The organism is Bradyrhizobium sp. F1.4.3 (genome assembly GCF_040548375.1).
Taxonomy (GTDB): Bacteria; Pseudomonadota; Alphaproteobacteria; order Rhizobiales; family Xanthobacteraceae; genus Bradyrhizobium.
Map to the genome: position 1 here is coordinate 622484 of NZ_JBEPRN010000002.1, position 52748 is coordinate 675231.

64 protein-coding genes and 1 riboswitch (2 of these 65 running past the window's edge) are annotated in these 52748 nt (G+C 64.0%); of the genes, 28 read left to right on the forward strand and 36 right to left on the reverse strand.

Features of this window, described 5'->3' with window-relative positions:
* The 4 genes in view from ABIB73_RS10345 to ABIB73_RS10360 are tightly spaced (at most 52 nt apart) and all read left to right on the forward strand, a layout consistent with a single transcriptional unit that may run on beyond the window.
* Positions 1–541, forward strand: partial view of an ABC transporter permease gene (locus ABIB73_RS10345; protein WP_354223627.1) — the 3' portion only. Its footprint begins 335 nt before the window's first position; the window shows 541 of its 876 coding nt (coding positions 336–876); its start codon lies beyond the left edge, outside the window; it ends in the stop codon at positions 539–541.
* A 52-nt stretch (positions 542–593) separates the two neighbouring features.
* Positions 594–1922, forward strand: a complete 1329-nt coding sequence (locus ABIB73_RS10350) for an NAD(P)/FAD-dependent oxidoreductase (protein ID WP_354223629.1) — start codon at positions 594–596, stop codon at positions 1920–1922.
* A 13-nt stretch (positions 1923–1935) separates the two neighbouring features.
* Entirely contained in the window at positions 1936–2862 is a 927-nt protein-coding gene (locus tag ABIB73_RS10355; protein ID WP_354223631.1) for a 2-hydroxyacid dehydrogenase, read from the forward strand.
* A 9-nt stretch (positions 2863–2871) separates the two neighbouring features.
* Positions 2872–4740, forward strand: a complete 1869-nt coding sequence (locus ABIB73_RS10360) for an ABC transporter ATP-binding protein (protein WP_354223632.1) — start codon at positions 2872–2874, stop codon at positions 4738–4740.
* A gap of 18 nt (positions 4741–4758) precedes the next feature.
* Here ABIB73_RS10360 and ABIB73_RS10365 read toward each other — a convergent pair whose 3' ends face one another.
* Positions 4759–5982, reverse strand: a complete 1224-nt coding sequence (locus ABIB73_RS10365; protein ID WP_354223634.1) for a polyhydroxyalkanoate depolymerase — start codon at positions 5980–5982, stop codon at positions 4759–4761.
* 171 nt (positions 5983–6153) lie between these two features.
* Here ABIB73_RS10365 and ABIB73_RS10370 point away from each other — a divergent pair, with 171 nt between their 5' ends.
* A complete protein-coding gene (locus ABIB73_RS10370; protein ID WP_354223636.1) occupies positions 6154–6810 on the forward strand; it encodes a glutathione S-transferase family protein in 657 nt (218 codons plus the stop codon).
* Between the two features lie 275 nt (positions 6811–7085).
* Here the strand turns inward: ABIB73_RS10370 and ABIB73_RS10375 are convergent, their stop codons facing one another.
* On the reverse strand, positions 7086–7310 hold the full coding sequence (locus ABIB73_RS10375; protein ID WP_354223638.1) for a hypothetical protein: 225 nt from the start codon (positions 7308–7310) through the stop codon (positions 7086–7088).
* 196 nt (positions 7311–7506) lie between these two features.
* Here ABIB73_RS10375 and ABIB73_RS10380 point away from each other — a divergent pair, with 196 nt between their 5' ends.
* The 7 genes from ABIB73_RS10380 to ABIB73_RS10410 all read left to right on the forward strand — a co-directional run bounded on the left by ABIB73_RS10380 (position 7507) and on the right by ABIB73_RS10410 (position 13359).
* Positions 7507–7863, forward strand: a complete 357-nt coding sequence (locus tag ABIB73_RS10380) for a hypothetical protein (RefSeq protein WP_354223640.1) — start codon at positions 7507–7509, stop codon at positions 7861–7863.
* 217 nt (positions 7864–8080) lie between these two features.
* A complete protein-coding gene (locus ABIB73_RS10385) occupies positions 8081–8914 on the forward strand; it encodes a GyrI-like domain-containing protein (protein WP_354223642.1) in 834 nt (277 codons plus the stop codon).
* A gap of 234 nt (positions 8915–9148) precedes the next feature.
* Complete coding sequence (locus ABIB73_RS10390; protein ID WP_354224269.1) at positions 9149–10075, forward strand: SMP-30/gluconolactonase/LRE family protein; 927 nt, start codon at positions 9149–9151, stop codon at positions 10073–10075.
* A gap of 187 nt (positions 10076–10262) precedes the next feature.
* Positions 10263–10856, forward strand: a complete 594-nt coding sequence (locus ABIB73_RS10395) for a GNAT family N-acetyltransferase (RefSeq protein WP_354223644.1) — start codon at positions 10263–10265, stop codon at positions 10854–10856.
* Between the two features lie 16 nt (positions 10857–10872).
* Complete coding sequence (locus ABIB73_RS10400; protein ID WP_354223646.1) at positions 10873–12519, forward strand: GMC family oxidoreductase; 1647 nt, start codon at positions 10873–10875, stop codon at positions 12517–12519.
* Positions 12520–12731: 212 nt separating this feature from the next.
* Complete coding sequence (locus ABIB73_RS10405; protein WP_354223648.1) at positions 12732–13028, forward strand: BrnA antitoxin family protein; 297 nt, start codon at positions 12732–12734, stop codon at positions 13026–13028.
* 58 nt (positions 13029–13086) lie between these two features.
* Positions 13087–13359 carry a YrhB domain-containing protein gene (locus ABIB73_RS10410; protein ID WP_354223650.1) on the forward strand — a complete coding sequence of 91 codons (273 nt, stop codon included), beginning with the start codon at positions 13087–13089 and terminating at the stop codon, positions 13357–13359.
* Positions 13360–14351: 992 nt separating this feature from the next.
* Here ABIB73_RS10410 and ABIB73_RS10415 read toward each other — a convergent pair.
* Complete coding sequence (locus ABIB73_RS10415; RefSeq protein WP_085405171.1) at positions 14352–15194, reverse strand: AAA family ATPase; 843 nt, start codon at positions 15192–15194, stop codon at positions 14352–14354.
* 92 nt (positions 15195–15286) lie between these two features.
* Positions 15287–15532, reverse strand: coding sequence for a GlsB/YeaQ/YmgE family stress response membrane protein (locus tag ABIB73_RS10420; RefSeq protein WP_045002165.1), 246 nt, complete (start codon positions 15530–15532; stop codon positions 15287–15289).
* A gap of 123 nt (positions 15533–15655) precedes the next feature.
* Here ABIB73_RS10420 and ABIB73_RS10425 point away from each other — a divergent pair, with 123 nt between their 5' ends.
* The 3 genes from ABIB73_RS10425 to sseA all read left to right on the forward strand — a co-directional run bounded on the left by ABIB73_RS10425 (position 15656) and on the right by sseA (position 18406).
* A complete protein-coding gene (locus ABIB73_RS10425) occupies positions 15656–16831 on the forward strand; it encodes a vWA domain-containing protein (protein WP_354223652.1) in 1176 nt (391 codons plus the stop codon).
* A gap of 149 nt (positions 16832–16980) precedes the next feature.
* On the forward strand, positions 16981–17394 hold the full coding sequence (locus ABIB73_RS10430) for a rhodanese-like domain-containing protein (RefSeq protein ID WP_354223654.1): 414 nt from the start codon (positions 16981–16983) through the stop codon (positions 17392–17394).
* A gap of 160 nt (positions 17395–17554) precedes the next feature.
* The gene (sseA, locus tag ABIB73_RS10435) at positions 17555–18406 is read left to right on the forward strand and encodes a 3-mercaptopyruvate sulfurtransferase (protein ID WP_354223656.1); all 852 of its coding nucleotides are present in this window, start codon (positions 17555–17557) and stop codon (positions 18404–18406) included.
* A 2-nt stretch (positions 18407–18408) separates the two neighbouring features.
* Here sseA and ABIB73_RS10440 read toward each other — a convergent pair whose 3' ends face one another.
* Positions 18409–19164: a hypothetical protein gene (locus ABIB73_RS10440; protein WP_354223658.1), complete on the reverse strand. Its 756-nt coding sequence runs from the start codon at positions 19162–19164 to the stop codon at positions 18409–18411.
* A gap of 369 nt (positions 19165–19533) precedes the next feature.
* On the opposite strand from ABIB73_RS10440, the gene ABIB73_RS10445 reads away from it, so the two are divergent.
* Complete coding sequence (locus tag ABIB73_RS10445; RefSeq protein WP_354223660.1) at positions 19534–20739, forward strand: L,D-transpeptidase; 1206 nt, start codon at positions 19534–19536, stop codon at positions 20737–20739.
* 57 nt (positions 20740–20796) lie between these two features.
* Here ABIB73_RS10445 and ABIB73_RS10450 read toward each other — a convergent pair whose 3' ends face one another.
* Together ABIB73_RS10450 and ABIB73_RS10455 are read right to left on the reverse strand one after the other, a co-directional pair.
* Positions 20797–21759 (reverse strand): D-2-hydroxyacid dehydrogenase family protein, encoded by a 963-nt coding sequence (locus tag ABIB73_RS10450; RefSeq protein ID WP_354223662.1) that lies wholly within the window; start codon positions 21757–21759, stop codon positions 20797–20799.
* A 130-nt stretch (positions 21760–21889) separates the two neighbouring features.
* Positions 21890–22105 (reverse strand): hypothetical protein, encoded by a 216-nt coding sequence (locus tag ABIB73_RS10455; RefSeq protein WP_354223664.1) that lies wholly within the window; start codon positions 22103–22105, stop codon positions 21890–21892.
* Positions 22106–22340: 235 nt separating this feature from the next.
* Here ABIB73_RS10455 and ettA point away from each other — a divergent pair, with 235 nt between their 5' ends.
* Positions 22341–23990, forward strand: coding sequence for an energy-dependent translational throttle protein EttA (ettA, locus tag ABIB73_RS10460; protein ID WP_354223666.1), 1650 nt, complete (start codon positions 22341–22343; stop codon positions 23988–23990).
* On the opposite strand, the gene ABIB73_RS10465 is transcribed toward ettA, so the two are convergent.
* The 3 genes from ABIB73_RS10465 to ABIB73_RS10475 all read right to left on the reverse strand — a co-directional run bounded on the left by ABIB73_RS10465 (position 23950) and on the right by ABIB73_RS10475 (position 25056).
* Complete coding sequence (locus tag ABIB73_RS10465) at positions 23950–24438, reverse strand: hypothetical protein (RefSeq protein WP_354223668.1); 489 nt, start codon at positions 24436–24438, stop codon at positions 23950–23952. The genes ettA and ABIB73_RS10465 overlap by 41 nt on opposite strands.
* 74 nt (positions 24439–24512) lie before the next feature.
* On the reverse strand, positions 24513–24770 hold the full coding sequence (gene brnA, locus ABIB73_RS10470) for a type II toxin-antitoxin system BrnA family antitoxin (RefSeq protein ID WP_354223670.1): 258 nt from the start codon (positions 24768–24770) through the stop codon (positions 24513–24515).
* The gene (locus ABIB73_RS10475) at positions 24757–25056 is read right to left on the reverse strand and encodes a BrnT family toxin (RefSeq protein ID WP_354223672.1); all 300 of its coding nucleotides are present in this window, start codon (positions 25054–25056) and stop codon (positions 24757–24759) included. The genes brnA and ABIB73_RS10475 overlap by 14 nt, the downstream gene beginning before the upstream one ends.
* 105 nt (positions 25057–25161) lie before the next feature.
* On the opposite strand from ABIB73_RS10475, the gene ABIB73_RS10480 reads away from it, so the two are divergent.
* Entirely contained in the window at positions 25162–26346 is a 1185-nt protein-coding gene (locus tag ABIB73_RS10480; RefSeq protein ID WP_354223674.1) for a lytic murein transglycosylase, read from the forward strand.
* A gap of 82 nt (positions 26347–26428) precedes the next feature.
* Here the strand turns inward: ABIB73_RS10480 and ABIB73_RS10485 are convergent, their stop codons facing one another.
* Both ABIB73_RS10485 and ABIB73_RS10490 read right to left on the reverse strand, forming a co-directional pair.
* Entirely contained in the window at positions 26429–26713 is a 285-nt protein-coding gene (locus tag ABIB73_RS10485; protein WP_354223676.1) for a hypothetical protein, read from the reverse strand.
* A 211-nt stretch (positions 26714–26924) separates the two neighbouring features.
* Positions 26925–27263 (reverse strand): hypothetical protein, encoded by a 339-nt coding sequence (locus tag ABIB73_RS10490; protein WP_354223678.1) that lies wholly within the window; start codon positions 27261–27263, stop codon positions 26925–26927.
* Between the two features lie 133 nt (positions 27264–27396).
* Between ABIB73_RS10490 and ABIB73_RS10495 the strand changes: the two genes are divergently transcribed.
* From ABIB73_RS10495 to bfr, 3 genes are all read left to right on the forward strand, one after another.
* The gene (locus tag ABIB73_RS10495) at positions 27397–27681 is read left to right on the forward strand and encodes a hypothetical protein (protein WP_354223680.1); all 285 of its coding nucleotides are present in this window, start codon (positions 27397–27399) and stop codon (positions 27679–27681) included.
* A gap of 161 nt (positions 27682–27842) precedes the next feature.
* Complete coding sequence (locus tag ABIB73_RS10500) at positions 27843–28115, forward strand: (2Fe-2S)-binding protein (RefSeq protein WP_354223682.1); 273 nt, start codon at positions 27843–27845, stop codon at positions 28113–28115.
* Between the two features lie 134 nt (positions 28116–28249).
* Positions 28250–28738 carry a bacterioferritin gene (gene bfr / locus ABIB73_RS10505; RefSeq protein ID WP_354223684.1) on the forward strand — a complete coding sequence of 163 codons (489 nt, stop codon included), beginning with the start codon at positions 28250–28252 and terminating at the stop codon, positions 28736–28738.
* Between the two features lie 190 nt (positions 28739–28928).
* Here the strand turns inward: bfr and ABIB73_RS10510 are convergent, their stop codons facing one another.
* From ABIB73_RS10510 to ABIB73_RS10520, 3 genes are all read right to left on the reverse strand, one after another.
* The gene (locus ABIB73_RS10510; protein WP_354223686.1) at positions 28929–29531 is read right to left on the reverse strand and encodes an MSMEG_1061 family FMN-dependent PPOX-type flavoprotein; all 603 of its coding nucleotides are present in this window, start codon (positions 29529–29531) and stop codon (positions 28929–28931) included.
* An 80-nt stretch (positions 29532–29611) separates the two neighbouring features.
* The gene (locus tag ABIB73_RS10515; RefSeq protein ID WP_354223688.1) at positions 29612–29965 is read right to left on the reverse strand and encodes a hypothetical protein; all 354 of its coding nucleotides are present in this window, start codon (positions 29963–29965) and stop codon (positions 29612–29614) included.
* Between the two features lie 161 nt (positions 29966–30126).
* Positions 30127–31203, reverse strand: a complete 1077-nt coding sequence (locus ABIB73_RS10520; RefSeq protein ID WP_354223690.1) for an alpha/beta fold hydrolase — start codon at positions 31201–31203, stop codon at positions 30127–30129.
* A 124-nt stretch (positions 31204–31327) separates the two neighbouring features.
* On the opposite strand from ABIB73_RS10520, the gene ABIB73_RS10525 reads away from it, so the two are divergent.
* Together ABIB73_RS10525 and ABIB73_RS10530 are read left to right on the forward strand one after the other, a co-directional pair.
* Entirely contained in the window at positions 31328–31594 is a 267-nt protein-coding gene (locus tag ABIB73_RS10525) for a DUF2277 domain-containing protein (RefSeq protein WP_354223692.1), read from the forward strand.
* A gap of 97 nt (positions 31595–31691) precedes the next feature.
* Positions 31692–31907, forward strand: coding sequence for a hypothetical protein (locus tag ABIB73_RS10530; protein WP_200512383.1), 216 nt, complete (start codon positions 31692–31694; stop codon positions 31905–31907).
* Positions 31908–31910: 3 nt separating this feature from the next.
* Here ABIB73_RS10530 and ABIB73_RS10535 read toward each other — a convergent pair whose 3' ends face one another.
* The 3 genes from ABIB73_RS10535 to ABIB73_RS10545 form a co-directional block, all read right to left on the reverse strand.
* A complete protein-coding gene (locus tag ABIB73_RS10535) occupies positions 31911–32411 on the reverse strand; it encodes a collagen-like domain-containing protein (protein WP_354223694.1) in 501 nt (166 codons plus the stop codon).
* A 121-nt stretch (positions 32412–32532) separates the two neighbouring features.
* A complete protein-coding gene (locus tag ABIB73_RS10540; protein ID WP_354223696.1) occupies positions 32533–32781 on the reverse strand; it encodes a helix-turn-helix domain-containing protein in 249 nt (82 codons plus the stop codon).
* Between the two features lie 225 nt (positions 32782–33006).
* Entirely contained in the window at positions 33007–33774 is a 768-nt protein-coding gene (locus ABIB73_RS10545; RefSeq protein ID WP_354223698.1) for an SDR family NAD(P)-dependent oxidoreductase, read from the reverse strand.
* A 111-nt stretch (positions 33775–33885) separates the two neighbouring features.
* Here ABIB73_RS10545 and ABIB73_RS10550 point away from each other — a divergent pair, with 111 nt between their 5' ends.
* Positions 33886–34383 (forward strand): J domain-containing protein, encoded by a 498-nt coding sequence (locus tag ABIB73_RS10550; protein ID WP_354223700.1) that lies wholly within the window; start codon positions 33886–33888, stop codon positions 34381–34383.
* Positions 34384–34565: 182 nt separating this feature from the next.
* Here ABIB73_RS10550 and ABIB73_RS10555 read toward each other — a convergent pair whose 3' ends face one another.
* Complete coding sequence (locus ABIB73_RS10555; protein WP_354223702.1) at positions 34566–34826, reverse strand: hypothetical protein; 261 nt, start codon at positions 34824–34826, stop codon at positions 34566–34568.
* Between the two features lie 144 nt (positions 34827–34970).
* Positions 34971–35354, reverse strand: a complete 384-nt coding sequence (locus ABIB73_RS10560) for a RidA family protein (RefSeq protein WP_354223704.1) — start codon at positions 35352–35354, stop codon at positions 34971–34973.
* 399 nt (positions 35355–35753) lie between these two features.
* On the opposite strand from ABIB73_RS10560, the gene ABIB73_RS10565 reads away from it, so the two are divergent.
* On the forward strand, positions 35754–36188 hold the full coding sequence (locus ABIB73_RS10565) for a hypothetical protein (RefSeq protein WP_354223706.1): 435 nt from the start codon (positions 35754–35756) through the stop codon (positions 36186–36188).
* 34 nt (positions 36189–36222) lie between these two features.
* Here ABIB73_RS10565 and ABIB73_RS10570 read toward each other — a convergent pair whose 3' ends face one another.
* From ABIB73_RS10570 to ABIB73_RS10620, 11 genes are all read right to left on the reverse strand, one after another.
* A complete protein-coding gene (locus ABIB73_RS10570) occupies positions 36223–36918 on the reverse strand; it encodes a glutathione S-transferase family protein (RefSeq protein WP_354223708.1) in 696 nt (231 codons plus the stop codon).
* A 106-nt stretch (positions 36919–37024) separates the two neighbouring features.
* Entirely contained in the window at positions 37025–37417 is a 393-nt protein-coding gene (locus tag ABIB73_RS10575; protein WP_354223710.1) for a hypothetical protein, read from the reverse strand.
* 155 nt (positions 37418–37572) lie between these two features.
* Positions 37573–38226, reverse strand: a complete 654-nt coding sequence (locus ABIB73_RS10580; RefSeq protein WP_354223712.1) for a glutathione S-transferase family protein — start codon at positions 38224–38226, stop codon at positions 37573–37575.
* Between the two features lie 454 nt (positions 38227–38680).
* On the reverse strand, positions 38681–39202 hold the full coding sequence (locus ABIB73_RS10585; protein ID WP_354223714.1) for a mismatch-specific DNA-glycosylase: 522 nt from the start codon (positions 39200–39202) through the stop codon (positions 38681–38683).
* A 4-nt stretch (positions 39203–39206) separates the two neighbouring features.
* Positions 39207–39881 (reverse strand): uracil-DNA glycosylase family protein, encoded by a 675-nt coding sequence (locus ABIB73_RS10590; protein ID WP_354223716.1) that lies wholly within the window; start codon positions 39879–39881, stop codon positions 39207–39209.
* Between the two features lie 16 nt (positions 39882–39897).
* Positions 39898–41796: a phosphomethylpyrimidine synthase ThiC gene (gene thiC / locus ABIB73_RS10595; RefSeq protein ID WP_354223717.1), complete on the reverse strand. Its 1899-nt coding sequence runs from the start codon at positions 41794–41796 to the stop codon at positions 39898–39900.
* Between the two features lie 166 nt (positions 41797–41962).
* On the reverse strand, positions 41963–42571 hold the full coding sequence (locus tag ABIB73_RS10600) for a thiamine phosphate synthase (RefSeq protein WP_354223718.1): 609 nt from the start codon (positions 42569–42571) through the stop codon (positions 41963–41965).
* On the reverse strand, positions 42558–43340 hold the full coding sequence (locus ABIB73_RS10605; RefSeq protein WP_354223719.1) for a thiazole synthase: 783 nt from the start codon (positions 43338–43340) through the stop codon (positions 42558–42560). Before ABIB73_RS10605 ends, ABIB73_RS10600 begins: the two co-directional genes overlap by 14 nt.
* Before the next feature lie 169 nt (positions 43341–43509).
* On the reverse strand, positions 43510–43707 hold the full coding sequence (gene thiS, locus ABIB73_RS10610; RefSeq protein WP_354223721.1) for a sulfur carrier protein ThiS: 198 nt from the start codon (positions 43705–43707) through the stop codon (positions 43510–43512).
* Entirely contained in the window at positions 43698–44708 is a 1011-nt protein-coding gene (locus tag ABIB73_RS10615) for an FAD-dependent oxidoreductase (RefSeq protein ID WP_354223723.1), read from the reverse strand. The genes thiS and ABIB73_RS10615 overlap by 10 nt, the downstream gene beginning before the upstream one ends.
* Positions 44696–44824: riboswitch (TPP riboswitch) on the reverse strand. (Overlaps the previous gene by 13 nt.)
* A gap of 218 nt (positions 44825–45042) precedes the next feature.
* Positions 45043–45573: a transglycosylase SLT domain-containing protein gene (locus ABIB73_RS10620; protein ID WP_354223725.1), complete on the reverse strand. Its 531-nt coding sequence runs from the start codon at positions 45571–45573 to the stop codon at positions 45043–45045.
* Between the two features lie 236 nt (positions 45574–45809).
* Here ABIB73_RS10620 and ABIB73_RS10625 point away from each other — a divergent pair, with 236 nt between their 5' ends.
* Positions 45810–46019 (forward strand): hypothetical protein, encoded by a 210-nt coding sequence (locus tag ABIB73_RS10625; protein ID WP_354223727.1) that lies wholly within the window; start codon positions 45810–45812, stop codon positions 46017–46019.
* Positions 46020–46092: 73 nt separating this feature from the next.
* On the opposite strand, the gene ABIB73_RS10630 is transcribed toward ABIB73_RS10625, so the two are convergent.
* Together ABIB73_RS10630 and ABIB73_RS10635 are read right to left on the reverse strand one after the other, a co-directional pair.
* A complete protein-coding gene (locus tag ABIB73_RS10630) occupies positions 46093–47421 on the reverse strand; it encodes an ATP-binding protein (protein ID WP_354223729.1) in 1329 nt (442 codons plus the stop codon).
* A 13-nt stretch (positions 47422–47434) separates the two neighbouring features.
* Complete coding sequence (locus ABIB73_RS10635; RefSeq protein ID WP_354223731.1) at positions 47435–48175, reverse strand: response regulator; 741 nt, start codon at positions 48173–48175, stop codon at positions 47435–47437.
* A 179-nt stretch (positions 48176–48354) separates the two neighbouring features.
* On the opposite strand from ABIB73_RS10635, the gene ABIB73_RS10640 reads away from it, so the two are divergent.
* Both ABIB73_RS10640 and ABIB73_RS10645 read left to right on the forward strand, forming a co-directional pair.
* Complete coding sequence (locus tag ABIB73_RS10640) at positions 48355–48945, forward strand: hypothetical protein (RefSeq protein WP_354223733.1); 591 nt, start codon at positions 48355–48357, stop codon at positions 48943–48945.
* Between the two features lie 235 nt (positions 48946–49180).
* Positions 49181–49723: a PRC-barrel domain-containing protein gene (locus ABIB73_RS10645; RefSeq protein WP_354223734.1), complete on the forward strand. Its 543-nt coding sequence runs from the start codon at positions 49181–49183 to the stop codon at positions 49721–49723.
* A gap of 231 nt (positions 49724–49954) precedes the next feature.
* Here the strand turns inward: ABIB73_RS10645 and ABIB73_RS10650 are convergent, their stop codons facing one another.
* The 3 genes from ABIB73_RS10650 to ABIB73_RS10660 all read right to left on the reverse strand — a co-directional run.
* Complete coding sequence (locus ABIB73_RS10650) at positions 49955–51166, reverse strand: ABC transporter substrate-binding protein (RefSeq protein WP_354223736.1); 1212 nt, start codon at positions 51164–51166, stop codon at positions 49955–49957.
* Between the two features lie 165 nt (positions 51167–51331).
* Positions 51332–52159: an ABC transporter permease gene (locus tag ABIB73_RS10655; RefSeq protein ID WP_354223738.1), complete on the reverse strand. Its 828-nt coding sequence runs from the start codon at positions 52157–52159 to the stop codon at positions 51332–51334.
* On the reverse strand, positions 52156–52748 hold the 3' end of the coding sequence (locus tag ABIB73_RS10660; protein WP_354223740.1) for an ABC transporter permease. Its footprint extends 670 nt past the window's final position; only the last 593 of its 1263 coding nucleotides appear in the window; the start codon falls outside the window, past its right edge; the stop codon is at positions 52156–52158. Before ABIB73_RS10660 ends, ABIB73_RS10655 begins: the two co-directional genes overlap by 4 nt.

Genomic DNA, 52748 nt, shown 5'->3' on the forward strand with positions numbered 1-52748 from the left:
CGCCGGTTTCTATGGCGGCGTGGTCGGCGCGGTGCTGATGCGGCTCGTCGATGCCGTGCTGTGCTTTCCGACCATCTTTCTCCTGCTCGCGCTCGCAGCACTCACCGAGCCCGGTCTCGTTACCACCACCGTGCTGATTGCGGCGACCGCATGGATGTGGGTCGCGCGCGTCGTCGAAGCCCAGGTTCGTTCGCTGCGCGAGCGCGAATTTGCGGTTGCTGCGCTTGCCTTCGGCTCGTCGAATCTGCGGATCATGTTCCGCGAGCTCGTGCCCAATGCGATCGCGCCGATCGTGGTGGCGGCGACGCTGAACGTCGCCAAGGCGATCCTGCTCGAATCCTATGTCAGCTATCTCGGCTATGGCATTCAGCCGCCGGCCGCGAGCTGGGGCAACATGCTCAACAACGCGCAGATCTATCTCACCAGCGCGCCCTGGCTTGCGATTGTGCCGGGGCTTGCCATCACGCTTGCGGTGACGAGCTTCAATTTTCTCGGCGATGGCCTGCGCGATGCGCTCGATCCGCGAATGAACATCCCATGACGAGCCAGACTCTGAGCCGAGCCTCGATCGAACTGAATGCCAGGAGTGTCCCATGTCCCCGCCGCTCAACCGTATAAATAGCGACGAACGCCTGCCGGCGCAGGCGGACGTCGTCGTCATCGGTGGCGGCGTCATCGGCGTTTCCGCGGCCTATCATCTGGCGAAGAAGGGGTTGTCCGTTGCGGTGGTCGAGAAAGGGCATGTCGGCGGCGAGCAGTCGAGCCGCAACTGGGGCTGGTGCCGCCAGCAAGGCCGCGCGCGTGAGGAAATTCCGCTGGCCCGCGAGGCGCTGCGGCTGTGGGACGACATGCAGAACGACGCCGGCGTCGATGCCGGCTTCCGCCGCACCGGCGTTTTGTTTCTGACCAAGAGCAAGGACGAGCTCGCGAGCTGGGAGCGCTGGGCGGCGATGGCGCGCGAACAGCAGGTGCATTCGACCATCCTGACGCCGGCCGAGATCGCCGAGCGGATGCCCGGCAATGCCGAGAAATGGGTCGGGGGGCTGCACACACCGAGCGACGGGCGCGCCGAGCCGTCGATGGCCGTGCCGGCGCTTGCCACTGCCGCGCGCAAGCACGGCGTCACCATCCATCAGGGCTGCGCCGCGCGCGGGCTGGAGACGCTGGGCGGACGGGTCAGCGCCGTCGTCACCGAGAAGGGCACCATTCGCACACAATCCGTGCTGTTGTCGGGCGGCGCGTGGTCGTCGCTGTTCTGCCGGCGCCACGGCATCGAGCTGCCGATCGGTCTCGTCAACGCCACGGCATGCCGGACCACGCCGGCACCTGAGATCACCTCGGGTGCACTCGGCACCGATTTCTACTGCATCCGGCGCCGCCTCGATGGCGGCTTTACGCTCGCGCTGCGCAATCGTGGCACGGTCGAGCTATCGCCCGATCTGTTCCGTTATGCCCGCACCTTCTGGCCCACCTATCTGCACCGCCGCAATGGATTGAAGCTGTCGTTCGGGAAGTCGTTCTTCGACCAGATCGTGCGCGGCACCAGCTGGGGGTTCGACAAACCGTCGCCGTTCGAGACCGAGCGCGTGCGCGATCCAGAGCCGGACATGTCGCTGGTCGATGCGGCGCTCGCCTCGCTGATCAAGTCGAATCCTGAATTGAAGGACATCGAGATCGCGGAGGCCTGGGGCGGCACGATCGACTGCACGCCCGATACCATCCCGGTGATCTCGCCGGTCGATGCGCTTCCGGGCTTCTTCCTCGCGACCGGTTTCTCCGGCCACGGCTTTGGCATTGGCCCTGCGGCCGGCAAGCTCGCCGCCGACATAGTGACGGGTTCGACGCCGTTGGTCGATCCCGCGGCCTACAGCCACACGCGCATGATCGATGGCCGGCGGCTCGCGCCGGTCAGTCCGTTCTGAAGGCTCTTGCGGCATGACGGTTCTCTACAAGGCCAACATGGTTCGCGGCGCGGAGTGGGCGCGCTTCTTCGCGGAGCGTGCGCCCGAACTGCCGTTCCGGCTGTGGCCCGATATCGGCGATCCTGCCGAGGTGCGCTATCTCGTGACGTGGGTGCCGCCGGATGACATCGCGGGGACCTTCCCGAATCTCGAGCTGGTCTTCTCGGTCGGCGCCGGCGTCGACCAGTTCGACGCCGCAAAACTTCCACCGCACATTCCGCTCCTGCGCATGCTGGAGCCCGGCATTGCCGAGACCATGGTCGAATACGTCACCATGGCCGTGCTCGCCTTGCATCGCGATCTCCTGCATTTCATCGCCCAGCAGAAAGAACAGGTCTGGCGCGAGATCCGGATCACGCCGGCGAAGCGGCGGCGGGTCAGCGTGATGGGGCTCGGCCAGCTCGGCCAGGCCGTGCTCGAACGGCTCAAGGCGTTCGGCTTTCCGCTCTCGGGGTGGAATCGCTCGCCGCGCAGCATCGAAGGCGTGACCTGCTATGCGGGTATGGACAAATTGCCGGACTTCCTCGCGCAGACCGACATTCTCGTCTGCCTGCTGCCTTTGACCGACGACACCCGCGGCATCCTGAACGCCGACCTGCTCGCGCGCCTGCCGCGCGGCGCGCGGCTCGTCAATGTCGGGCGTGGCCCGCATCTGGTCGAAGCCGATTTCCTTGCGGCGCTCGACAGCGGCGTGCTGTCGGGGGCGGTGCTCGACGTCACCGAACCCGAGCCGCTGCCCGCAGGCCATCCGTTCTGGAGCCACCCGCGTATTCTGCTGACGCCGCACAATGCCAGCATGACGACGCCTGATACAGCCGTCGACTATGTGCTCGACGTCATCGCGCGACATCGCCGCGGCGAGGCCTTGCCGGGGCGTGTCGACCGTAGTCGGGGTTATTAGGACACTCGCATGAGCATGGGCGCAAGCGGAGCTGATCAAGTCGTTGCCGAGGCGAAGGCGCCTGTGCTCTCGGTCGTCGGCCTGACCACGTCCTTCGTGCGCGAACAGCAATGGATTCCCGTCGTCCGCAACGTGTCATTCGACGTCGCTGCCCGCGAAACCGTGGCGATCGTCGGCGAGTCGGGTTCGGGCAAGAGTGTGACCGCGCTCTCCATCATGCGGCTGATTCCGAAGGAGAGCGGCCGCATCGAGGGCCGCGTCCGGCTGACCGGCCGCGATCTGCTGACGCTGCCTGAAGCAAGCATGAAGGATATCCGTGGCAACGACGTTGCCATGATCTTCCAGGAGCCGATGACGAGCCTCAATCCGGTGCTCACGATCGGCTTCCAGATCGCGGAGGCGCTGATCCAGCATCGCGGACTGTCGCGCGCGGCGGCGGAGGCTGAGACCATTCGCCTGCTCGACCGCGTTCGTATTCCGGCGGCGAAATCGCGTTTCCACGAGCATCCGCACCGCTTCTCCGGCGGCATGCGCCAGCGCGTGATGATCGCGATGGCGCTCGCCTGCAAGCCGAAGCTTTTGATCGCCGACGAGCCGACCACCGCGCTCGATGTCACCATCCAGGCCCAGATCCTTGAGCTTTTGAAGGAGCTCCAGCATGAGGAGGGGATGTCGATCCTCTTCATCACCCACGACATGGGTGTGGTCGCCGAGATCGCAGACCGCACCGTGGTGATGTATAGCGGGCAGGCGGTGGAGACCGATGCGACCGCGCGCATCTTCGCGTCGCCTTCGCATCCCTACACAAGCGCGCTGCTCGCAGCCGTGCCGCGCCTCGGCTCCATGGACGGACGGACGCGGCCGATGCGTTTTCCGATCGTCGACAAGGTGACGGGCACCTCGGACGATCCGACGGAGACGCCGGACACGGTCTCGACCGTCGAGCGGCCGCTGCTCGAAGTCTCCAACCTCACCACGCGCTTTCCGATCCGGTCGGGATTGTTTGGAAAAGTCTCGGGCCGCGTGCATGCGGTCGAGAACATCTCCTTCACCTTGCGTGCCGGCGAAACGCTGGCGCTGGTCGGCGAATCCGGTTGCGGCAAGTCGACCACGGGCCGCTCGATCCTCAAGCTGATCGAGCCGGACAGCGGCACCGTTCTGATCGATGGCCAGGATGTCCTCGGCATGAAGGGCCGCACCTTGCGCGAATTTCGCAAGCAGATGCAGATCGTGTTCCAGGACCCGTTCGCCAGCCTCAATCCGCGCATGTCGGTGGGAACGGCGATCGCTGCGCCATTGTTGGCCAACCGGCTCGCCTCGGCGTCGCAGGCGCGCGAGATGGTCGCAGACTTGCTCGTTCGCGTCGGCCTGACCGTCGACATGGTCGCGCGCTTCCCGCACGAATTCTCCGGCGGCCAGCGCCAGCGCATCTGCATCGCGCGCGCGCTTGCGCTCGGCCCGAAGCTGATCGTCGCGGACGAGGCTGTCTCGGCGCTCGACGTCTCGGTCAAGGCGCAGGTGGTCAATCTGATGCTCGACCTTCAGGCCAGCATGGGCCTTGCCTATCTCTTCATTTCCCATGACATCGCGGTGGTCGAGCGGATGAGCCATCGCGTCGCGGTGATGTATCTCGGTGAGATCGTCGAGATCGGCCCGCGCGCGGCCGTGTTCGGTAGTCCGCAGCATCCTTACACGAAGCGGCTGATGGCCGCCGTGCCGGTGCCTGACCCCGCTCGCCGCGGCACGCGGCGCGAGGCCTCCAACGACGAGATCAAAAGCCCTGTGCGCGCCTCTGACTACCAGCCGCCGGTCCGGCAATATCGCGAGGTTTCGCCGGGCCATGTCGTGCAGGTCTGGGGCGAGGAATGGTCGGCCTGACGCGCGAAGGCCACGCCTTCACGAATTGACGTGCACGAAATCCCGCAGCAGCGGATAGATCTCGTTATTCCAGCGCTTGCCGGAAAACACGCCGTAATGGCCGACGCCGGCCTGCATGTGGTGCACCCTGCGATAGGCGCGCACGCCGGTGCAGAGGTCTTGCGCCGCGAGCGTCTGGCCGATCGAGCAGATGTCGTCCTTCTCGCCCTCGACCGTCATCAGGCCCATGCGGCTGACCGCCTTGGTGTCCACGGGACGGCCGCGATGCATCAGCTTGCCCTGTGGCAGGAGATGTTCCTGGAACACGTCGCGCACGGTTTCGATATAGAACTCGGCCGGAAGGTCCATCACCGCAAAATATTCGTCGTAGAAGGTCTTGATGCTGGCGGCCTTGTCCTTCTCGCCCTTGGCGATGTGGTTGGCGAGATCCATGTGCTGCTTGATATGGCGCTCGAGGTTCATCGAGACGAAGGCAGTGAGCTGCACGAAGCCCGGATAGACCTTGCGCAGCGCGCCGCGGCACTGCACCGGCACGTAGTTGATCAGGTTCTGCTCGAACCAGTCGATCGGCTTGCTCTTGGCGAACTCGTTGACCCTGGTCGGCTGGATGCGGGTGTCGATCGGGCCTGCCATCAGCGTCAGCGTCGCAGGCCGCGAGGGATGATTGCCCTCGCACATGATCGCGGCGGCCGCGAGCGCAGAGACCGAGGGCTGGCAGATCGCAACCATATGCGGGCGCGGGCCGAGCTGGCCGAGGAAGTCGATGAGATGCTCGGTGTAATCGTCGAGTCCGAAACGGCCCTCGCTGCGGGGAATGTCGCGCGGATTGTGCCAGTCGGTGATGTAGACGTCGTGATCCTGGAGCAGCGTCTTCACGGTGCCGCGCAGAAGCGTCGCGAAGTGGCCGGACATCGGCGCTACCAGCAGCATGCGCGGCTGCTCGCCTACGCCCTCCTTCTTGAAATGCAGCAGCGAGCCGAACGGCGTCGCGTAGGCGATTTCCTCGGTGACCGCCACCTCGCGGTTTCCGACCATCACGCTGTCGATGCCATAGGCCGGTCGAAGATAGGTGAGAGTGGAGCGCGAGATCAGCTCCAGCGCCGCCGAGAGCCGGCCGACGACCTGATCCGACACGCCCTGGGGCACCAGATGAAGGAATTTGAGCGCGGACGAAGCTCCCGCCCGCCACGGCGCCGTCAGGTCCATGTGGTTCTGAAAGGCCTGATAATACATCGACATCATACTGGAGTGCCCACCTGTCCCATGTTGCCATGCAATATCGAAGCCAAAGCCGAGTCAAATCGCCCGGAAAACTGGCACGTGGCTTGCTGTTGAACGGATGGGAAGCACAGGTAATGGGCACGCCCGCGGGCCGGGCGGGGTGCAGGTCACAGGCGTGAGGGAATGGGCCATATGGCGAAAGCGACACTGACCATCAGCAGCAAGAACTATTCGTCCTGGTCGCTGCGTGGCTGGCTGCTGACGAAGTTTTCCGGGCTCGATTTCGAGGAGATCGTCACCGCGCCGGACGACGCGTCCGCGCGTGCGGAAATCCTCTTGCTGTCGTCCTCGATCCTCGTGCCGTGCCTGCGGCACGACGGCGCCACGGTCTGGGACACGCTGGCGATCGCCGAATATCTCAACGAGGCGATGCCGGATGCCGGGCTGTTGCCGGCCGATCGCGTCCAGCGCGCGCATTGCCGCTCGATCTGTGGCGAAATCCATTCCGGCTTCACCACGCTGCGCGCCTCGCTGCCTGTCAATCTGAAGGGCCATTTCCCCGGCTTCAAGATCTGGTCGCGCGCGCAGGCTGACATCGACCGCGTCTGGGCGATCTGGCGCGACTGCCTGGAGAAGTCGGGCGGTCCGTTCCTGTTCGGCGAGAAACGCACCATGGCGGACGCGATGTACGCCCCCGTGGTGACGCGCTTCGTGACCTATGACGTCAAGCTCGAGCCGCGGCTGAAGGCCTATGCCGACACCATCATGGCCATGCCCGAGGTGAAGGAATGGATCGCGGCGGCCAAGGACGAGCCGGCCGAGATCGAGGAGCTCGAGGTCGAATATTAGGCAGGTCTTGTTCTGCCTTGCCTGTTTAGACGGCGCGGACCTCCCGCGGTGCCGCCGGCGATTGCGCGATCGCAACGGTTAACCTTTGGTGGCGGCCAGCGGCTGGCGCCCACCCGCGCCTCTCGCAGATGTTGTACGCGCGAGCGGGCGACTCGCGACATCTAGCCGTGAACAGGCGTGGACAGAGCGATTCGGCTGATTCGGACGTGATTCGTTCGGGCCGCGTTCCGAAGGTTAAGGCAGCGCGCGGCCCCGTTGCATTTTGAGACAGGTGCTCAGGCGACGCCCGAATGCTTCACCCGCGGTACGCGCCAGCCGATCACGGTCGCTTCCACCGCGACGCCGGCCGCGTCGTTCTGCCAGCGGCCCTCGACATAGCGGCAGGCGAACGGCAGCTGATACGTTCCGCTGTGGTCCTCGCACAGCACTTCGACCGGCAGGCCAGGTGGCGGTTCTCCGGCGCCATCGAATTCCGCCAGACGTCTGTCACGCGTTGCCATTCCAAAAATCTCCCCTAATCAAAGCCGCGGAAAGAGCGCCCACTTTCTTCCGCGCGCGGTTCACTGCTCCCCGTCCAAGGATCGTCCAGAGGGAACACGCCAAGCTCAACGCGAGAATGCGGTACGAGTGTGGTAGCTTCGGGCAGCCGTGCCCAATCGGCGCACATTGCCGTGATTAATTTGATGAGGAACCTGTATGCTGCGCCGGACCGCTGCCGTTTGCTTCGCGATGTTACCGCTCGTCGCGCTGGCGCAGACCCCGGTGCGCGCGCAGGACGTGCCCGGCATCGAGATCTGCACGGTCGAAAAGACCATGGAGCGGCGCACAAGTTGTCTCCAGAGCAATGTCGACTTCCTTCAGAAGACGATCACGAAACTTAACCTCGATCACCAGCAGAAGCTGGATGCCGCCAACCGCCAGATCGATGCGTTGAAGGTGACGCTTGTTGGCTTGCAGAAAACGGTTGGCGATCTCCAGACGGCGCAGGCCAAGTTGGTGGAGGATGTGAAGAAGAAGCAGGATGCGCCCCCGCCGAAGGATGCGCCGAAATGAATTCGTGTCCCGGACGCAGTGCAGCGTGAGACGCTGCGCCGCAGAGCCGGGATCCAGCGCCGCACGCAGCGCGGCAAGATGGGCCCCGGCTTAGCAGCGCACCACGCCGCGAAGGGCGGCGCGTTGCACTGCATCCGGGGCACGAGAGCAATCCCGATCAAGCGAGCTGCGGCGACTGTGAGCATGATCGCTTTGCTTCGAATGAGAGCCGTAATCCATGAATCCAGCCCAGCGCGCGCTCTGGTACATCGAGAGCCATCTGGTCGAGCCGATGACGCTCGACGAGATCGCTGCGATCGGCGGCGTGTCGCGGTTCCACATGGTGCGCGCGTTTGCCGCAGCCACCGGTCGTCCGGTGATGCGTTACGTGCGCGCACGCCGGCTGACGGAGGCGGCGCGCAGCCTTGCCAAGGGTGCGCCAGATATTCTCTCGCTGGCGTTGGACGCGGATTACGGCTCGCACGAAGCATTCACCCGCGCGTTCCGCGACCATTTCGGCACCACGCCGGAAGCGGTGAGGGCGGCGACGTGCATCAACGATCTCAAGCTTCAGGAGCCGATCCTCATGGACTCCACCATGCTAGACAATCTTGCCCCGCCGCGTTTCGAAACCACAAAGGCCTTCCTGGTCGCCGGTCTCGTTGAGCGCATCGCCTGCGACAATGGCGCAATGATCCCGGGACTATGGCACCGCTTTCATCAGGAGGTCGGCGACATTCCCGCGCGCATTGGCAAATTGGCTTATGGCGTCTGCTGCAACGGCGACGATTCCGGCAATTTCGACTACGTCGCCGGCGTCGAAGTCGCCGATTTCTCGGAGCTGCCGCGCCGCTTCGGTCGCATCCGCATCCCCGAACAGCGCTACGCGGTGTTCACCCATTCGGATCATGTCGCCTCGATCCGACGCACCGTCAACACCATCTGGAATCAATGGCTGCCGGCATCCGGCCTGAAAGCCGCTGACGCGCCGAACTTCGAGCGCTATGACGAGACGTTCGATCCCATGACCGGCAATGGCGGCTTCGAGATCTGGGTGCCGGTGCGGCAATAGCATGATCCGGAAAAGTGCGTAGCGGTTTTCCGAAAAGATCATGCTCAAACGACAACCCAAGGCGCGGTGACCCTCATCGCGCTTTGGCGTGCAACGCTGGCATACCATGCCGCTTGCTTGGCAAGCGGAAGCGACTTTGTCATAACCGCAGGCAAATCTTGCGTGTGGGGCCCGTGCCGGACATCCCGTGCAAGCCATAACAAGCAGCCGGGAGGGTCCCCCATGTCCAATGTCATGCCCAACGTTCGCGTTCTCGCCACCGACCTCGAATTTCCCGAGGGGCCGGTCGTGATGCCGGACGGCTCGGTGGTGCTGGTTGAAATTCGCGGCCAGCGCCTGACCCGGGTTTATCCCGACGGCCGCAAGGAGATCGTTGCCAAGGTCCCGGGTGGCCCGAACGGTGCCGCGCTCGGGCCCGACGGCAAGATCTACATCTGCAACAATGGCGGCTTCTCCTGGATTCCGACCCGCAACATGATCATGCCGGGCCCGCAGCCGGACGATTATCTCGGCGGCTCGATCCAGCGCGTCGATCTGCAATCCGGCAAGATCGAGACCGTCGTGACCAAGTGCGGCGAACACGATCTGCGCGGGCCGAACGATCTCGTGTTCGACAAGCACGGCGGCCTCTGGTTCTCCGATCTCGGCAAACGCCGCGCGCGCGAGATGGACGTCGGCGGCATGTACTATCTCAAGCCCGGCATGACCGAGATTGTCGAGGTCGTGCACGGCGTGCTGCCGGCCAATGGCATTGGTCTCTCGCCGGACGAAAACACCGTCTACATCGCGGAGACGCCCACGGGGCGGCTCTGGGCCTATGAGCTCTCCGCGCCCGGCACGCTGAAGCCGCGCGACGTGATCTATCGCGGCGAGCGGGGAAAACCGATCTGCGGCCTCGGCGGCTACCAGATGTTCGACTCGCTCGCGGTGGAAGCAGGCGGCAACGTCTGCGTCGCCACCCTCGTCTCCGGCTGCATCTCGGTGATTGCCCCCGACGGCACGCTGGTCGAGCAGGTGCCGACCGGCGACCGCGTCACCACCAACATCGCCTTCGGCGGCCCCGGGCTGAAGACCGCCTACATCACGTTGTCCGGCAAGGGCGAACTGATCGCCATGGACTGGCCGCGCGGCGGTTTGCCGTTGAACTTTTTGAATAAGTGAATGTACAAGCGGTGCCGATACATTCCGCCGTCATTCCGGGATGCGTGCACTAGCACGCAGACCCGGAATCCATTGGGCCGCAGAGTTTGCTGTTGAATGGATTCTCAGATGCGCAATTGCGCATCATAGCTCGCCGCTTCGCGTCGCCCCGGAACGACGATCAGTAGTTATCTTGGAGACAACATTGATGCCCTGGCCTGATCCCATCACCCTGCGTGGACAGCACGCCCGTCTCGAGCCGCTCTCGCATCAGCATCGCGAGGGGCTGGTGGAGGCCGTGAAGGACGGCGAGCTCTCCACGATCTGGTACACCGCGATCCCGACGCCGGAAAACATGGCGAAGGAGATTGACCGCCGCCTCGGCCTTCAGGCCGCGGGCTCGATGCTGCCGTTCACCGTGTTCGACGCCGGCGGCAAGATCGTCGGCATGACGACCTACATGAACATCGATGCCGCCAACCGCCGTGTCGAGATCGGCTCGACCTGGTATGGCAAGAGCGCTCAGCGCGGCCCGCTCAACACGCAGTGCAAGATTCTGCTGCTCACCCACGCCTTCGAGACCCTGAACTGCATCGCGGTGGAATTCCGCACGCATTTCTTCAACCACCAGAGCCGCCGCGCCATCGAGCGCCTGGGGGCCAAGCAGGACGGCATTTTGCGCAGCCATCAGGTCGCGCCGAACGGCACGCTGCGCGACACCGTGGTCTACAGCATCACCGCCGCCGAATGGCCGACGGTCCGGACGCATTTGAACTACCAACTCAACGACAAGCCGCGCTAGGGGCGGCCGAGGCACAATGGATAGATTTGATTATGTGATCGTCGGCGCGGGCTCGGCGGGCTGCGTGCTCACCAGCAGGCTCAGCGAGGATCCCAACACCAGCGTCTGCGTGCTCGAAGCCGGGCCCAGCGACTGGCATCCCTACATCCATCTGCCGGCGGGCTTCATCAAGACCTTCCACATGAAGAGCATCAACTGGGCCTACCAGCAGGAGGTCGGGCCCTGGACCGGCGGGCGCAGCATCTACGCGCCGCGTGGCAAGACGCTCGGCGGCTCGTCCTCGATCAACGGCCACATCTACAATCGCGGCCAGCGCATGGATTTCGACACCTGGGCGCAGATGGGCAATCGCGGCTGGGGCTATGCCGACGTGCTGCCCTACTTCAAGCGCCTGGAGAAGCGGGTCGGCGAGGGCGAGGACACCTATCGCGGCCGCGACGGCAACCTCACCGTCACCACGATGGAGTGGCGCGATCCGCTCTGCGAAGCCTTCATGGAAGGCGCAGTTTCGCTCGGCATCCCGCGTAACCCCGATTACAACGGCAAGACCCAGGAGGGCGTCTCCTACTGCCAGCGCACCATCGACAAGGGCCTGCGCGTGAGTGGTTCGACCGCGTTTTTGAAGCCCGCGATGAAGCGGCCGAACGTGCATGTGCACACGCATGCGCACGCGACCGAGATCATCTTCGAGGGCAAGCGCGCCGTCGGCGTGCGCTACATGAAGGGCGGCCGCGGCGGCACGCCGGTCGAGGTCCGCGCCAACAAGGAGGTGGTCCTTTCCGGCGGCACCTATAATTCGCCGCAGCTGCTCCAGCTCTCCGGAATCGGCTCGCCGGACCTGCTGGGCGCCCACGGCATCGCCGTGCGTCACGCGCTGCCGGTCGGCGAAGGCCTCCAGGACCATTACGCGCCGCGCACCGTGGCGCGCGTAAAAGACATCAAGACCATCAACGAGCTTCGCCGCGGTCTGTCGCTGTGGGTGGAGGCGCTGAAATGGGCCACGACGCGCCGCGGCCTGCTTTCGCTGTCGCCGACCATGGTCTATTGCTTCTGGCACTCCGGCGAAAGCGCTGATAGCTCCGACCTCCAGCTCACCTTCACGCCGGCCAGCTACAAGGAAGGCGTGCAGGGCCAGCTCGAGGACGAACCCGGCATGACGGTCGCCTCCTGGCAGCAGCGCCCGGAGAGCCGCGGCTATGTCCGCATCCGCTCCGGTGATCCCTTCGCACCGCCGATCATCCAGACCAACTATCTCGACGCCGAGCTCGACCGCCGCGTCATCGTCGGTGGCATGAAGCTCGCGCGCAACCTTTTGAAGAGCGCGCCGCTGTCACCCTATTACGCCTACGAGGATTTCCCCGGCCCCAACATCAACACCGACGATGAGTTCCTGGCCGCCGCCACCGAACGCGGCACCACCACCTTCCACCCCGGCTGCACCTGTCGCATGGGCCCGGCGGATTCCACCTGGGCGGTCGTCGACGACCAGCTCCGCGTCCACGGGTTGGAAGGTCTCCGCGTGATCGATGCATCGGTCATGCCGCGCATGATCTCGGCGAACCTCAATGCCTCCACCATGATGATCGCCGACCGCGCCTCGGACCTCATCCGCGGCAAGCAGCCGATCGAAGCCGCGCGCGTGCCGGACGCGGCGGTGGCGTAGCACGCTCTCGTTCCCCGGACGCAGAGCAGCGCTTCTTCAGCGGTGCGCTGCAGAGCCGGGGCCCATCTCACCATGGCATCCCAGGCGGCCCCTGGGTCCCGGCTCAGCGCAGCAGCGCTACGCGCCGCGGCGCGTCCGGGACACGAGGAAGGTGTCTGCAGCGGACGGTTTGCAACAAAACTGCACCGCTGTAGAGTAGCGAAGGAGGCTCTATGCCGAACGCTAGGAAGAAATCAGGCTACACCAGGAGAGATCTGCGCGCGGTCAGCGACACCCTGGAGCCGACAAAGGCGGACTTCGCCAAAGCGCGGCCCTTCTCTGAAGTCTTCCCTGATCTCAGGGCATCCATCCGCAAGGGACGAGGCCCGAACAAGGCGCCAACAAAGAAGCTCGTCTCTTTACGCCTCAGCCAGGGCGTGATCGCGCATTTCAAATCGGCCGGGCCAGGCTGGCAATCGCGGATTGATGAAACCCTGCGCAAGGCGGTCAAGCGAAAGGCTTCGGCTTGATCGGGGTGATGGTTCTCGCTTCGCACTACCATCCTGCGGGCTGAGGACGATCTGGCACATGATCCCTTACGTTAAAGCAAAATTGCTAGCGAAGAATACTGTGGCGGCCATCGCGGCAGAGGTTTGCGATGAGTTTGTCGTGATTGACGATCTGACGAAAGAAGTGGAGGAGGGATGGATCTTCTTCTACAATTCGAAGGAGTTTGTTGAGACGGGCAACCCAAGTTCAACGCTTGTCGGCAACGGGCCGATATTGGTTCGTAGAAATGGAGAAATTCAGATTCTCCCGAGTAATGCTTCTTGGCAAGTCATTCTCAAGAGATCTAGTTAGCTCATAGCGTGGTAGAGCCTTGCAAAACCCATCGTCTTTCGCGGTTGCGGAAAGCGTGATGGATTTCGCTTCGATCCATCCTGGCTATGATCGCCTCGCGTTGTCCGACGGGCAAAACAGCAGCCGTATCGCAAAACACCCGTCAATCCATCCCAGCAAAAATATTCCCACTTTACCGAAATTCGGAATTGCGGCATAAGTCGAAGCAGCCCGGCCTACGGAAGAGGGGCGGTTCGCGAGTCGTTCGAAACGCGGGCCGGGTTGCGGTGGACGCGGCAGCGTCGTGCACGAAAAGCGCGGGCAGGGCGGATTGCTCTCCGTGAGCCCGAGGCTTCGTGCGGACGAACGGCGCTGTCAGGTTCGTCTCGCCAGCATTCTTCCGGCAACGTCGACAAGGCCGGGGGATAATGCGGCGAAATGGCGGACGCGCGTACGGCAAAACCGTGTGGTCCTGACCGTCGTTGCTACGGTCAAGCTCTTGCGGAGGCGGCATTCGCGTCAACCGGCGCGGTGTCGGTGAATTTTGCGAGGGCGAGGGAGGCCAGAAGGAATTCGGCTCCCGGGAGAGCACGGCATAAGCCGTCAAACCACTGCGCAGGGAAGGCCGTGTGTTTGGGCTTCACCTGTATGCCGCTGTGCAGTCTTTTCGCGCTACATGCGCGCAGCGGACCGTGGGTGCCAGGCCGGCACCCGGCCTTCCCTGCGCCCTCTTTCCCTTGAGGGCGACAGAGAGAGCATAGCTCGGGCGAAATGCGCCGCGAGGATGCGAAGGTGTGTCCGCGATTTGGGATGCGGGTGTGTTGAAGCGCGATGCCTCTCCAACGTCGTCCTGGCGAAGGCCAGGACCCATTACCACAGGGTGTGGTTTGGCGGTGGTACTGACCCCGGAGTCTCATCGATAGATCACGCGGTATGGGTCCTGGCCTTCGCCAGGACGACCCCGTGGGTTGCACGGTGCTTCAATTTTGCGAAGCGAGCGCGCGGAGCCGCAGTTAAACTTCCCGCCGGCTCAGAAACGCCAGCCGCTCGAACAGATGCACGTCCTGCTCGTTCTTCAGCAGCGCGCCGTGCAACGGCGGAATGAGCTTGCGCGGGTCGCGCTCACGCAACTGCTCGACGCTCATGTCTTCGTTGAGCAGCAGCTTCAGCCAGTCGAGCAGCTCGGAGGTCGACGGCTTCTTCTTCAGCCCGGGCACCTCGCGCACCTCGAAGAAGATGCGCAGCGCCTCTTCCACCAGGCGCTTCTTGATGCCGGGGAAGTGGACGTCGACGATGCGGCCCATCGTATCGGCGTCGGGGAACTTGATGTAGTGGAAGAAGCAGCGGCGCAGGAAGGCGTCCGGCAGCTCCTTCTCGTTGTTGGAGGTGATCATCATGATCGGGCGCTGCTTTGCCTTGATCGTCTCGCCGGTCTCGTAGACATGGAACTCCATGCGGTCGAGCTCGAGCAGCAGGTCGTTGGGAAACTCGATGTCGGCCTTGTCGATCTCGTCGATCAAGAGCACCGGGCGCTGCTCCGCGGTGAAGGCGTCCCACAGCTTGCCGCGCTTGATGTAGTTCTTGATGTCGGACACGCGGGCATCGCCAAGCTGGCTATCGCGCAGGCGCGACACCGCGTCGTATTCGTAGAGGCCCTGCTGCGCCTTGGTGGTGGACTTGATGTGCCAGGTCAGCAGCGGCGCGTTCAGCGCCTTCGCCACTTCCTCGGCCAGCACCGTCTTGCCGGTGCCGGGCTCGCCCTTGATCAGCAGCGGGCGCTCCAGCACGATCGAGGCATTGACGGCGACCTTGAGATCGTCGGTCGCAACATAGTCCTTGGTGCCGGTAAACTTCATTGCGCGTCCTTGTTGGTCGTCGGCCGGGCATCGCCCTGGTCGCGACATGGGTACGGCCGCACACGGCGGCCGTTCCTGGTTCGGTCAGGCTTTCAGACCCGTTTTATCAGCGAAAGGATGACGAGCACAATCACCGCGCCGATGGTGGCGTCCAGGATGGAGCCGAGCGTGCCCGTGGCCAGCGCGATGCCAAGTTGCGGCAGCACCCAGCCCGCGACCAGCGCGCCGATGATGCCGACCACGATGTTGCCGAGCAGGCCAAATCCCGCGCCGTGGACAATTTTGCCGGCGAGCCAGCCGGCGATCGCGCCGATGATCAGTGCTGCGAGAATTCCCATTGCAAACGTCCCCAAAACAACCCCGTGAGGTGGTCAATTCTAGAGCAAAAAGCCTCCCGGTCCAGTGCTCGGCGGCGGCCTCCGCCCCTTGACGTCGGCCATCCGACGGGCAATCTGTCATCCATGTTCCTGCAATTCTTCACTTCTCTGCGCGATGCGCAGGTCCCCGTGACGCTGCGCGAATACCTCACGCTGATGGAGGCGCTCGACGCCGACCTCGCGGATTACACGGTCGAGAATTTCTACTATCTGTCGCGCACCTCGCTGGTGAAGGATGAGCGCAACCTCGACAAGTTCGATCGCGTCTTCGGCACCGTGTTCAAGGGGTTGGAAAGCCTGCTCGACGCCATGGAGGGCGCCGCGATCCCCGAGGAGTGGCTGAAGAAGCTCGCCGAAAAGTACCTCACCGAAGAAGAGAAGAAGCAGATCGAGGCCATGGGCTGGGACAAGCTCATGGAGACCCTGAAGAAGCGGCTCGAGGAGCAGAAGGGCCGGCACCAGGGCGGCAGCAAATGGATAGGCACCGCAGGCACCTCGCCGTTCGGCGCCCATGGCTACAATCCCGAAGGCGTCCGCATCGGGCAGGAGAAGAACCGCAACAACCGCGCCGTCAAGGTGTGGGACAAGCGCGAGTTCAAGGATCTCGACGGCAATGTCGAACTCGGCATCCGCAACATCAAGGTGGCGCTGCGCCGCCTGCGCAAATTCGCCCGCACCGGCGCGCCGGATGAGCTCGATCTCGACAACACCATCAAGGAGACCGCCAACCACGGCTATCTCGACGTGGTCATGCGCCCCGAGCGGCGCAATGCGGTCAAGCTCCTGGTGTTCTTCGACATCGGCGGCTCGATGGATTCGCATATCGAGCAGGTCGAGGAATTGTTCTCGGCAGCGAAGAGCGAATTCAAGCACATGGAGTATTTCTACTTCCACAACTGCCTCTATGAAGGCGTGTGGAAGCAGAACAAGCGCCGCTTCACTGATCGCACGCCGACCTGGGACGTGCTGCACAAATATCCGCACGACTACAAGGTCGTGTTCGTCGGCGATGCCTCGATGTCGCCTTACGAGATCATGGTGCCGGGCGGCTCGGTCGAGCATGTCAACGAGGAGCCCGGCTCGGTCTGGCTCGATCGCATCATCCGGACCTATCCGCATTCGGTGTGGCTCAACCCTGTGCAGCAGAAACACTGGGACTATTCGGAATCGACCACCATCATCAAACGCATCTTCGCCAACCGCATGTTCCCGATCACGATAGAAGGCCTGGAAGGTGCGATGAAGGAATTGACGCACTAGCTATTCGCCGTCATTCCGGGGCGCCCGAAGGGCGAGCTTTGATGCGCAATTGCGCATCTGAGAATCCATCGGGCCGCGGCGTTGATGAGAAATGGATTCCGGGCTCGCGCCACGCGCGCCCCGGAATGACGAGCAGAGGGAGAACTAACATGCCCCAGACCATCACCCGCGGCATCAAGGCGCTGATCGACGAGGCCAACGCCGAGATCGAAACGCTGTCCGCCACGGACGCCATCGAAATCTCCAAGAACGGCGACGTCGTCATCGTCGACATCCGTGATCCCCGCGAGATCGAGCGCGACGGCCGCATCCCCGGCGCGTTCGCCTGTACCCGCGGCATGCTCGAATTCTGGATCGATCCGCAGAGTCCGTATGCGAAGTCGGTGTTCCAGGAAGACAAGAAATTCGTGTTCCACTGCGCCGGCGGCCTGCGCTCCGCACTCGCCGCCAAGACCGCGCAGGACATGGGCTTGAAACCTGTCGCCCACATCGCCGGCGGCTACGCCGCCTGGCGCGACGCCGGCGGGCCGGTGGAGCAGTGGGAGCCGAAGAAGAAGGGGTGAGGGCGTAGCTGCTACTCTCTCACCCGTCATTCCGGGGCGCGACAAAGTCGCGAGCCCGGCATCCCCTCATCCACTATCTCTGCCGCACGATGGCTTCTCTGATGCGCAATTGCGCATCAAAGTTCGTGCGCACGCCCCGGAATGACAAGGAACAAACTGCATGACCACCGATCCCCTCGTCTCCACCGAATGGCTCGCCGCCCACATCAACGACGCCAACGTCAAAATCCTCGACGCCAGCTTCAAGCTGCCTGGCGTGCTGCCGCTGCCAAAGGATGACTATCTCGCCGCGCATCTGCCGGGAGCGGCGTTCTTCGACGTCGATGCGGTGTCGGATCATTCCAATCCGCTGCCGCACATGTATCCGAGTGCCGAGCAGTTCGGCCGCGATGTCGGAAACCTCGGTATTTCGAACGTCGACACCGTGGTGATCTACGATGCCGGCGGCTGGGTCGCCGCACCGCGCGCATGGTGGATGTTCCTGTCCTATGGCCACAACAACGTGCGCATCCTCAATGGCGGGTTGAAGAAGTGGCGCGCCGAAGGGCGTCCCGTCGAGAGCGGAGAGGTGAAGCCGAAACCTGCGAGCTTCAAGGCGAGCTACGATGCCAAGCGCGTGCGCAGCATGCAGCAGTTGGTTGCCAACGTCGAAAGCCGCGCCGAGCAGGTGGTCGACGCACGCGCCGCCGACCGTTTTGAGGGCCGCGCACCCGAGCCGCGCGCGGGCATCCGCTCCGGCCACATCCCCGGCGCGCGCAACGTGCCTTACAATCAGCTGTTCGATGCCGCGACCGGCACGATGAAGCCGCTCGACGATCTCCGCGCCGCCTTTACGAGTGCAGGTGTGAAGCTCGACGCGCCGATCGTGACCAGCTGCGGCTCCGGCGTCTCTGCCGGTGTACTGACGCTGGCGCTCTATCGGCTCGGTGTCACCGACACAGCGCTCTATGACGGCTCGTGGTCGGAATGGGGCCAGGAAAAAGGTCCGCCGATCGCGACCGGGGCTGCCTGAGCTTATTGGCGCGCGCGCGTGGTCGTCGCAGCGAGCGTAGGCAGCGGCTGCCCGAACGGATCGAGCTGCTGAACCGGCGTCGGTGGACGCCGCACGATGCGGCGGTGCTTCTTCGCCCGATGCGCGCGCGGCTTGGCGGCTTTGCTCGCAGGCGCAGCGCTGTCGGCTTTGGCCTTCGCAGGCGGATCCTTCCAGGCCGTGGTCGCCGGGTCGTTCAGAGCGGCCACGTTGGCGTTGGTGATATCGAGTGCGGACGATGCCAGGGCTGCACTGGCGTCACCCGGCGCGGGTTCGCTGGCGACAGCGGCCGGCGTGGGCTTGGTCTCGGGGATGGATGCCGTGGTGTCGGCCGGAGTAAGCGTGTCGGTCGGGGCTGGAGCAGCGGCTTCCGTCTTGGCTGGTTCGGGGGCCGGCGCGTCGGCCGGCTGTGCAGCATCGGCCACCTGTGGCTGGGCCTCGGTCGTCACGGCGGCCATCTGTTCTGGCCCGCTCTCAGGCAGGCCGACGGTCGGAACCTGGTCCCGCAGCGATGGCTCGGGCTCGGCCGCCTCTGGCTCGGCGCGCAATGCGGCGAGCACCGGCTGGGCAGGCTCGGCGGCTTGCGCGAACACCTGCTCCTGCGGGCCGTTCCGCCAGGACGGGTTGCTGACATACTGCTCATGGGTCGTCCGCAGCAGCGCAGCGGCGCCTAGGCCGAACACCAGAATGGAGGTTGACAGCAGGATCGCGGCAAACAGGAAACGAAGGCCGGGAAGCATCGGAAGGATTGCGAATTTCCGCCCCGGCGGGTGGTGGCCAGGGCCCATGAGCCATCTGAACGCGGTGACGGTACTGACTGCCGCGTTCGCCACGCGGGGATTCGGAGCTCAAAGCGGTGGCGAATCAGGCTGAATCGACCATATCGCAACGGTTTCGCACCGTTCCGTAAAAATCAGGGCCGAGGACTCCGGCAATCTACGGCGCAATGCGATTTCCGCCCCGTGATGCAACGGGGCAACGGTGTGCGTTCACATCACAAATCGCCAGATCGGGCCCAATTCCGCCTGTTATGTCTTGAATGTGCCGCGATCTTCGGTCATCTGGCCGTTAGCGGTCCGATAGGGCTTGGGGACTATACAAGAGCGATGATGATCAAACATTTTCTGACGATATGCGCTGCCGCAACAGTCGCTGCGGCGGGAACCTCGCTTGCACAGGCCCAGACCTATCCGGTGCAGCAGGCGCCGAGCTACGGCGCCCCTGCTGAATATCGCCCCGGCGACCGCGCCCCGAATTTCGACGCGCTCGAAGACGACGACGACGCGATGCCGCAGGCCTCGCTGCCGCCGCCCGGCCCGGGCGGTCCGATCGTGTCGCCGAACGATCCGCGCTACGGCCGCCCCGCCGGCGCGCCGGTCTATTCCGCGGCCCCGCCGCAGGGCCCGGTGGTGTCGCCGGATGATCCCCGTTATGGCCGTCCCGCTGGCGCCCCGGTTTATTCTGCGGCCCCGCCGCAGGGCCCCGTGATGTCGCCCGATGACCCCCGCTACGGCCGCCCCGCCGGCCCGCCGGCGGTGATCTATGCCGATCGTCCGGGCCAGGCGCCCGGCAGCGATGGCCTCCGTCCACCGGAGGCGGTCGGTGGTCCCGCCGCGACCGGAACAGTCTCGCAGCAGCCCGCCGTCGGCGCCGATGGCCGTCCGATGTCGATCGCCTCGCTGCCGCCTGAGGAGCAGCCCGACGCCGCACCGGCGCAGTTGGCGCCGAACCTGCGCCGTCAGGAAGTTTCGCTGGCGACCAAGGAGCCGGCTGGAACGCTCATCGTCGATACGCCGAATACGTATCTCTATTACGTGCTCGGCAATGGCCGAGCGATCCGCTACGGCGTCCGCGTCGGCCGCGATGGCTTCACCTGGACCGGCGTGCAGAAGATCACCCGCAAGGCCGAGTGGCCGGATTGGCATCCGCCGACGGAAATGATCGAGCGCCAGCCCTATCTGCCGCGCTTCATGGCCGGCGGTCCTGGAAATCCGCTGGGCGCCCGCGCGATGTATCTCGGCTCAACCGTCTATCGCATCCACGGCACCAATCAGCCCTCGACGATCGGCAAGTTCGTCTCCTCGGGCTGCATCGGCATGCTGAACGAGGACGTCTCTGACCTCTTCGATCGGGTCAAGGTTGGCACCCGCGTGGTGGTGATGCCGGGTAACCCGCCGCCGGGAACGGCGACTGCGTCCGCTGCGCCCGTGCCCGGTGCCACTGGTCCGGCCCCGATGGCTGCCCAGGCCGGTCCGGTCGGGGGCACCCAGCCGACCGTCGTGCCGCCGTTGCCCGCGCCGGTCACTGTGCGCTAAGCACATCGCGAAAACTCAGATTGCAATAGGGCGTGCCGACGGCACGCCCTATTCGTTTCAGCCGAGCTTCCGCGGCAGCTCGCCGCCCTTGGTCCAGGCGTCGATCGCCTCGACCATCTGGCCGTAATGGATACGCAAGCCGTCCTCGGTCGCGTAACCGAGATGCGGCGTCAGCACGAGGTTGTCGAGCCTGCGGAAGGGATGATCGACCGGCATCGGTTCGACCGAGAACACGTCGATGCCGGCGCCCGCGATCTTCCTCTGCTGCAACGCTTCAAGCAGCGCCTGTTCGTCCACGATCGGCCCGCGCGCGGTGTTGACGAGGAAGGCTGTCGGCTTCATCCGCGCGAGATCCGCAGCGCCGACCAGCCCGCGCGAACGCTCGCTCAGCACCACATGGACGGTGATGATATCCGCCTTGGCGAACAGCTCTTCCTTGCTGGCGTAGCCGACGCCGACCTGCTTGCACTTGTCGGGCGTCAGGTTCGGGCTCCAGGCGATCACGTTCATGCCGAAGGCCTTGGCGATATCAGCCATCTTGCTGCCGAGCTTGCCGAGCCCGACGATGCCGAGCGTCAGGCCCTCGATCTCGACGCCCGCAAACGTCTGCCACGGCTCGCCCGCATGCATGCGGGCGTTCTCGCGGCCGATGCCGCGGGTCAGTTCCAGGATCAGGCCCATGGTCAGCGGGGCGGTGGGGTCGCGGGAATATTGCGTGCCGCCAAGGGCCACGCTGCGCGCCTTGGCCGCCTCCATGTCGATCGAGGCGTTGCGCATGCCGGAGGTCAAGAGCAGCTTGAGCTTCGGCAGCTTTTCGAACAGGCTCTTCGGGAACGCCGTGCGCTCGCGCATCGCGCAGACGATGTCGAAATCGGCAAGCGCGCTCGCCGCGGCCTGCTCCGAGGCAAAGGGATGGCTGAACACGGTGACATCGACGCGATCGGACAGTTTCGGCCAGTCGGCAACGTTGAGGGCGAGGTTGAAATAGTCGTCGAGAATTGCACAGCGCAGCCGCGTCATCAGCGTTCATCCATGGCGAGAGGTGACGGCGCAAGCGGGGGCGCCATTGTCCAAGCGGGCCATGGTTGCGCACAATCAGGACTGCGCGCAAGCCGCCTGCGTCTTCAAAAATCCGATAGGAGAGGAAGGCTCAGAGGTCGCGGGGCTTCAGCCGGAACGGCGCATCAATGCCGTGCTTCGCGCGCCAGGCCGGGCCGGGGCCGCGCATGTAGTGCAGCTCGGGCCGGTAGGGGTTGAAGGCGGTGGTGAAGAAGCGCTTCCAGAAGCCTTTGATCTCCGAGACGAGCATGGAGACGTGTCCGGATTCTGCCGGAACAGGAAGAGAATTGGTCTCGATCAGAGCCATGATGCGGCCTCGCTGTTCTCCCCGCCGCTTCTGCCGCGGGTGGCGTCTTTTTCGGCGCCGTGACCAGCTTTGGCCTGCTTTATTAAAAAATGGTTTCAATTGTCCGGATCGGCGGCGGGATGGTGTCCGTTCCGTATTCATCCGTGGTGAACGGAGGGAAAACATTGCCCTTTGGGGGCGGGATCGCTACATCGGCGGCAAGCAAATTTCCTCAAATCGAAGGTTTTCGGGACCGATGGCGCGCCAGTTCATCTACTTTATGCAGGGCCTGACCAAGAGCTACCCGACCCGCAAGGTGCTCGATAACATCCATCTGAGCTTCTACCCGGATGCCAAGATCGGCGTGCTCGGCGTCAACGGCTCGGGCAAGTCGACACTGCTCAAGATCATGGCCGGCCTCGACAAGGAGTATAACGGCGAGGCCTGGGTCGCCCAGGGCGCCCGCGTCGGCTATCTCGAGCAGGAACCGCACCTCGATGCCAGCCTGTCGGTGCGCGAGAACGTCATGCTGGGCGTCGCCAAGCAGAAGGCCATCCTCGATCGCTATAATGAGTTGGCGATGAATTATTCCGAGGAGACCGCCGACGAGATGACCAAGCTGCAGGACGAGATCGAGGCCCAGGGCCTCTGGGATCTCGACAGCAAGGTCGACCAGGCCATGGATGCGCTGCGCTGCCCGCCCGATGATGCCGACGTCACCAAACTCTCCGGCGGTGAGCGCCGCCGCGTGGCGCTGTGCAAGCTGCTGCTCGACCAGCCCGAGCTGTTGCTGCTCGACGAGCCGACCAACCATCTCGACGCCGAATCCGTGTCGTGGCTGGAAGGCCATCTGCGCAACTATCCCGGCGCGATCCTGATCGTCACCCACGATCGCTACTTCCTCGACAACGTCACGAGCTGGATCCTCGAGCTCGATCGCGGCAAGGGCATTCCCTACGAGGGCAATTACTCGTCCTGGCTGGTGCAGAAGCAGAAGCGGCTCGAGCAGGAGGGCCGTGAGGACGCCGCGCACCAGAAGACGTTGGCCCGCGAGCAGGAGTGGGTCGCGTCGTCGCCGAAGGCGCGGCAGGCCAAGTCCAAGGCGCGCTACCAGCGCTACGAGGATCTGCTCAAGCAGGCGAGCGAGAAGCAGAGCCAGGGCGCACAGATCGTCATTCCCGTCGCCGAGCGGCTCGGTGCCAACGTCGTCGACTTCGAAGGTCTGAGCAAAGGCTTTGGCGATCGCCTCCTGATCGACGACCTCACCTTCAACCTGCCGCCCGGCGGAATCGTCGGGGTGATCGGCGCCAACGGCGCCGGCAAGACCACGCTGTTCAGGATGATTACCAAGCAGGACGCGCCGGACAAGGGCACCATCACGGTCGGCGAGACCGTGCATCTCGGCTATGTCGATCAGTCGCGCGATGCGCTCGACGGCAGCAAGAACGTGTGGGAGGAAATTTCCGGCGGTAACGAGCTGATCCTGCTCGGCAAGAAGGAAGTGAACTCGCGCGGCTATTGCTCGGCGTTCAACTTCAAGGGCGCCGACCAGCAGAAGAAGGTCGGCGCGCTCTCCGGCGGTGAACGCAACCGCGTGCACCTCGCCAAGATGCTGAAGTCCGGCTCCAACGTACTGCTGCTCGACGAGCCGACCAACGACCTCGACGTCGACACGCTGCGCGCGCTCGAGGAGGCGCTGGAGGACTTTGCCGGCTGCGCCGTCATCATCAGCCATGATCGCTGGTTCCTCGACCGCATCGCGACCCACATCCTGGCCTTCGAAGGCGACAGCCATGTCGAGTGGTTCGAGGGCAACTTCCAGGACTACGAAAAGGACAAGATGCGCCGTCTCGGCCAGGACAGCATCATTCCGCATCGCGTGAAGTACAAGAAGCTGACGCGGTGAGCTGCCGACTGATATCGCCGAACTTGTCGAGAAACGTTCGGGCGCGGGGCAGTGCGTCGTAAAGGAATTGCTTTGGCTCGCGGAGCCAAAGTCCTTCGATCTGCCGCGAGCGCTGTTCGGAGACGAGAGTGTCCGTCGGCAGATCCACCAGCGTCGCATCCCAGCCGGGAAAAAACCGCCCGCCGCGCTTGAAGCCGAACGCCAGCAGGCGCTGCTCGGTCGTCAGGCCGTGATAGTCGAACGCGTTGATCCCGTCGGTCACGTAGATGTGGTTGCCGGTGAATCCTGTCGCCGGTTTGATCCATCGGGCGTGAAAGCGCATGTCCGGATAACGTTCGAGAAACGCAAATGCCAGTATCTGACAGGCGCCGTTGGCGAAGAAATGCCGGTCGGGCCGGTGCCAGCGCCGAACCGGATCGTCCTTGACGTTAATCTTTGGGTAGAACATCGCGTCGGTGCCTCCAATTGGCCGATATAGCGCGGCCGGACGAAGCGATACCCGCGATTGGCTGTAAAGCTCGGTTACCCCACCTTCTCCGCCAGCCACATCTTGATCAGCGATTGATACGGGACGTCGCGCTTGTTGGCGGCGATTTTGATCTGCTCAAGCAAACCCAGCGGCAGTCGAATTGAAATCGCTGTCGTCGAGGGCTTGAGGTTCGGAAAGCGCACGCGTTCTGCCTTGCTCCAGTCGACGTAATCGGTGGAGTCATGCGTTTCCCAGAATTTGCGTTCCTCGGCTTCGGTCTTGAAGGCGGGAATTGACTTAAGCTTGCTCATAAACCTTCTTCTCCTTTCGGTGCATGTCTCGCGCCGATATTACCCGGATCAAGGTTCCATCCTGTCGGAGCGTGAAAGTGATATGTAGCAGGCGGTTTTGCGTTGTTTTTCCCAACGCATTGAAACGCGGCTCTGTTTCACTATGCTTTGAATCCTCGACAACGATCAGCGGATCGTTGAAGAAGACGCCTTCCGCTTCGGCCTGACTGACGTCATGCTTATCCGCGCTCTTGCGGCTGTTGCCGTCGTCCCAGTCAAAACCTGCGATCTGGTCAAGGTCGATCATTCTGTATATATTCAATATATACAAAGCGGAATGTTGATGCAATATCGCTTCTTATTCAGACGTTGGGAAAGTGCGCTAGGCTGGCTCCTGCTCGCGGCGGCTGTGATGCCGCCTCTTCCCGCCCGCGCCGCCGACGCCGCCTTCACCCAGTTCATCGCTTCGCTCTGGCCGGAAGCGCAGGCCGCCGGCGTGTCGCGCGCGACGTTCGATGGAGAGACGCGCGGGCTCGAGCCGGACTACAAGCTGCCTGATCTGATCCTGCCCGGACGGCCCGCGACCGGCGCGCCGTCGCAAGCGGAATTCGTGCAGGTACCGGCCGACTACGTCAAGGAAGCCTCGATCGGACGCCTTGCGGGCGAGGGGCAGCGGTTGCTCCAGAAATACCAGCCGGCGCTGAGCGAAATCGAGAAGAACTCCGGCGTACCCGCGACCGTTATGCTCGCGATCTGGGGCCGCGAGACCGATTTCGGCCGTTACACGCTGCCTTACGATCTTGTGCGCGTGCTGGCGACGCAGGCTTATGTCGGCCGGCGCAAGGACACCTATCGCAACGAGTTCATCCTCTCGCTGAAAATCCTCGGCGATGGTGTGGTGACGCGCAAGGACATGCGCTCGTCCTGGGCCGGCGCGACCGGGCTCACGCAATTCCTGCCGTCCGAGTACTACAAGCACGGTGTCGATTTCGACGGCGACGGCCGCATCGACATCTGGCACTCGGTGCCGGATGCGCTGGCGTCCGCCGCGCAGCAACTCGTCAACAAGGGTTGGCAGAGCGGCGTGCGCTGGGCCTATGAGGTGCAGGCGCCGGCGAAGGTCGATTGCACGGCGGGTGTGCCCGAAGTGACGAAGCCGATCGGCCAGTGGCTGCGCGACGGCTTTGTGCCGGTCCGTGGACAAAAGCTCAGCGCCGCCGAGCAGGCGCAGCCGGCTTCGCTGCTCCAGCCGGAAGGCATCTATGGTCCGTCATTTCTGACGACGAAGAACTACTTCGTCATCAAGGAATACAATTTCTCCGACCTCTACGTGCTGTTCGTCGGCCATCTCAGCGACCGCATGACGAGCCCGCTGCCATTCGCCACGCCGTGGTCGGCGTCGAATCAATTGCGAACGAAGGATGTCGAGGCGATGCAGCGCGGGCTGACGCGGGTTGGGCTCTACAAGGACAAGATCGACGGCAAGGCCGGCATGCAGACGCGCGCCGCGCTCGGCGCCTATCAGAAGTCGGCAGGCCTGAAGGTCGATTGCTGGCCGAGCGAAGAGGTGCTGCGTTCGATCCAGGGGGCGCGCTGAACAAGCCTTCCAAACGAAAAAGCCCGGCCGATGGTCTCGGCCGGGCTTCGATCGTGGCGCTTGCGCGCGCGTTGCGATCAGATCAGTAGCAGACGCGAACCGGGCGGACGGTCCAGCCGTAGCCGTCCCAGTAGCGTTGGCGCTGCCAGTAGCAGGGCGGGGGCGGCGGGCCGGGCTCGGCCACATACACCGGTCCGCCGTAAGCGGGACGGCTCGACGCGATGGCGCCGCCGATGATCGCGCCGCCGAGCAGGCCGGCGGCGATGCCGACACCGACACCGTCATGGGCCTGCGCGGACGGAGTGGCAGTCACCAGCGAACCGGCAACCGTCGCAACCGTGAGGGCGGCAACTAAAGTCTTCTTCATACTCTTGGCTCTCCTGAGAGATGGACGCTCCTTGTTAGAAGCACCCGGGGTTCAAAGGTTCACGCAGACTCTGATGGAATTGGCCTTGCAGCTAGGAAGCGCGCAAATGGTCAATCCGCGGTAAACGCGCACGGAGCTGTGACGAGAAAAAGCGGTCTTTTTCAGGCCCCGAGATGAACGGCGCATCCGTAGTGAACCGGCTTGGCGCGACTCAGCCGCAGACTCTGACGCGGCGAACGCGCCAGGCGTAGCCGTCCCAGAAGCGCTGCTTCTGCCAGACGCAGCCGTCGCCGTAATAGTCGTCGGCGACGTAGCCGGGACCCGGCGCATAGTAGCGGGGCGGGTAGTAGCCGGGGCCGTAGCCCGGACCATAGGCGTAACCGGGGCCGGGTCCGTAATAATACGGGGAGGCCAGCGCGCCGCCGACGATGGCGCCACCGATGATTCCGGCGGCGACGCCGGCAGCGACGCCGCGCTGTGCGTGGGCCGGTGTCCCGGCCGCCAGGACCAGGGTGGCGGCGGCAGCGATTGCCAGGAGCGATTTCTTCATTGTCTCGACCTTTCACACACGAGAATACGGAACTCTTTCGGCCAAAGTTCCATACTTCGTTTGAATGATCAATGAACGGCACCTTTGCCGGGCGCAACCAATTGGCAGGGATCACAGGTCCGCCAGGAAGACGATGATGGGCAACGCGATGATCAATGCACTGATCGCTGCCGGGATCATCTTCGCGATCGGCTATGGCTGGATCACTCATCTCCAGAACCGCGGCCAGCGGCGTTCACGTGCGGGGGCCGGCGGAGATGGCTATTCGGGCACGAATGACGGCTTCTCGCTGGGAAGCTGGTTTTCTAGCGACAGTTCGGGGAGCTCGACCGACGGCGGCAGCTGCTCGAGCAGCGATAGCGGCAGCGCTGGCGGAGATTGCGGGGGCGGCGGCGACGATGGCGGAGGCGGCGACTAGATCCGGCGCAATCTTGATCCAGTGCAACGCCCTGTTTTAGAGCTGTTCTAGGCTGGTTCCAGGCCAGTTTGGAATAGCTTCAAATACCGGCTTTTCCTTTTGCATCTGGCCGGCCCCTTAAATATCGATATTGGCGCATCACCAAGGGCCCGCCGCTTTCCATGATTGTCTGTTCCTGTAACGTGCTGAGCGATGACGATATCCGCGCCGCCGTCGCTGTGTCCGACGACGCCGTGCGTCATGCCAAGCAGATCTACGGATGCCTCGGCTGTAGCGCCGAATGCGGCCGCTGCGCCCGCACCATCAAGACCATCATCGACGAAGCGCTTGGCCCCTGTGCCAAGTCCTGCTGCTCCGGCTGCCCGCACAGCCACACGGTCGCCGCCAATGACGAGACGGCCGAACCCGCCCAGTTCGCCCTCGCGGCCTGCTGAGAGCCCTCCCTTACATTGGCTGAGCTTTTCCCCGGCTGCGTCCCCGCAGCCGGTTGCCCTTGCATCCAAACTCATTTAGAAGCATTCTAAATTCGGTTTACGGCCGGATTGGACTGCAAAGGCTGGAGTGAATCATGCAGGGCGACGCAAAAGTCATCGACTATCTCAACAAGTCACTGCGTCACGAGCTGACTGCGATCAACCAGTATTGGCTGCACTACCGCTTCCTCGACAATTGGGGCCTGCTGGACATGGCCAAGGTCTGGCGCAAGGAGTCCATCGAGGAGATGGAGCACGCCGACAAGCTCACGGCGCGCATCCTGTTCCTCGACGGTTTCCCGAACATGCAGGTGCTCGATCCCCTGCGCATCGGCCAGAACGTCAAGGAGATCATCGAGTGCGATCTTGCCGCCGAGATGAGCGCGCGGGCGCTCTATCAGGAAGCGGCGACCTACTGCCACAGCGTCAAGGACTACGTCACGCGCGACCTGTTCGAGAAGCTGATGAGCGACGAGGAGCACCACATCGACTTCCTCGAGACCCAGCTCGATCTGATCGGCCGCATCGGTCTCGAGCTCTACACCCAGAAGCACGTCGGCGGGCTCGAGGGCGAGGGGCATTAGTCGCCGGCGTCAGCCGCACACTCTGGCGTCGTCCCGGCGAAGGCCGGGACCCATACGCCGAGGCCGAAGTTGCGGCGCGCGATCGGCCACTCCGAGTCTTCGTCAAACCACTTCCTGTGGTTATGGGCCCCGGATCTGCGTTCCGCTTCGCTGCGCTTGTCCGGGACGACGACTTGCCTGAATGCAGCAGCTACAACTGCGTCTTGTACCGCGCTTCCACGATCTCCTGGCTCTCGGGCTCGCCCAGGCTGGTCTGGTCGTGGATCACCTCGCTGATGCTCGGCATCACCGAGCGCTGCACCTTCTCGGGCGCCCACAGCCTCGAGCGCATCAATGCCTTGCCGCAGTGGAAATAGACTTCGCTGACAGCGACGCTCAGCACCGCGCGCGGCGGCTTGCCGAATTCCACCATCGAGGTGAGCAGATCCGGGTCGACCGACAGCGTGCCACGCCCGCCGACGCGCAGCGTCTCGTCGATCCCGGGCACGAAGAACAACAGATGCACGAACCCCGAACCTTCGACGACGTTCCGAAAACTGTCGATTCGGTTGTTGCCGGAACGGTCGGGCATCAGCAACTGGTTCGGGCCGGCGACATGGACGAAGCCAACGCTGCCGCCGCGCGGTGATGCATCGACGCTGCCGTCAGCGCCCGAAGTCGCGAGTACGCAGAACGGCGACATCTCGATGAATTTCTTCGCATGCGTATCGATCGCGGGACGCGCTTTCGCAATCACGCGCGGGCTCGGCTTGGCATAGATGGTGGCGAGGTCTTCGGCGCAAAGATCGGTCAACGGCGTGCCTCCGCATCAGCTTGGCGTCAAACTACCTGATCGGGCCGTCCCCGGCCAACAAAATCCGGCACGATAATGCGCTACACCGCGTCCGCCGGCACGAAGCAGCTGATAATGATGGCGCCGCGGTGGTGGACGTACCAGACCACGGCCTGTCCGACCGGATTGCCACGATCGCGGATGATGGCGCGCTCGGGCACCGCCATCCACTGTCCCTCGATCGGCACCCAATAGGTGCCGTCGCGGACGTCGTAGTCGGTGCGATGGCCGTCGGAGATGTCGCAGCAGGGCACTCCGTTCGGCGCCATCACGCTCTTGAACCAGGCGCGGATGTCGGGCGGGGCGTTGTCATATTGTCCGTTGTCGAACGCGAGCGCGGCGCTCGCAAGCGCGGGTATTGCGGCTAGCAGAGCGAACAGCGCAAGCCTGCGCATGCGATCCTCCATCTCGCGAGCGGTAGCGTCTGCGCGCGGTTGTCCCGCGCATCGATTCGTTACGTTGACAAGATTAAGCCCGAGCTCTCAGCCCGTTGCATGCTCAAATAATATGCTCCGCGCATGATGCGTTGCGACATGAAAGCGCGCGGTTCGCCGTCCTACATCGTCCGCTGCGGCGCGGTTTGCAGCAATTGCCGGATCTGCTCGCTGTAGAACTTTGCGTTGCCGGTGGTGCCGTGGCCGCGCGTCTCGGTACTTGCGGGGATCAGGTCAAGGTGCCCGTTCTTGACGCGCTTCATCGCGGCGTCCGTGACGCCGGTCTCGGGCGGGTTGCGTTCGTCGTCGGCGGAGTTGATCAGCAGCAGCGATGCCTCGATCCGCTCCAACCCGTCGGCGGCATTGTAATCGTGCGAGGCCTCCCACTGGTAGATGAAGTCGTTGGCATCCGCCGTGACCGGTGCTGCAAGCCGCTCGTCGACGATCTCGTCGGCCTTCGCCGCCGTCGGCGCTTGGGATTGATAGGCCAGCGTTCCACCGATGCTCGCGATGCCGTAGGCGGTGATCGCGTATTTCATCATGCGCGGCTGACTGGTGTAGTTTCCACCATTGTAATCGGGATCATTGCGGATGGTGTCGAGCATGATCCGCCGCAGCATCCAGTTGCGCGACGCCATCTCGGTCGGTTGCGAGGCCATCGGGACCAGTGCGTCCATCGCCTTCGGGTATTTCTCGCCCCACAGCCAGGTGTGCATGCCGCCCATCGAATTGCCGATGACGAGCCGCAAATGCTTGACGCCGAGGCCTTCCGTCACGAGGCGATACTGCGCTTCGACCATGTCGGCGTAGTCGTATTTCGGAAAGCTCGTCTTCATCCCGTCGGACGGTTTTGACGATTTGCCGTGACCGATGCCGTCGGGAATGATGATGTAATATTTGGATGCGTCGAGCGGTTGGCCTGCGCCGAACAGCTCGCCTGCGAAACTCGGCGACAGCATGCTCGCGGCCGAGCCACCCGATCCGTGCAGCACCAGCACGGGCTGGCCGCTCGGCTCGCCGACGGTGGTGTAGTGCAGCCGCAGCTCCGGCATCGTCTCGCCGGTGTGGAACTTGAAATCCTTGGCGATCCAATCACCCTGCTTCGGCGCCGGATAATCCGCGGCCATGACTGATACAGAGATGGCCGACATTGAGACCGACAGCAGGATGGCCGACAGCGCCGCGCAAGAGGCTTTCATGTTTCTCTCCCATGCGGCTCGTGATCGGAGGCCGCGTTGCGGCAGACCTTAGCAGAAGCGTGCGGAACGATGTAGGATTTTGGCTTCGCCGATCGTCTTTGAGGGAAATATCGGGAGAGACTGCATGTGCCGCAACATCAGGACGTTGTTCAACTTCGAGCCGCCGGCCACGGAGGACGAGATCCACGCCAGCGCGCTCCAGTTCGTGAGAAAACTGTCCGGCTTCAGCAGGCCGTCGCAGGCCAATGAGGCGGCGTTCGACCGCGCGGTGGCGGAGGTGTCGGAGGCTGCGCGAAGACTGCTGACCTCGCTGCACACCCACGCGCCGGCGCGCGATCGCGAGATCGAGGCGGAAAAGGCGAAGGAGCGTTCGCGGCTGCGCTTCGGTTAGCTGTTCCGCACGACCCGCTCCGTGATCTGGCTCACGGAAAAAACGGTCTTGGCGCGCGATGATGTTCGTCGGGGTTTTGACAACCCGGAGCACGATCATGAGCCGCCCCCTTCTTCCCCTGAAAGCAGGTGCCATCGTCTTCACGCTGCTGTGGACCGCGTGGATGATGTGGTGGAGCGGCTCGTTCTCGAGCGCGAACGTGGTGATCCTCGCCTTGTGCGGCGCGGCGGTCGGCTATCTCTGGTATCGCGCCATGCGCTGGCAGTTCGAGCGCATGGGCATGCTGCCGCGGCGTGAGGATCAGGCGAAGTAGCCGCTAGTCCCTGTGACCGTGCTTCTTCTTTTTCTTCTTTTTCCTGTGCTCGTCGCCTTCGCCGTCGTCGCCCTCGTCATCGAGAGGCGCATCGTCGGCCTCATGCACGGCGGCTTCGAGCGCCGCGCGCTCGGCGGCTTCCTGCTCGCGCTGGCGGCGGCGCTCATCCCAGGCATCGAAGAGCTGGTCGAGCCACGGCAGCACCTGCTCGATCGATGGCAATTGACCGGGCGGACCGGGCTCGCCACGCGGGCCTTGCGGGCCGGCGGGGCCCTGCGGCCCAGCTGCTCCCCGCGAACCGGCTTCGCCCGGCCTGCCTGGCAGACCGGCCTTGCCCAGCGGTCCTGCCTTTCCGGCAGGCCCCGGCTTGCCCTGCGGTCCCGGCTTGCCGCGCGTGCCGTCCGGCCCGCGCTTGCCCGGATGACCCTGGGGTCCTGGCCGTCCCGGCTCGCCCTGCCGCCCGCGCGGACCCGGAGGTCCCTGCCGTCCCTGATCGTCTGCCACGCCACTGCTCCCTCTGCGGAAGCAAGCTACTTAGCGGCGTTTGACGACATCAGCAATTCGCCCCCGCGTCGTGCCGGGCTTGATCAACATCAATCGGCGCCACGGCGCGCGGCCTCACGCGTCAATCGTGATAGGCCGGCACCTCAATGCCGGAGGCGGCATAGAGCCTGATCTTGTTGCGCAGCGTTCGCACCGACAGGCCGAGCACGCGGGATGCGCGCGTGCGGTTGCCGTCGCAGCGGGCGAGCGTCTGGAGTACGAGCTCGCGCTCGACCTCGCCGACAGTCGCGCCGATCAGAAGCGGAACGATCTGGTTGGGAGCAAGGAATTGTGCGCCCTGCTCGGGCGCCGCGACATGAACAGTGGTCATCAACAGACTCCCCGATCAACGCCCGCTCCCATCGTAGGAAGCGGATCGAGAACAAACGACCCCCAAGCCGTAGATCTACGGTGGAAGGGTTTGGTTAACGAAAGGTTAATTGCGGGATGGTCGCACCAATTGACCTTGGGAATGCCGCCGAGCTGCCGCGATTGGCACGGGATGCATGGTGATGCGGACCGATCTCGCGCGACAGAACCCGCCGTTGCGGCCAGCTCACACCGTGCGATATCCGCCATCGACCATCACGATCGTTCCCGTGACGTAAGACGACAGATCCGACGCGAGGAAGATCGCAGGTCCGACGATATCCTCGGGCTTGCCGGTGCGCGCGAGCGGGGTGTGGTCGACGAAGGCCTGCACCAGCGCCGGATTGGTGGCGCGCACATTGGCGTTGATGTTGGTTTCGATGAAACCCGGCCCGATCGCGTTGACGCGCACGCCTTCCTTGCCGAGTTCGACCGCGAGCGCCTTGGTGAAGCCGAGCACGCCGTGCTTCGAGGTCGTATACGCCGCCGAGCTCGGCGTGCGCAGATGCACGAAGGACTGGATCGAGCCGATATTGACGATGCGGCCCTTGGCTGCGCGTAAGGGTGCGAGAAAGGCCTGCGTCATGTTGAAGACGCCGTTGAGGTTGAGCGAGATGATGTCGTTCCAGTCCTTCGCCACCGTCTCCGGCTCTGCGGTGAAGGCGTTGCGGCGGGTGATGCCGGCATTGTTGACGAGGATCGAGACCTGGCCGACCTTGTCGGCGATCTGCTTGGCCAGCGCGAAACAATCGTCGCGTTTGGTGACGTCGAGCGCAAAGCTCTCGGCCTTGCCGCCGGCCTTGCGGATCTCCTGGGCGGCTTCCGCGACCGTATCGGCATTGACGTCGAGCAGTACGATCTGTGCGCCCTCGCGTGCATAGCCGGCCGCGATCGCCCGGCCGATGCCGGAACCCGCGCCCGTGACGACAGCTATGTGGTTTGCAAGCAATGCCATGGCATTTTCCTCCCGGATTCGTTTCGAAATTTCATGAAAGGCTAACTCGAAATTAAGGGGTCGGAAACGGCGGCCTTGGCATACTGATCTTGATTGCTAAACGTTGCGCGCATGATGGAACGGCTTGAATCCTGGAAATTGGCGCTCGAACGCCTGCGGGCCGCGGAGTTCGCCGACTGGGCCGAGGCGGGCCGGCTCGTGGCCGAGATCGCGCGGATGAGCTCTGACGCCACGCTGCGGCAGGCCGCCGAGCAGGCGCTTCCGGTGCTGCGGCAGGCCGCGGACAATGACGATCACAGCATCACCCTGGCGACCCAGCGCCGGATCGGCGTGATCCTCGATGTCGTCCACGGCTTGACCGCGCCGCGCTTCGGCCGCCGCAACGCCATGCCGAAAAAATTATCCAGCGAGGATCGCGCCCGCAGGATGCTGGGCCTGCCGCTTGCAGTGCAACTCACCTGCGACGACATCAACCAGGCCTATCGCCGCGCCGCCAAGGGCAAGCATCCCGACCAGGGCGGCAGCGCGCAAGCCTTCATCGACCTCGCCGCCGCGCGCGACATCCTGATTCATCCCGGCGCGCACAAGGAGACAACCGAGATCTCGTAGGGTCGGCAAACGCGCAATTGGACGGTGTAATAATCGGTCGCGCCCTTGCCCGGCTCTTTCGTCCGCCGATCGAATTCTTACCAAGAGCAGTGGCCGGCCTTCACGGCGACGTCGTGGCCCTTAAAAAGTAAGGGCGGGCTGCTCGCGCAACCCGCCCTCGAATTTGGTCTGCTGCTGTCGGCTCAGAGCGTGCAGCGGCGCTCCGCGCGCAGCTTGATCTGGACATCCGAAGCTGCGGTGAAGGTCGGGAGCGGCTTGCTGACGACCTTGTAGGTCGAAGCGCCCCACTGGAACGGCTTGTAGCGGAGGTCCTCGTTCCAGACCTGGCAGATGCCGGTGTTGTCCCAACGGATCACGTAATAGCCGACCGCCGCCGAGGCGGGCACGGCGAATACGGAAGTAGCGATGCCGGCAACGGCACAGAGGGCGAGAACGCGACGCATGAAAAATCTCCTGATGGGGAAGTGGGACGCGAAAACTCGTGCGGCAAAGACGGGCCCTTTGCAAGCCAGCGGGCGGTCGTTCACGGACATGTCAGACGCGGCCCTGCATTTGGCTTGGCCGAGTGCCCGACAAAGCACACATGCTCACTTCGCCAGCGACGCCACTGCCTCGATCTCGATCAGCATTTTTGGATCGGGCAGCGCCTGCACCACGCAGGTGGTGCGTGCAGGGTAGGGCGGCGGACCGAACGCGCCGGCATAGAGCGCGTTCATCGCGGCGACGTCGGAGGCGTGGGTCAGGAGCACGTTGACCTTGACGAGATCGCGCATCGTCGCGCCGGCCTCGTCGAGCACGCGCTTGATGTTGATGACGACGTTGGCAAACTGCGCCTCGAAGCCGTCCGGCAGCGCGCCGCCAGCGTCGAAGCCGGGGATGCCGGAGACGAACAGGAGGTCGCCGACGCGCGCGGCAAAGGAGAGCGGCGGCGCCTTGACATGCGGCGGGGGCGCAAAATGCTGGATCGGCATGGGATCACCTCGGAGGACGGGCTGAGGCGCAGCAGCGTAGCGGCAGGTCGGGCCCGCTCCAACAAAAAATGCGAAAACAACCCCATGCAAAGTAGAAATCGTTGGCCTTTTTGGTATTCGGAAGGACCGAAGGTGGTTTGACTCGTCGGGCAAAACACCGGCATGATTGCATGATGACGCGGGCATGTGTTGTGGCACCAAACTCCGTCGTCATGGCCGGGCTTGTCCCGGCCATCCACGCCTTTCCGGCAAGGAGAACGTGGATGCCCGGGACAAGCCCGGGCATGACGAACCCTCGCTGACGCGCAAACCCCATCATGTTGCCGCCGCGATCGATCGGATACATTTGCGGCATCTGATTCGATTCCACCCTTGAAAAATAGCCCCCGGAGACGCCCCATGAAGATCGCTTCCACTCTGCGCGCCGCGCTCGTCGCCATTGCCGCGCTTGCCGGCCTCTCGACCGCGGCGCAGGCCGATGGTGGCACCGTGGTGCTGACGATCTACAAGGCGGGCTGGATCATCGGCGGCTCCGGTGGCTCCGGCGTGCTCAGCTTCCGCGGCCGCTCCTATTCGCTCTCCACCGGCGGTCTCGACTACGGCCTCGTCTTCGGCGGCTCCAAGACCGTGCTGCGCGGCCGCGTCTCCAACATCAACCGTCCCTCCGACGTCGCCGGCGTCTACGGCGCCGCCGGAGCCGGCCTCGCGGTCGGCCGCGGCGCCCGCGCCATCGTGCTGACCAACCAGAAGGGCGCCGTGCTGGAGCTGTCGGGCTACCAGACCGGCTTGATGGCGAATGCGGATCTGAGCGGGCTTGCGATCACGATGCGGTAGCAGTGCGCGTCGCGTAGGGTGGGGCCAACCCACCCTACGCTTCGCTCACCGCCGCATGAATCCGCTCGCAATGCGCGACGAGATTTGTGTGCGCATCGACGAACGCCTTCAGCGGCGTCGGGATCGGCAGGAAGTAGATATTCGCGATGAAGCCGTAGATGCCGGCATCGATGCTGGTCGGCGCCGCGCCGTGCACGAAACCGGTCGCGGGCACGATCTCGGCCAGCACCTGCAAATCTGCGAGCCCCCGCGCGTAAGCCTGTTCGGGCGTGTAGCGGCCGATGCCCTGGAAATGATAGCGCTGTGCATTGTAGGCCCGTGCCTTCTCGAACCCATCAGCGTCGATCTGCGGATGCTGCGCGATGAAGCCGTCGCGAAACGCCGGATAGTACCGGTCGTCCTTCCAGCGCGAATACGACATCACCCAGTAGAGATCATCCAACATGCGCGTGACGAGATGATTGGTGCGGCGCGCGTCCTGCGACAGCGCGGCATCGATGGTCAGGCGATATTTCGCGATCGCGTGCGCGATGATCGTCTCGCTGTCGCCGATGGTCTCGCCGTCGTCGACGATATAGGGCAACTGTCCGCGCGGCGCGGCGGAGGCATCGAACACGTGCTCATGCACGAACGGCACGCGAGCGAGTTTCAGGAAAGCGTAGACCTTGAGCCCGTAGCCGTTGTTGTCGGCGACGCCGAATAGCTCCGGATAGGAATAGAGGGTCAGCATGATCGCTCCTTGCTGCGCATGATCCGGAAAAGTGTGAAGCGGTTTTCCGGAAAGATCATGCGCGAAAATAACCTAAAGCGCGATGATGATTCATCCTCATCGCGCTTTAGCGAGATGGCTGCTTCGCCCGTTTTTCAGTAACGACCGCCTGAGCGGGCTTGGTCGAGCGGATCATCAGAAACGACCCGGACGTAGCCGGCAGCCGCCAGCGCCCGTCGATCTCGGTCGCCTCGGCGTTCAGCGTGCCTTCGTAATGGACGACGTCATAGCCGTAGCCGGGCGGCTCGTAACGCTTGACGAACGAGACCACGCTGCCGGAGCGATGACCCGTGATCGACGCATTGAGGGTCTTCAGCGGGCACCGCGGGTTCGAGCACGGCTCGGTCACGTTCCCGCTGAGCGCGCCACCGGCCTCGACCAGCGTCGTGGTGAACGTGACCATACCCGTGCCGGGCTGAATGTAAGTGCCGTCCCAGACACCGGAGAGATCGTCGCTCATTGCGGCGGCTTCCTGGAATGATGCGTGCCGGTTGACACCCGGCCGTCCACCGCAAGTGGTATCGCCGCAATGACGTGCTTGCAACAGTTTCGCCCTTTATGCGCGATGTCCTTCGATCGGAGGACACCTGGGGTCACCTATGACCCCGGGCGGCCTCATCGACCGGTCGATGCGGCGGTGAACACCGCCAATTGAGCGTCGAAAGCCCGTTTGAAGGCGGGGCGCGCTTCGCCGCGGGCGACATAGGCGGAGATGTCAGGATATTCGTCCAGCAGGCCCGATGCATTCAACCGGCGCAGCACGGTGACCATCAGGAGATCGCCGGCGCTGAACGCACCATCGAGCCAGTCGGCATCGCCGAGGCGAACGGACAATTCGCCGAGCCGGACACGGACGCGATCCCTGAGGACAGGCAGGCGCGCCTCGTACCAGCTCTTGTCGCGCTCGAAAAGCATGGCCATCCCGAGATCGACGATCGGCGGTTCCAGCGTGCTCAGCGCGGCAAACATCCATGTGATCGCGCGGGCCCTGGCCTTCGCCTCGCCAGGCAGCAGCCCATCATGGCGCTCCGCGATATGGAGCACGATCGCGCCGGACTCGAACAAAGTGAGATCGCCGTCCTCAAAGGTCGGAATCTGCCCGAAGGGATGCAGCACAAGATGCGCGGGCTGCTTCATCTCGCTGAACGAAACAAGACGGACGTCGTAGGGCTGGCCCACCTCCTCGAGCGCCCAGCGAACCCGCATGTCGCGTGCCTGACCCCTGCCGCGGTCGGGCGAACTTGCGAAGGCTGTGATGGTGGGGATCATCGGAAGGCTCCATACTCCGTCATTGCGAGCGCAGCGAAGCAACCTAGATTGCTGCCGCGGAGACAGTCTGGGTTGCTTCGCCGCATCAGCGCAAAATTGCTACGCAATTTTGTCGCGAGCTCCTCGCAATTGACGCTGTTTGCGGCAGCGCGCCGCTCACGGATCATTGCGTGATGCCAGCGAGGCGTTCGGCTTAGCACTTTGCGCCCAGAGGACGAACGAGCAACGCGGATTCCGACAATCTACCCGCGTCGTATTTTGGCGACACCGTTGCCAAACCCGCGGTGTCGTCCCGGCCTAGTGCGCAATCGCGCACGGGGGGCCGGGACCCATAGCCCCAGGAAGTGATTTGGCGAAGATTCGTGGTCCGGTCGACTATCATGTTCACCGACAGACCTCGCCGTATGGGTCCCGGCCTTCGCCGGGACGACGGCTGAGCGCGCGGCGCTATCCGTTATCCAGTCTGCGAGCCGATCCACGCCGCAAGCTCCCGCCACGGCTCCAGCGTCCAATGACCGGACGCAGCGCCGGAAGGTGATGGGAGCACGAATATGTCCGGCAAACCTCCTTCGGCTTTCTGCCGCCCAAGTGAAATCGCGCTCGACGGCCTGCCATAAAACAGGCTCGCAGCCTTCTTGCTCGTGAACGCCATGGTCCTCGGCCGATACTTTTCGATCTTGGCCCTAAACCCCGGCACGTCGATCGTTTCAGCCTCGATCTGGTGATCCATCCCGGCCCCGGACTTGGAGAGATCGGTGAAGCCGATCCCGAGTTCGAGCAGGCTTGCGAACTCGCCCGGCTGATAGCGCCGCGGCGTGATGCCGGCCTCATGGATCGCGCGCCAGAAGCGGTTGCCGGGATGGGCGTAATAGTGCCCGAGTGCGGCCGAGCGCGTGCTGGCGGCGGTGCCGACGAAGACGAGGCGGAGGTTGGGAAGGAGTTGGTCGGGGAGGCGGTCAAGAATGCCGTTAGGCATTTGCTCAACGCGCTTGAAGTTCAGTGAGACGATTTCCGAGAATCCACCATTTTTTGTGGACGGCCTCTATTCCACCTCCGTTCCGGATACCCCAGCTTCCTGGGTGCGGAAGACCGTAGATCTCGATACCACGATGATTGATGCAATGCTCTGGCTGGAATGCCTGCTTGAAGAGGCGACACTCTTCGTTCAGTGATCGACAAATTGCTTCGTACGCACTCTTACCGAGGCAGACGACAATTCTCGGCGAGATAATCTCAATTTGGGGAATGGCATACTCCCTTGCACAATAGTCCATGTCGCGGTCTCTTATTCTCGCGTTCATTGGACCCTTCTTGATGAAAGGAAAGAGGTTCGTCGCGTACGTCTCACCAAAATCCAGTCGCATGTTCTGAAGCAGGCTGCATAAATTGACATTTGTACGCAGGCCCCTGCTTTGGCCGTACTTTCTCTGTTCGGAGACTCGCGGCTTTTTTAGTTTGTCGGATGACGACCAATCTTGTCCAAGCAGCATGACGTCTGCGCCAACGTTGTGTGCTGACCTTGTCCAGGGCGAGACAAAATAGCATTCATAATATCCGTCATGAAAATCGCTCAGCCGGCAGTAGCCATCAATACTGTCGCGGCGGCGCTTCTTGGCCAATTGTCGAAGCGCCGCCCATTTTTGTTCCGGTGACATTCAGGAATTGCGTCCTTCACAACACCCGATTGCTCTCCTTCACCTTCTCCGCATCGAGATACACGCTACTCCCCATCTCCTTGAACTTCGCGCTCATCTGCTTCATGCCGTCCTCAGCGGTCCCGCTCATCGACATGCCGACGCTGTTCGGATCATTCAACGTCGCGGCATAATCCCGCACGTCCTGCGTGATCTTCATCGAGCAGAATTTTGGGCCGCACATCGAGCAGAAATGCGCGACCTTGTGGGCTTCCTTCGGCAGGGTCTCGTCGTGGAAGTTCTTGGCGGTATCGGGATCGAGGCCGAGGTTGAACTGGTCGCTCCAGCGGAAGTCGAAACGGGCGCGCGAGAGCGCGTCGTCGCGCAGTTGGGCGGCCGGGTGACCCTTGGCGAGATCGGAGGCGTGGGCGGCGATCTTGTAGGTGATGACGCCGACCTTGACGTCGTTGCGGTCGGGTAGCCCAAGATGCTCCTTCGGCGTGACGTAGCAGAGCATGGCGCAGCCGAACCAGCCGATCATGGCAGCTCCGATGCCTGAGGTGATGTGGTCGTAGCCAGGCGCGATGTCGGTGGTCAGCGGTCCAAGCGTGTAGAACGGCGCTTCGCCGCATTCCTTGAGCTGCTTGTCCATGTTGATCTTGATCTTGTGCATCGGCACGTGGCCGGGGCCTTCGATCATGACCTGGCAGCCCTTGTCCCACGCGATTTTTGTCAATTCGCCGAGTGTCTCGAGTTCGGCAAACTGCGCGCGGTCGTTGGCGTCGGCGATTGAGCCCGGACGCAATCCATCGCCCAATGAGAAGGAGACGTCGTATTTGCGCATCAAGTCGCAAATTTCATCGAAGTGGGTGTAGAGAAAACTCTCCTTGTGGTGCGCCAGGCACCACTTCGCCATGATCGAGCCGCCGCGCGAGACGATGCCGGTAACGCGGTTGGCGGTGAGGTGGATGTATTGCAGGCGCACGCCGGCGTGGATGGTGAAATAGTCGACGCCCTGCTCGCACTGCTCGATCAGCGTGTCCTTGTAGAGCTCCCAGGTCAGCTGCACCGGATCGCCGTTGCACTTCTCCAGCGCCTGATAAATGGGAACGGTGCCGATCGGCACCGGCGCGTTGCGCAAAATCCATTCGCGGGTGGTGTGGATGTTGCGGCCGGTGGAGAGGTCCATCACGGTGTCGGCGCCCCAGCGGATCGCCCACACCATCTTCTCGACCTCTTCCTCGACCGACGAGGTCACCGCCGAGTTGCCGATATTGGCGTTGATTTTTGTGAGGAAGTTGCGGCCGATGATCATCGGCTCGAGTTCACTGTGGTTGATGTTGCAGGGAATGATGGCGCGGCCGCGGGCGATCTCGCTGCGGACGAACTCCGGAGTGATGAAGGCGGGGACTTCCGCACCAAAGCTTTCGCCGTCGGCGAGCGCTGCTTCCGCGCGATCGAGCTGCTGCTTGCGGCCGAGATTTTCGCGCGCGGCGACGTAGATCATCTCCTTGGTGATGATGCCGGCGCGGGCGAATTCGAGCTGCGTGATCTTGTGGCCGTCGAGGCCGCGCAGCGGCTGGTGATAGGCCGAGAAGGCGCGCGCGGCCTTGTCGGTGGAGACGCTGCCATTGTCCTCCGGCTTGATCTGCCGTCCCGCATATTCCTCGACGCCGCCGCGCTCCAGCACCCAGGCCTTGCGGCCGCGCGCGAGACCGGCGTTGACGTCGATGGTCACGGACGGATCGGTGTAGGGGCCGGAGGTGTCGTAGACCGGCAGGTTCGGCTCGCCGGCGCCTTCGGAGAGGATGATCTCGCGCAGCGGCACGCGCAAATCGGGCGCCGCATCGGGCGAGGCGAAGATCTTTCGCGACGACGGCAGCGGACCGGTGGTGACGGCGGGAACGGTCTTGTCGGGGTTGGAGCGGATGTTCATGGGATCCTCCTTTAATTCGTATGTGTGTGGGCCGGAACGACGCCGGTGAGGTCTTGCTCCGTCATTGCGAGCGCAGCGAAGCAATCCAGAATCTCTCTGCGGAGACAGTCTGGATTGCTTCGTCGCAAGCGCTCCTCGCAATGACGGTGTGGAGAGAGCATGCGCATCACGCCGCCTCCGTAGCTGGGCCGAGCCATTGCCGCACCCGCGCATCAGGGTCGGCATTTTGCGTGACGTCGCTGACGACGGCGATGGAATCGGCGCCCGCGGCAAAGATCTCCGCGGCGTGCTCGAACTTGATGCCGCCGATCGCGACCAGCGGGATGCCGCCGATGCGTTTCTTCCATTCCGTGATCTTGGGAATGCCCTGCGGGGCGAAGCGCATCGATTTCAGCGTGGTGAAGAAGATCGGGCCGAGCGCGACGTAGTCGGGCTTGGCGGCGAGCGCGGTTTCGAGCTCGGCGTCGTCGTGGGTGGAGACGCCGAGCGACAGGCCGGCCTCGCGGATGGTCTTGAGATCCGCGTCGGCAAGATCCTCCTGGCCGAGATGCAGATACTTTGCGCCGGCGACGATCGCCGCGCGCCAGTAGTCGTTCACCACGAGCTTGGCCTGCGTGCCGTTCGTGATCGCCAGCGCATCGCTGACGATCTGGAGCGCGTCGGCGTCGTTGAGGTCTTTCGCGCGCAGCTGGATGGTGCCGACGCCGAGTTTTGTCAGGCGCTCGACCCAGGCGACGCTGTCGACGACAGGGTAGAATCGATCAGGATACGGCATGCCAGAACGGGGTCCCAACGACAGGGGTGGAAGGGGAGGCGAAGTCGCGCGCGTTCATCAGCCCGGCTTCGTAAGCAGTGCGGCCGGCCTCGATGCCGAGGCGGAAGGCGTTGGCCATCGCGACGGGATCGGCGGCTTTGGCGATGGCGGTGTTGAGCAGCACGGCGTCATAGCCGAGCTCGAGCGCCTCGGCCGCGTGGCTCGGCGCGCCGATGCCGGCGTCGACCACCAGCGTGATATCCGGCAGGCGCTCGCGCAGCAGCTTCAGCGCATCGCGGTTGGTGATGCCCTTGGCGCTGCCGATGGGCGCGGCCCACGGCATCACCACCTTACAGCCGGCATCGACCAGGCGGTTCGCGACCGAGAGATCCTCGGTGCAATAGGGGAACACCGCAAAGCCGTCCTTGATCAGGATGGCGGCGGCTTCGACCAGGCCAACGACGTCCGGCTGCAGCGTGTCGTTGTCGGCGATGACTTCGAGCTTGATCCAGGACGTGCCGAACAATTCGCGCGCGAGTTTTGCCGTGGTCACCGCCTCGCGTACGCTGCGGCAGCCGGCGGTGTTCGGCAGCACGGTGACGTCGAGCTCGCGGATCAGGTTCCAGAACGCGTCACCCGTCTTGCCGCCGGCGGATTCGCGGCGCAGTGACACCGTGACGATGTTCGAGCCGGAGGCGCGGATCGCACCTTGCATGATCGCAGGCGACGGATAGAGCGCGCTGCCGATCAGCAGGCGGGAGGCGAAGGTTTTGCCGTAGAAGGTCACCATGGCGGTGTCTCCTCAGATATAGCCGTCGTCCCGGCGAAGGCCGGGACCCATACCGCGTGATTTCTCTCGGGGCACTCTGGCAAAGACCTTTCGCCACAATGAAGGCCCGTGGTTATGGGTCCCGGCCTTCGCCGGGACGACGAGGGGAGAAAGCGTGCCTGCATCACCCTCACCCTCCCTGCCGCGGCGTGATGATCTCGATTTCGTCGCCGGCCTTGAGGTGGGTCGCGGCCCAGCGGCTTTTCGGCACCACGTCGTAGTTCAAGGCGATGGCGAAATGGGTGCCTTCGTAGTCGAGCTCGCTGAGCAGCGCGTCGACGCTTGCCGAGTTCACCTCGCGTTGCTCGCCGTTAACGATCACGCGCATTGCATCACCTCGTTGTCGATCTGGCCGCGCTCGACATAGCCGAGCGTCAGCTCGGCAAGCGCCGGCGCGAGCAGGAAGCCGTGGCGGTAGAGGCCGTTGACGGCGATGTTGCGGTCGCGCACCGCGATCCGCGGCAGATTGTCGGGGTAGGCAGGGCGAAGGCCCGAGCCGAACTCGACGATGCGCGCCTCGCCGAAGGCGGGATGGACGGCATAGGCCGCGCCCAGCAGCTCCAGCGCCGAGCGCACGCTGACGCCGGTGTCCTCGGCCTCGATCGAGGTCGCACCCAGCATGAACTGGTTGTCTTCGCGCGGGATCACGTAGAGCGGCCAGCGCGGATGGATCAGCCGCACCGGGCGCGCCAGCTGCACCTCGCTGGTCTCGATCAGGATCATCTCGCCCTTGACGCCGCGCAGCTCTTGCTGCTCGCCACGTGCGGCGAGGCCGCGGCAATCGATGACGATGCCGTCGAGATCCTTGGCGGTGACGTCGCTATCAAACTTGATGGTGCCGCCGGCGGCGCGGATGCGCTCGTGCAGTTTCGGTAGCACGCGTCGCGGCTCGACATGGCCCTCGGTCGGGAAGAACAGCGCGTCGCGGAAGCGGCCCTCCAGCGACGGTTCGAGCCCGGCAAGGCTGGCCGCATCGAGCCGGCGGTGGCCTTCGGTCATCCGCGCAAAACGCTCGAAATCGTTGCGCTCGCGCGGATGCGCCACGACGAGCGAGCCGTTAAAGGGGGTGTCCGGCAATTCGCGCCGCCAGATATCGAGCGAGCGCAGGCCGAGCCTGGAGATGATGGGTTCGGAAACTTCCGCCTCGCAATAAGGTGCGAGCATGCCGCCGGCCCAATGGCTGGTGGAACAGGTCATGGCGGCGTCGCCGCGCTCGTGGAGCGTCACGGAATGGCCGGCCTGCGCGAACAACAGCGCCTGCCAGGCTCCGGCAATGCCTGCACCGATGATGGATACCGGGGAATCCGGTCGCTTGGTCGTCTGCAACATCCCTGTCCCTTCGCCGGCATGACCCGGATCAGGTTCAAAGGGTCACCGCGGTCCTGGGCCTTCTGACCCATTTAGCGGTATCTCAGCTCCTCCTCGGAGCACCCCTCGGAACGGCTCTAATGTAGGCCAGTGACGGCCTGTGTCAACGCGCTTGGTGGGAACCCTACGCTCTCGTGCCCCGGATGCAGCGCAATGCGCCGCCCTTCGCGGCGTGGTGCGCTGCTGAACCGGGGCCCATTTGTGTTGGGAGTTCTGGGTCCCGGCTCTGCGCAGCAGCGTACCGGACGATGCTTCGCATCGCCGGGGACGCTACGGCGCGTCCGGGACACGGGAGTTACTTCAAGGCCTGCGCCCGCGCGCTACGGACACGCTGCGCCAGCTTCCGGTGCGGCGGGGCGCTGAACATCGGCTGCGGATTGCCGTTCGGCTCCAACCAGGTTTCGGCGCTGGCCTGCTGTACGGGCTCCTGGCGCTGCCGCTTTGCGGCGTAGTAATAGCCGCCTGCATAATAATGAATGGCTCGAGCGTGGTCGCCATTGGCGGCGTGATAGGCGCCGGCGAGGTATTTGACCGCATAGGTGAGATTGGTGTCGGGATCGCGCAGGCCCGCGGCATCGCCGGTGTAGCCGAGCCCGCGGGCGGTCGCGAGCTTGATCTGCATCAGGCCGATGGTGCCGCCATGGCCGATCAGTTGCGGCTGATAGCGGCTCTCGCGCATGATGACGCGATGCACCAGCGCTTCCGGCACGCCATTGGCGCGCGCATGGGCCGCGACCATCTCGGCGTAGTCGGCCTCGCCCGCGAATGCGGCCTGCGGCGACACCAGTCTGGCCGCGACGAACGCGGCAACGCGTAAAATTTTCATCAGATATCCCCGGATTCCTGAGTGACCTGCGCCCGGTCCGTTACGACTCCCGAACGCGGCGATGATGTGACCAAACGCCGCCGTTAGCGATTTTGCGGCGCAGAGCCGTCGTGATGGCTCAACGCCGGCGCAGGAGTTCCCCTCAGGTCGAGAACCCGCTCGCGGCAGCACGCCTGTCTATTCGCGCGCGGGCGCGAAAGCGAGTATGAAGCGGCTTGCAAATCGGGAGAGGTGCTATGACAAACACGGCAAAAGCACACACCGGCGACATCCCCAGACAGAATCCCTGTGCCCAATGCGGCACGCCGATCGCAAAGCCCGACTGGATCGAGCCGGGCGAGGGGCGCATCTCATATCTCTGGAATTGCCGCGCCTGCGGTTATCGTTTCGAGGCGGTGGCGATCTTCGACGAGGTGGCCGTCGCGCACCCGCCGCTCGCCGCTTAAGGCGCTGGTTACATCGCGATTTCTTTCACCTCTCCCCGCTGGGGGTCCGCTGGGGGAGAGGTGAAGCTAGTACCTACGCCGCGATACGCGGCTGCTGCCACGCCGGCAATTGCATCCGCACGATCAGCCCGTGCGGCTCGCGGTCGTGCAGCGAAAGATCGCCGCCATGGGCGAGCGCGATCGCGCGCGCGATCGACAGGCCGAGGCCGAAGCCCGTGGACTCGTCCATGGTGCGCGCGTCGTCGCCGCGCACGAACGGCTCCAGCATCTCCTGCTTGCGCGCATCCGAGATGCCGGGGCCGTCGTCCTCGACGTCGATGACGAGTTTCGTGCCGGCGACGTCGAGGCGGATCGTGACTTCGGCGCCGAAGCGCACCGCATTCTCGACCAGGTTGGTGACGCCGCGATGCAAATCGTCGGGCCGCGCGGCGGCGGTTGCGGACGCGGGGCCGTCGTAGTGCACGACGTGGCCCATGTCGCCGAACTGGTCGGCGATGACTTGCAGCGTGCTCGCGATGTCGACCAGCGTCACCGCCTCGATCTTGCGGTCGTTGCGCAGCAGCGACAGCACGGATTCCAGCATCGAGCGCATCTGGTCGAGATCGATCAGCATGCGCTTGCGATTGCCCTCGTCCTCGATGAACTCGGCGCGCAAGCGCAGCCGCGTGATCGGGGTGCGCAGATCGTGGCTGATCGCCGCCAGCATCCTGGTGCGGTCCGACATCAGCCGCGCGATCCGCTCGTGCATGCGGTTGAGCGCGCGGGCGACCGAGCGGATCTCCTCAGGGCCGCGTTCGGGCAGGGGGTCGGCCGCTCCGTCGAGGCTGAAATTCTCGGCGGCTTTGGCGAAGGAGGACAGCGGCGCGGCCAGCGCGTAGGCCGCCCACAGGCCGAGCATCGAGACGCTGATCAGCGCAAACAGCAGCGTCATGATCCACGGGCCGCCCCAGAACCGCGGCGGATAGGCCGGCTGCTCGACGCGGCCCGCGATCATGGTGCCGTCGGGCAGTTCGACCGCGACGCGGTGCACGCCGTAGTCCGGCGCGAGCGGGAGAACCTTGTACTGACGACCGAGATGCCGGCGCACATAGTGCGCATGCTGGCCTTCGCTGTCGTCGCTGACGGTGGCCGTCCCCGGCGCGACCAGCTCGATCTTCGCCTTCGGGAACGCGCGCACGATGTCGGCAAGGATCCGCGGCCGCTCGCTGTCCGCGGCGCCGTTGAGCAGCAGCGCGGCGTCCGCAAGCTGATGCGCGCTATCGGGCGGCGGGTCAGCGCGATCCGGCCGGTTGATCAGGAAGCTCACGGTGAGGATCAGATGCAGCGCGACGAGCGAGGCCACCACCAGCGCGGCGATCTGCCCGCCGATGCTCTTGAGGTGGAAGAAGCGGAACGGCGTCATGATGGCCGTTCCGTCAGTTGCTCAGGGGCGCCGTGACCGCTTCCGTTCTGGGGGTGAACAAATAGCCACCGGAGCGCACCGTCTTGATGAGGGTCGGATCGTGCGGATTGGGCTCGATCTTGCGGCGGATGCGGCTGACCAGCACGTCGATGGAGCGCTCGAACGAGCCGGTGTTGCGGCCCTGCGTCAGGTCGAGCAGGCTGTCGCGCGACAGCACGCGGCCGGGCCGCTCGCAGAACGTCCTGAGCAGGTCGAACTCGGCGCTGGTCACCGCGACGCGCGCGCCTTCCGGATTGCGCAGCTCGCGCAGGCGCAAATCGATGCGCCAGCCCTCGAAGGCGAGCGTGCTGGCGCCCTCGATCGAGCTTGCCGCCTGCGCCGACGCCTGGCGGCGCAGCACCGCGTTGATGCGGGCGAGCAACTCGCGCGGGTTGAACGGCTTCGGCAGATAATCATCCGCGCCCATCTCGAGGCCAACGATGCGGTCGACGTCCTCGCCGCGCGCGGTCAACATGATGATCGGCGTCTGGGCCTCCGAGCGCACCTTGCGGCACAGGCTCAAGCCGTCCTCGCCGGGCAGCATGACGTCGAGGATGATGAGATCAACGCGGTGATCGGCCATGGCGCGCGACATCTCGCGGCCATCGCTCACGGCGGTGACGTTGCAGGCGTTGTTGCGCAGGTACTTCGCAATCAACGTCCGGGTTTCGCGGTCGTCCTCGACGACCAGGATGTTGGGAGAGGAAATGGCCATGAGCTTTGTTTGTCCAAGATTCGGGCCAAAAGGCGAAGATTTTTGTTTCAGATCGTTTCTGAACGTCTTTTCGCAACACCTGGCAACGACCGGGCAGTGGAATGGCAAGGTCCCGTTAAGAGCGTTAACCATACCGTGGCGTGGTCAGCTACGAAACCCCGCAAACCCACGGAGCCATCATGACTTCGATTTCGGCGGCCTCCGCCGGCAACTACCAGTCGCCGCTTCAGCGATTGCAGCAGGAATTGCAATCTGAAGTTTCTGACGGGACGGTCTCCTCCTCGGACCAGTCCGCGCTCTCGACGGCCCTGACCGACATCGATACGGCGCTCCAGCAGAGCCGGTCCAGCGATCAGTCGAGCGGCACCAAGCCCTCGAAGGACGACATCAAGTCGAAGATCGACGATCTCATCTCCAACGAGGTCTCGAACGGGACGCTGACCTCCGACCAGGCCACGGAGCTGAAGGGCGTGTTTCAGTCCGCCTTCGCCAACGGTCCCGGCGGCACCGGCGGTCCCGGTGGTGCAGGTGGCCCGCCGCCCGGTCCGCCGCCGGACGACAGCTCTTCTTCGGATTCGTCGTCGTCCACGGATTCGACGAGCAGCAGCTCGACCGACTCCAGCACGGCCAAGATCCTCGAGCAGTTCCTCCAGGCGCTCCAGCAGTCGCAGTCCTCGTCGTCGAGCTCGTCTTACGGTGCCAATGGCAGCACGACGAACTCGTCGAGCAGCTCGGATTTCTCTGCGCTTCTGATCGACTACCAGAGCTAACCTGTGCGACGCGGGTTGGCGCGTTCCTCGCCGCGATTGTGCTTCACCCAGGGCGCATGATCGTCGGCCGGGAACCGCGCATCCCGAACGTTCCTGCGTGACAACGTTCCCAAGTGACTTAGGAACTTTCATCGCAATGCAACGCGGCCATCGCGCGACGAAATTGCCGCAGTTCAGGAACTGCAATTGATCGTCGCTGTTCTCTCCATACGAGTTTTCTGAAGGAGAGGACAACATGTTGATGAAATCGATCGCGACCGGCCTTGCCGGCACCGCGCTGCTTGCGACTGTTGCGTTTGCGCAATCGCCGACCGCCACCACCGACAAGGCGCCGCCCGCGGCTGCCGCGACGACGACCACCACAACCGCCTCGGGCGAGTGGCGCGCATCGAAAATGGCGGGGTTGAAGATCTACAACGACGCCAACGAGAACATCGGTTCGATCAATGATCTCTTGATGGACAAGAGCGGCAACGTGAAGATCGCCGTGGTCGGCGTCGGCGGCTTCCTCGGCATGGGCGAGCATCTGGTCGCCGTGCCGTATGAGAAGCTGAAGTTCGTCAACGAGGCCGTGGCCTACACCGGCACCGGCACCGGCGCGAACCCGGGTGCCAAGCCCGCGGCGAGCACGACGACCGGTGCTGCGACCGGCATGGACAAGCCCGCCACGACGACCACGACCGCCTCGTCGTCCTCGAAGTGGTATCCGGACCACGCCGTGTTCAACGCGTCCAAGGACGAACTGAAGAACATGCCCGAGTTCAAGTACTCGGAGTAATGCGGCTCGCTTGACCGCCCAAACGAAGCGCGCCCGGTTCTCACCGGGCGCGCTGTCGTGTCTTCGTCATCGAGATATGTTGACGCTCACCCTGAGCAGCGCGCTCTTCGCGCGCGTCTCGAAGGGCGAGGCCACCAGCCGGGCCTTCATCCTTCGAGACGCTTGCTTCGCAAGCTCCTCAGGATGAGGAATGGGTAGCCCGGGCAGGCGCCATGGCGGCGCGGGTTGCGCTCAGTGCGTCACCAGCGGACAGCCGCCCTTGTCGAGCGGACGGAATGCCTCTTCGCCGGGCACGGTGGCGATCAGTTTGTAGAGATCCCATTCGCCCTTGGATTCCTCGGGCTTCTTCACCTCGAACAGATACATGTCGTGGACCATGCGGCCATCGATGCGGATCTTGCCGTTCTTGGCGAAGAAGTCGTTGATCGGCGTGGCGCGCATCTGCTCCATTACTTTCGGCGCCTCGTCGGTCTTGATGGCGTCGATCGCCTTCAGATAGTGCATGGTCGCCGAATAGAGGCCGGCCTGGATCATGGTCGGCATGTGCCCGACCTTCTCGTTGAAGCGCTTTGAGAAGGCGCGGGTCTCGTCGTTCATGTCCCAGTAGAACGCGTCGGTGACGATCAGGCCTTGCGTCGCCTTGATGCCGAGCGAGTGCGTGTCGGTGATCTCCTGCAAGAGCGCGATCATCTTCTGGCCGCCCTGCACCAGGCCGAATTCGGCCGCCTGCTTCAGGGCGTTGGTGGTGTCACCGCCGGCGTTCGCCAGCGCGACCACTTTGGCCTTCGAGGCTTGTGCCTGGAGCAGGTAGGAGGAGAAGTCCGACGAGTTGAGCGGGTGGCGGACGTCGCCGAGCACCTTGCCGCCGCTCTCCTTCACCACGTTGGCGGCGTCGCGCTCGAGCGCCATGCCGAAGGCGTAGTCGGCGGTGACGAAGAACCAGGTGTCCTCACCGCGCTTGACCATCGCCCTGCCGGCGACGTTCGACAGCGCATAGGTGTCGTAGGTCCAGTGCACCGTGTTGGGCGAGCAGGCGACGCCGGTGATGTCGGAGGAGCCGCCGCCGGAATTGATGTTAATCTTGTTCTTCTCGCGCGTCAGCGCCGAGATCGGCAGTGCCACCGAGGAGGTGGGTACGTCGAAGATGGCGTCGACCTTGTCGTTGTCGTACCAGTTGCGGGCGATGTTGACGCCGACATCGGGCTTGTTCTGGTGGTCGGCGGCGACGACCTGAACGGGCTTGCCGGCGACCTTGGCGCCATAATCTGCGACCGCCATCTCCACCGCGGCAAGCGAGCCCTTGCCGGTCGCATCCGCATAAAGGCTCGACATGTCCGTGAGCACGCCGATCTTGACGACGTCGTCGGAAATCTGCGCCTGCGCCGTGCCGCAGGTCGCGGCGATGGCGAAGCTGGCCGCGACGGCGGCAATGAGTTTTTGCATATTGTTGTTCTCCCTGTGAATTGTTGTTTGGGCGTTGTTGCAGGCTCGTTCTAGCCGCAATCGATGCCGCCCGCAAAGCCACGAGCGCCGCAAATGCAAAAGGGCGGTGGCTGAGCGGGCGTAGAGGGAACTCTTGAAGCGTCGATCGCTTCGCGACGCCGCCGGTCAGGCGCTGCCCTTGAGCCGTTCGTTGCGTCGGCGCAAGCCTTCCAGGGTGGCGAGGAGGATGACCGATACCGTCGTCAAAATCACCGCCGCGGCCGTGATGGTCGGGCTGATGTTCTCGCGGATGCCGCTGAACATCTCGCGCGGCAGCGTGCGCTGTTCGGGACCTGCCATGAACAGCACGATCACCACCTCGTCGAAGCTTGTCGCGAAGGCGAACAGCGCGCCCGACGCCAGGCCGGGCAGGATCAGCGGCAGGATCACGCGGCGGAACGCCTCAGTCGGCGAGGCGCCGAGTGACGCGGCGGCGCGTGCCAAATTGGTGTCGAAGCTTTGCAGCGTCGCGCCGACCGTGATCACCACAAAGGGCGTCGCCAGCGCGGTGTGGGCCAGGATCAAGCCGAGATAGCTGCCGGTCAGACCGATCGGCGCGAAGAAAAAATACAGACCGACCGCGGTGATGACACCGGGCACGACGACCGGCGACAGCACGAAAGCCAGCACGAGCGGTTTGAACCGGCTCTTCCACTGCGCCAGCCCCAGTGCGGCCAGCGTGCCGAGAACCATCGACAGCACGGTCGAGGCGACGCCGATGATCATGCTGTTCTTCAGCGAATTCATCCAGCGCGGCGAATTGATGAAGTCGTCGTACCAGCGCAAGGAGAGGCCTGGCAGCGGATAGGTCAGGTAGGAGCCCGAGCTGAAGGACAGCGGCATGATCGCAAGGATTGGCGCGATCAGGAAAATGAACACCAGCGTGGAGATGACGATGGTCGCGGTCCACGCGATGCGCTGGCCGGGCGTGCGGAGGGAGGCATTATCGCTCAATTCTTCATTCCTCCCGTGACCTGCTGTCCCTGCACCAGCTTGCCGTAGACGAGAGCGAGCAGAACAGTGGCCAGCAGCAGCACCGCACCCAACGCCGAAGCAAGGCCCCAGTTCGCCGTCTCGGTCGTGTAGAGCGCGATGAAGTAGCTGATCATCTGGTCGGCGGCGCCCCCGACGAGTGCCGGCGTGATGTAGTAGCCGAGCGCGAGGATGAAGACGAGCAGGCTTCCCGCGCCGATGCCGGGCAGCGTTTGAGGCAGGTAGATCCGCAGGAAGGCGGTGACCGGTGGCGCTCCGAGCGAGGCGGCGGCACGCATGTAGGCAGGCGAGATCGCCTTCATGCTGCTGTACAGCGGCAGGATCATGAACGGCAAGAGAACGTGGGTCATGGCCACGCAGACACCGAAGCGATTGTAGATCAGGCGCAACGGCTCGTCGATGATGCCAAGCCATTGCAGGCTGTCGTTCACGACGCCTTTGCTCTGCAACAAGACGATCCAGGCGCAGGTGCGGACCAGAAGCGAAGTCCAGAATGGCAGCAGCACGAAGATCATCAGCAGGTTCGACCGGCCCGGCGGCAGCGTCGCCA

Bases quoted from the DNA above. Each gene is read 5' to 3' on its own strand.
- ABIB73_RS10350 (WP_354223629.1), top strand. From the start codon at position 594: ATGTCCCCGCCGCTCAACCGTATAAATAGCGACGAACGCCTGCCGGCG.
- ABIB73_RS10355 (WP_354223631.1), top strand. From the start codon at position 1,936: ATGACGGTTCTCTACAAGGCCAACATGGTTCGCGGCGCGGAGTGGGCG.
- ABIB73_RS10360 (WP_354223632.1), top strand. From the start codon at position 2,872: ATGAGCATGGGCGCAAGCGGAGCTGATCAAGTCGTTGCCGAGGCGAAG.
- ABIB73_RS10365 (WP_354223634.1), bottom strand. From the start codon at position 5,982: ATGATGTCGATGTATTATCAGGCCTTTCAGAACCACATGGACCTGACG.
- ABIB73_RS10370 (WP_354223636.1), top strand. From the start codon at position 6,154: ATGGCGAAAGCGACACTGACCATCAGCAGCAAGAACTATTCGTCCTGG.
- ABIB73_RS10375 (WP_354223638.1), bottom strand. From the start codon at position 7,310: ATGGCAACGCGTGACAGACGTCTGGCGGAATTCGATGGCGCCGGAGAA.
- ABIB73_RS10380 (WP_354223640.1), top strand. From the start codon at position 7,507: ATGCTGCGCCGGACCGCTGCCGTTTGCTTCGCGATGTTACCGCTCGTC.
- ABIB73_RS10385 (WP_354223642.1), top strand. From the start codon at position 8,081: ATGAATCCAGCCCAGCGCGCGCTCTGGTACATCGAGAGCCATCTGGTC.
- ABIB73_RS10390 (WP_354224269.1), top strand. From the start codon at position 9,149: ATGCCCAACGTTCGCGTTCTCGCCACCGACCTCGAATTTCCCGAGGGG.
- ABIB73_RS10395 (WP_354223644.1), top strand. From the start codon at position 10,263: ATGCCCTGGCCTGATCCCATCACCCTGCGTGGACAGCACGCCCGTCTC.
- ABIB73_RS10400 (WP_354223646.1), top strand. From the start codon at position 10,873: ATGGATAGATTTGATTATGTGATCGTCGGCGCGGGCTCGGCGGGCTGC.
- ABIB73_RS10405 (WP_354223648.1), top strand. From the start codon at position 12,732: ATGCCGAACGCTAGGAAGAAATCAGGCTACACCAGGAGAGATCTGCGC.
- ABIB73_RS10410 (WP_354223650.1), top strand. From the start codon at position 13,087: ATGATCCCTTACGTTAAAGCAAAATTGCTAGCGAAGAATACTGTGGCG.
- ABIB73_RS10415 (WP_085405171.1), bottom strand. From the start codon at position 15,194: ATGAAGTTTACCGGCACCAAGGACTATGTTGCGACCGACGATCTCAAG.
- ABIB73_RS10420 (WP_045002165.1), bottom strand. From the start codon at position 15,532: ATGGGAATTCTCGCAGCACTGATCATCGGCGCGATCGCCGGCTGGCTC.
- ABIB73_RS10425 (WP_354223652.1), top strand. From the start codon at position 15,656: ATGTTCCTGCAATTCTTCACTTCTCTGCGCGATGCGCAGGTCCCCGTG.
- ABIB73_RS10430 (WP_354223654.1), top strand. From the start codon at position 16,981: ATGCCCCAGACCATCACCCGCGGCATCAAGGCGCTGATCGACGAGGCC.
- sseA (WP_354223656.1), top strand. From the start codon at position 17,555: ATGACCACCGATCCCCTCGTCTCCACCGAATGGCTCGCCGCCCACATC.
- ABIB73_RS10440 (WP_354223658.1), bottom strand. From the start codon at position 19,164: ATGCTTCCCGGCCTTCGTTTCCTGTTTGCCGCGATCCTGCTGTCAACC.
- ABIB73_RS10445 (WP_354223660.1), top strand. From the start codon at position 19,534: ATGATCAAACATTTTCTGACGATATGCGCTGCCGCAACAGTCGCTGCG.
- ABIB73_RS10450 (WP_354223662.1), bottom strand. From the start codon at position 21,759: ATGACGCGGCTGCGCTGTGCAATTCTCGACGACTATTTCAACCTCGCC.
- ABIB73_RS10455 (WP_354223664.1), bottom strand. From the start codon at position 22,105: ATGGCTCTGATCGAGACCAATTCTCTTCCTGTTCCGGCAGAATCCGGA.
- ettA (WP_354223666.1), top strand. From the start codon at position 22,341: ATGGCGCGCCAGTTCATCTACTTTATGCAGGGCCTGACCAAGAGCTAC.
- ABIB73_RS10465 (WP_354223668.1), bottom strand. From the start codon at position 24,438: ATGTTCTACCCAAAGATTAACGTCAAGGACGATCCGGTTCGGCGCTGG.
- brnA (WP_354223670.1), bottom strand. From the start codon at position 24,770: ATGAGCAAGCTTAAGTCAATTCCCGCCTTCAAGACCGAAGCCGAGGAA.
- ABIB73_RS10475 (WP_354223672.1), bottom strand. From the start codon at position 25,056: ATGATCGACCTTGACCAGATCGCAGGTTTTGACTGGGACGACGGCAAC.
- ABIB73_RS10480 (WP_354223674.1), top strand. From the start codon at position 25,162: ATGCCGCCTCTTCCCGCCCGCGCCGCCGACGCCGCCTTCACCCAGTTC.
- ABIB73_RS10485 (WP_354223676.1), bottom strand. From the start codon at position 26,713: ATGAAGAAGACTTTAGTTGCCGCCCTCACGGTTGCGACGGTTGCCGGT.
- ABIB73_RS10490 (WP_354223678.1), bottom strand. From the start codon at position 27,263: ATGAAGAAATCGCTCCTGGCAATCGCTGCCGCCGCCACCCTGGTCCTG.
- ABIB73_RS10495 (WP_354223680.1), top strand. From the start codon at position 27,397: ATGATGGGCAACGCGATGATCAATGCACTGATCGCTGCCGGGATCATC.
- ABIB73_RS10500 (WP_354223682.1), top strand. From the start codon at position 27,843: ATGATTGTCTGTTCCTGTAACGTGCTGAGCGATGACGATATCCGCGCC.
- bfr (WP_354223684.1), top strand. From the start codon at position 28,250: ATGCAGGGCGACGCAAAAGTCATCGACTATCTCAACAAGTCACTGCGT.
- ABIB73_RS10515 (WP_354223688.1), bottom strand. From the start codon at position 29,965: ATGCGCAGGCTTGCGCTGTTCGCTCTGCTAGCCGCAATACCCGCGCTT.
- ABIB73_RS10520 (WP_354223690.1), bottom strand. From the start codon at position 31,203: ATGAAAGCCTCTTGCGCGGCGCTGTCGGCCATCCTGCTGTCGGTCTCA.
- ABIB73_RS10525 (WP_354223692.1), top strand. From the start codon at position 31,328: ATGTGCCGCAACATCAGGACGTTGTTCAACTTCGAGCCGCCGGCCACG.
- ABIB73_RS10530 (WP_200512383.1), top strand. From the start codon at position 31,692: ATGAGCCGCCCCCTTCTTCCCCTGAAAGCAGGTGCCATCGTCTTCACG.
- ABIB73_RS10540 (WP_354223696.1), bottom strand. From the start codon at position 32,781: ATGACCACTGTTCATGTCGCGGCGCCCGAGCAGGGCGCACAATTCCTT.
- ABIB73_RS10545 (WP_354223698.1), bottom strand. From the start codon at position 33,774: ATGGCATTGCTTGCAAACCACATAGCTGTCGTCACGGGCGCGGGTTCC.
- ABIB73_RS10550 (WP_354223700.1), top strand. From the start codon at position 33,886: ATGATGGAACGGCTTGAATCCTGGAAATTGGCGCTCGAACGCCTGCGG.
- ABIB73_RS10555 (WP_354223702.1), bottom strand. From the start codon at position 34,826: ATGCGTCGCGTTCTCGCCCTCTGTGCCGTTGCCGGCATCGCTACTTCC.
- ABIB73_RS10560 (WP_354223704.1), bottom strand. From the start codon at position 35,354: ATGCCGATCCAGCATTTTGCGCCCCCGCCGCATGTCAAGGCGCCGCCG.
- ABIB73_RS10565 (WP_354223706.1), top strand. From the start codon at position 35,754: ATGAAGATCGCTTCCACTCTGCGCGCCGCGCTCGTCGCCATTGCCGCG.
- ABIB73_RS10570 (WP_354223708.1), bottom strand. From the start codon at position 36,918: ATGCTGACCCTCTATTCCTATCCGGAGCTATTCGGCGTCGCCGACAAC.
- ABIB73_RS10575 (WP_354223710.1), bottom strand. From the start codon at position 37,417: ATGAGCGACGATCTCTCCGGTGTCTGGGACGGCACTTACATTCAGCCC.
- ABIB73_RS10580 (WP_354223712.1), bottom strand. From the start codon at position 38,226: ATGATCCCCACCATCACAGCCTTCGCAAGTTCGCCCGACCGCGGCAGG.
- ABIB73_RS10585 (WP_354223714.1), bottom strand. From the start codon at position 39,202: ATGCCTAACGGCATTCTTGACCGCCTCCCCGACCAACTCCTTCCCAAC.
- ABIB73_RS10590 (WP_354223716.1), bottom strand. From the start codon at position 39,881: ATGTCACCGGAACAAAAATGGGCGGCGCTTCGACAATTGGCCAAGAAG.
- thiC (WP_354223717.1), bottom strand. From the start codon at position 41,796: ATGAACATCCGCTCCAACCCCGACAAGACCGTTCCCGCCGTCACCACC.
- ABIB73_RS10600 (WP_354223718.1), bottom strand. From the start codon at position 42,571: ATGCCGTATCCTGATCGATTCTACCCTGTCGTCGACAGCGTCGCCTGG.
- ABIB73_RS10605 (WP_354223719.1), bottom strand. From the start codon at position 43,340: ATGGTGACCTTCTACGGCAAAACCTTCGCCTCCCGCCTGCTGATCGGC.
- thiS (WP_354223721.1), bottom strand. From the start codon at position 43,707: ATGCGCGTGATCGTTAACGGCGAGCAACGCGAGGTGAACTCGGCAAGC.
- ABIB73_RS10615 (WP_354223723.1), bottom strand. From the start codon at position 44,708: ATGTTGCAGACGACCAAGCGACCGGATTCCCCGGTATCCATCATCGGT.
- ABIB73_RS10620 (WP_354223725.1), bottom strand. From the start codon at position 45,573: ATGAAAATTTTACGCGTTGCCGCGTTCGTCGCGGCCAGACTGGTGTCG.
- ABIB73_RS10625 (WP_354223727.1), top strand. From the start codon at position 45,810: ATGACAAACACGGCAAAAGCACACACCGGCGACATCCCCAGACAGAAT.
- ABIB73_RS10630 (WP_354223729.1), bottom strand. From the start codon at position 47,421: ATGACGCCGTTCCGCTTCTTCCACCTCAAGAGCATCGGCGGGCAGATC.
- ABIB73_RS10635 (WP_354223731.1), bottom strand. From the start codon at position 48,175: ATGGCCATTTCCTCTCCCAACATCCTGGTCGTCGAGGACGACCGCGAA.
- ABIB73_RS10640 (WP_354223733.1), top strand. From the start codon at position 48,355: ATGACTTCGATTTCGGCGGCCTCCGCCGGCAACTACCAGTCGCCGCTT.
- ABIB73_RS10645 (WP_354223734.1), top strand. From the start codon at position 49,181: ATGTTGATGAAATCGATCGCGACCGGCCTTGCCGGCACCGCGCTGCTT.
- ABIB73_RS10650 (WP_354223736.1), bottom strand. From the start codon at position 51,166: ATGCAAAAACTCATTGCCGCCGTCGCGGCCAGCTTCGCCATCGCCGCG.